Source organism: Streptomyces sp. NPDC014907, assembly GCF_055562975.1.
Genome location: NZ_JBVHEG010000001.1, coordinates 995,344 through 1,050,520, shown reverse-complemented (window position 1 = coordinate 1,050,520; position 55,177 = coordinate 995,344). Strand labels below are relative to the sequence as shown.

Genomic DNA, 55,177 nt, shown 5'->3' with positions numbered 1-55,177 from the left:
CGGCGCCCTCTTCGCCAACATCGCCCACGGCCTCGTCACCGGACTGCTCTTCTTCCTGGCCGGCGCGATCAAGGACCGGTACGGCACCGCCGACCTCGACACCCTCGCCGGCGCCACCGGAGCCGCCCTCTACGGCCGCGCCCCGCGCCTCGGCGCCCTCCTCGCCTTCGCGGCCGTCGCCTCCCTCGGCCTGCCCGGCCTCGCCGGCTTCTGGGGCGAGATGCTGGCCCTCTTCGGCGCCTTCGACCCGGCCCCCGGCCTCAGCCGTCCCGCCTTCCTCACCTTCACGGCGATCGGCGCCTTCGGCACCCTGCTCACCGCCGCGTACCTCCTGGCCGTCGTCCGCCGGGTCTGCATGGGCGGCCCCCGGCCCGCCGGGGAGGCCCCGGTCCCCGACGTCCAGGGGTACGAGTTCGCCGCCTGGACCCCGCTCGTCGCCCTCACCGTCCTCGCCGGACTCTGGCCCGCCGTCCTCCTCGGCCTCACCGACCCGGCCGTCCAGAAGCTCCTCGCCGGAGGCACCCAGTGACGTCGCCGCTCGTCCAGTCCGTCGACTGGCTCACGATCGCTCCCCCCGTCCTCACGGCCGCGGTCGCCCTCGCCGTCCTCGTCGCCGACCTCTTCGTCCCGGAGGAGCACAAGCGGTTCCTGGGCGGGGCCGCGATCACCGGCCTCGCCGCGGCCCTCGCCCTCCTCCTCCCGCTGCGGAGCGGCGACCGCTCCACCTTCTGCCTCACCCCCGACACGCGGGTCGAGGCGTGCAGCTACACGGCCGACCACTTCACCCTCGTCGTCCAGCTGCTCGTCCTCGGCGGCGCGCTCCTCACCGCGCTGCTCTCCCTGGACGCGACCCGCGAGAGGCTCCCGGCGGGCGAGTTCTGGTTCCTGCTGCTCTCCTCGGCCGCCGGCGCGGCCCTGCTGCCCGCCTCCCGGGACCTCGCCACCCTCGTCGTCGCCCTGGAGGTGGCCTCCCTGCCCGCCTTCGCGCTCGTCGGCCTCAAGCGCGGCGACCGCATGTCCGGCGAGGCCGCCCTCAAGTTCTTCCTCTCCTCCGTCACCGCGACCGCCGTCACCCTGCTCGGCGCGAGCTTCGTGTACGCGGCGACGGGCACCCTCCACCTCACGGAGATCGCCCAGCGCCTCGGCGACGTCCCCGGGCAGCTCCAGACCCTCGCCGAGGCGGGCGTCGCCCTCACCCTCGTCGGCTTCGCCTTCAAGACGGCCGCCGTCCCCTTCCACTTCTGGGTCCCCGACACCTACGTCGGCGCCCCGCTGCCCGTCGCCGCCTACCTCTCCGTCGTCGGCAAGGCCGTCGGCTTCACCGGGCTGATCCTGGTGACGGTCGTCGCCTTCCCCTCGTACGCGGACGTGTGGGGCCCGGCGCTCGCCGTCCTCGCCGCGCTCACCATGACCGCCGGGAACGTCGCGGCCCTCCGCCAGGCCACCACGCGCGCGTGGAGCGCGGTCCGGCTGCTCGCCTGGTCCTCCGTCGCCCAGGCCGGCTACCTCCTGGTGCCGATCGCCGCCGCCGCGTACTCCGGCGACGACCAGATCGGCGCCACCGTCGCGTACGCCCTGATGTACGCCGTCGTGAACCTCGGCGCCTTCGCGGTCGTCGCGCTCGTCGCGCGCGTGCGCCCCCGGAACCGGATCGAGGACTACCGGGGCCTGTACGCCACGAGCCCCGCGGCGGCCCTCGCGCTCGCCTTCTTCCTCCTGAATCTGGCCGGTCTGCCCCCGGGTGTCATCGGCCTCTTCGCCAAGGTGACCGTCTTCTCGTCGGCCGTCGACGCGGGCCTGGGCTGGCTGGCCGTGGTCATGGCGCTCAACGTCGTGATCGCGCTGTCCTACTACCTCCGCTGGACGGCCCTGCTCTTCCGCACCCCGGAAGAAGCGCCGGAAGAGGCGCCGGCGGGAGCGCCGGCGGGATCGGCGGCGGTGCCGGCGACGGCCGCCGCCCCCCTGCGGACCCCCGCGCCGATCACCGCGGCCATCGCGCTGACCGCCGTCGCCGGAGCCGTCCTGTCGGGCTACCCGCAGTTCGCGCTCCGCTTCGCGGCGAACAGCCTTTTTTAGACCCACGACACGGCACCCAGAGTCACCGAGGAGCAGAACCCCGTGCTGAACGGATTCAAGGACTTCATACTTCGCGGGAACGTCATCTCGATGGCCATCGGCCTGGCCGTCGGAACGGCGTTCACCTCCGTCGTCACGGGGTTCAGCAAGGCCTTCATCACCCCGCTCATCGGCCTCGCCACCGGCACCGTCGGCAACTTCAACGACGCGACGTTCAGCATCGGCAGGACCGTCTTCCCCTACGGCCTGGCCATCTCCGCGACCATCGCCTTCGTCATCACCGCGGCGGTGCTCTACTTCCTGATCGTCGTCCCGATGACGAAGATCCAGCACCGGTTCGCCAAGGAGAAGGCCGCCGACCCCAAGTCGGAGAAGCGGGACTGCCCCCACTGCTACAGCGAGATCCCGGCCATCGCCTCCCGCTGCGCCCACTGCACCGGCGAGGTCGAGCCCGTCGCCGGCATCCTGGAGAAGATCGAGGTCCCGGCGCCCCGCTGATCACCCGGACGGCCCACGGCCGGCCCCGGCGCGGCCGGGGAACCCGGACCCCCCGCCTGGCGTTGACCAGTACGGGAGGGTCCACTGGACGTGAGGACCCCACCCGGACGAAGCCCGGGGAAGGGCCACCACGAAGAAAAAGGGTTCCCCGCCGCACCACCTGGAGGGCGTACCGTGCACCGCCGGCACAACGGGCTGAGGACCGCCGTACTCCTCGGAGGGCTCTCGGCCCTCATCATCGTCATCGGCAGCTTCTTCGGGCGTACGGGGCTGCTCGTCGCGCTCGTCGTGGCGCTCGGCACCAACGCGTACGCCTACTGGAACAGCGACAAACTGGCGCTGCGGGCCATGCGCGCCCGCCCGGTCAGCGAGTTCGAGGCCCCCGCGCTCTACCGGATGGTGCGCGAGCTCTCCACGCAGGCGCGCCGGCCCATGCCCCGGCTCTACATCTCGCCGACCCGGGCGCCCAACGCCTTCGCCACCGGACGCAACCCGCGCAACGCCGCCGTCTGCTGCACCGAGGGAATCCTCGGCCTCCTCGACGAGCGCGAGCTGCGCGGGGTGATCGGGCACGAGCTGAGCCACGTCTACAACCGGGACATCCTCATCTCCTCGGTCGCGGGAGCGCTCGCCTCCGTGATCATGTTCCTGGTCAACTTCGCCTGGCTGATCCCCGTCGGCCGCTCCAACGACGACGAGGGGCCCGGACTGCTCGGCATGCTGCTGGTCATGATCCTCGGCCCGATCGCCGCCTCGGTCATCCAGCTCGCGATCTCCCGCTCCCGGGAGTACGAGGCCGACGCCTCCGGAGCCCAGCTCACCGGCGACCCGCTCGCCCTGGCGGGCGCCCTGCGGAAGCTGGAGGCGGGCACCAAGCAGCTCCCGCTGCCGCCCGAGCCCCGGATCGAGACCGCGAGCCACATGATGATCGCGAACCCGTTCCGTCCCGGCCAGGGCCTGTCCCGGATGTTCTCCACCCACCCGCCGATGGCCGAACGCATCGCCCGGCTCGAAGAGATGGCAGGCCGACGCCCGTGAAGACGATCCTGAACGTCATATGGCTGGTCCTGTGCGGCTTCTGGATGTTCCTCGGCTACCTGCTCGCGGGCGTCCTGCTCTGCGTCACGGTCATCGGCATCCCCTTCGGGCTCGCCGCCTTCCGCATCGGCGCGTACGCCCTGTGGCCCTTCGGCAAGACGGTCGTCGACCGCCGCGACGCGGGCGCGCCCTCCTGCGTGGGGAACGTCCTGTGGCTGGTCCTCGCCGGCTGGTGGCTGGCCCTCGGCCACGTCACCACCGGCATCGTCCTCTGCCTGACCGTCATCGGCATCCCGCTCGGCGTCGCGAACTTCAAGCTGATCCCGGTCTCGCTGCTGCCCCTGGGCAAGGAGATCGTCCCCACGGACCGCGCCACGGGCGTCCACGTCCCGCAGGGCCGCTGACCGGGCTACCGGAGCCCGGTCTCCCGCAGGGTGATGTTGAGCCGCCCCCGCAGCCCGAGGGCGGGCTCGGCCGTCCCCGGGAACACCCGGGGCACCCCGTGGTGCGCCCACCGCGACGGACCGCCGAACACGAACAGGTCCCCGGAGGCCAGCTCGACGTCCCGGTACGGCCGCCCCCGGTTCTCCTCGTTCCCGAAGCGGAACACGCACCGGTCCCCGAGGCTCAGCGACACCACCGGCGCGCCGGAGCGCTCCTCCCGGTCCTGGTGCATCCCCATGTGCGCCCCGGGCGCGTAGAAGTTCACCAGGGCGGTGTCGGGCGCGAAGCCGCCGTGCTCCCCGCAGGCCTCGGCGACGGCCTCCCGTCCGAGCGAGACCAGCCAGTCCGGCAGCGGTTCCCCGACGGCGTCGAGATACCGGTACGGCACCCACTGCCGCCCCAGGCACAGCGACCGCACCGACATGACGCCCCCGCCCGGCAGCACGGTGTGCCGGTAGGGCACCGGCCCGCGCCCCCACGCCCGGCAGGCGTCCACCAGCTCCCGCTGCCGCGGGAACGGCAGCCACCCGGGCACGTGCACGGCCCCGGGCGCGACGACGGCCCGTTCCCGGGGAAAGAGCTCCCCGGTCACACCAGGGCCCCCTCCAGGCCCAGCAGCCGCTCCTTGCGCTCGATCCCGGCGGCGTACCCGCGCAGGGCCCCGTCGGCCCCGATCACCCGGTGGCAGGGCCGCACCACGAGCAGCGGATTGCGCCCGATCGCGGTGCCCACGGCCCGCACCCCGGCACCGGAGGAGCCCACCCGCCGGGCGATCTCCCCGTAGGAGACGGTCGTCCCGTACGGGATCTCCTCCAGGGCCTCCCAGACGCGCCGCTGGAACGCCGTGCCGCTCTCGGCGTACGGCAGGTCGAACCGGTCCCGGTCGCCCGCGAAGTACTCGCGCAGCTGCCCGGCGGCCTCCTCGAAGGCGCCGGGCGCGTGCGTCCAGCCGGCCCCGACCCCGGCGGCGCCCTTCTGCCCCGGCAGGGACAGCGAGCACAGCACGGTACGGCCCCCGGCGGCGGGCCGCCCGACGAGCAGCATCTCGCCCAGGGGGCCGTCGACGTACGCATACACGGTCATGACTGGTTCCTCTCCCGCACGGGTCTTCCACGACCCAGTGTGCGGGGCCGCGGGCGGCGGAGCTGGCGGGATTCGGACACGGCTCTCGCCCCGGCCCGCGCAAGCGGCCCGCCCCCGCGCCGCCGAACGCCGCCGGCTCCGCCCCTACGGGCGTGACCGGCCGCCGCAGGCGGCGATCCGGGCCGCCAGCTCCTCGTGGCCGACGGGTTCGCCGCAGATCCGGCGCACGGCGGCCAGCCCCAGACTGGCCTGCCCGGTGGCCTCCACGAGGGCGCGGGAAGCGACGTGGAAGTGCCACTGGCCGACGTCGAGCGGGTCGTAGTCGGCGTGGGTGCGCGCGGTGTGGAGGGCGAAGACGTAGACGTCGGCGTTGTAGGACCGCGCCCCGGAGACGCCGTCCCCGGCGGTCCAGGTGCGTCCGCGCAGGCGGGAGAAGCGGATGTCCGACAGCCGGGCCTGCCCCCAGGCCTGGAGGTAGGCGCTCGTCTTCACCTCGATCCTCAGCCCGTCCGGCGAGAGGACGTCGAAACTGTCCCACTCCGCGTTGCGCCGCACCGCGCCCACCGCGCGGTGGACCAGGAACTCCGCGAGCAGGCCCCGCGTGGTATTGGTCCGGAGGTCGGGCATCGCGTAGCGCCAGAAGTCCAGCACCGTCCCGGCGTCCGCGCCGCGGAAGGCCTCGTCGCCCCCGAGCGGCACCAACTCGGCCGGGGCGTACCGGGTGTCGGGAATCGTGCGGTCGGACGACATCCCCCCAGCCTCCCACGCGGCCGGCCCCGGAAACGCACGGAGGCACGGCGTCCGTCGTCCCCGGCGCCGTGCCTCCGACGCGTCCTCCGGCCGCGGAGGGACCCGCTAGCGGTAGTTCACGAACTGGATCGCGAAGTCGAAGTCCTTGCCTTTGAGGAGCGCCTGCACGGCCTGGAGGTCGTCCCGGCTCTTCGAGCTGACCCGCAGCTCGTCGCCCTGCACCTGGGCCTTGACGCCCTTGGGGCCCTCGTCCCGGATGGTCTTCGCGACCTTCTTCGCGTTCTCCTGCGAGATGCCCTCGGTGACCGACGCGAAGAGCTTGTACTCCTTGCCGGACAGCTGCGGCTCGCCCTCGACGTCCAGCGACTTGAGCGAGATCCCGCGCTTGATCAGCTTGGACTGGAAGATGTCGAGGATCGCCAGGACGCGCTCCTCGCCGTTCGCCTGCATCAGGATCTTCTCGCCCGACCAGGAGATCGAGGCGTTGGTTCCCTTGAAGTCGTAGCGCTGCGAGATCTCCTTCACGGCCTGGTTGAGGGCGTTGTCGACCTCCTGCCGCTCGACCTTGGAGACGATGTCGAAACTGGAGTCGGCCATGACTCGTGGCTCCTTGCTCGGATGCTGTGGGGTACAGCGCAAAGCCTAGGGGGTGAGCCGGGGCCCGAACCGCTGATCAACCCGGTGGCGGACCACCCCCGGGGATCGGGTATTGTTTACGTCGTTGCCAGGGAGAACCGCCGGAAGGCGGGTCCGACGGGCGACGATCCCATGGCGGTGTGCCCGAGTGGCCAATGGGAGCGGACTGTAAATCCGTCGGCTTAGCCTACCCAGGTTCGAATCCTGGCGCCGCCACGCGACGAGAAGGTCCCCGGTGTTCGCGCCGGGGACCTTCTTCGTTTTCTCCGGTTCCGAGGCTCCCGCCGGGGTCAGTTCCCGGCCACCGCGCGTACCGCGACCGAGAGCGGGACCGACCCCGAGACCAGTTCCAGGGTGAGGCCGGACGTCGCCGGGGTGTCGAGGAGTTCGGCGAGGACCGCCGCCACGTCGTCCCGGGGGACCCCGCCCCGGCCGGTGCGGGCCTCCAGGCGGACCAGGCCCGTGCCCGGGTCGTCCGTGAGGGCGCCGGGGCGCAGGATCGTCCAGTCCAGGGCCGCGCGGGAGCGGATCTCGTCGTCCGCCGCGCCCTTGGCCCGCAGGTACGCGTCGAAGATCCCGTCCCCCGGGTGGGACGCGTCCGCGCCCATCGAGGAGACGACGACGTACCGCCGCACCCCCGCCAGCTCCGCCGCGTCCGCGAAGAGCACCGCGGCGCCCCGGTCCACCGTCTCCTTGCGGTCCGCGCCGCTCCCCGCGCCCGCGCCCGCGGCGAAGACGGCCGCGTCGGCGCCCCGCAGGACGTCCGCGACCTCCTCGGCCGACGCCGACTCCAGGTCCAGGACGACGGGCTCGGCGCCCGCCTCCCGCAGGTCGGCGGCCTGTTCCGCCCGGCGGACGATCCCCACCGGTTCGTGCCCGGCCGCCGAGAGCAGCCTCTCCAGGCGCAGGGCGATCTGTCCGTGTCCTCCAGCGATGACGATGCGCATACTCACGACCGTACGACGGGACCGGCCGGAGGGCTCCCCGGCCCGGGCGGCCGTTCCGGGCGCGCCTGCCGCGGCAGGCCGAGCGCCGCCGCCGGGTCGCGGTACTCCCGCACCGCGCTCGTCCGCGCCACGACCCGCCCCCGGTGCACCACGATCCGGCTGTACGCGAGGGACAGCACGCCCGCGAGCCGTTCGCCCCGCACCGCCAGCAGCTCCGCCGGGAAGCCCGCCTCCACCCGCACCTCCGGCAGCCCGAGCACCGCCCGCGCCTCCGTGCCCACCGCCCCGTACGCCTCCTCCGGCGAGAACCCGCCCAGCGAGGCGAGGAGGTACGCCGCCTCCAGCGGGTCCCCGCGCCCCACCGGGCAGGACGCGTCCCGCAGCGCCCCGCTCCCGGCCGCCGTCCGCACCCCGGCCGACCGCAGCAGGCGCGCCGGCGCCCCGCCCCGCGTCCCCGTCCCCCCGCAGCCGCCCTGCGGCAGGCACACCGCCGTCACCCCGGCCGCCGCCAGCCGGTCCGCCGCCCGGCCCGCCACGTCGGGAGGGAGCCGCCCGAGCCCCGCGCACGGGCCGACCGCCACCCCGGCCCGCAGCCCGCCGGCCATCGCCGCGAACCGCGCGAGCCAGGCCGGATCGTCCCCGTCGGTGTGCAGGTCCACCGGTACGCCGTGTTCCGCCGCCACCTCCAGGACCGCCTCCGCGTACCCCGCCGGGTCCGGGTCGAGGTCCGGCCGGCCGCCGACCGCGTCCGCGCCCGTCCGCACCGCGTCCCGCAGCAGCGCGCGCCCGTCCGCGCCCGCCGCCCCGGTGAGCCGCCCGGGGACGGCGACGGTGGTCAGCGCGCAGAGCCCGTGCAGCGAACGCCGGGCCCGGAGCACCGCCTCCAGGGGGCCGAGCCCGCGGGCGTCCCCGATCCCCACGTGCGCGCGGAGCGCGGTCGCGCCGTGTCCGAGCTGGAGCAGCGCGGCCTCCGTGGCCCGGCGCCGCACCTCCCCGGAGGCGTACGAGAGGGGGCCGGGGGAGTCGGCGGTGAGCGCGGTGTCGGCGTGGGCGTGGGGCTCGGCCGGGGCGGGCAGCAGCAGGTAGCCGGTGAGGTCGATCCGGGCGCCCGGGCCGGCGGGGGCGAGGCTGCCGGCGGTGCCGACGGCCTCGATCCGTCCGCCGGCGAGCCGTACGTCCACGGTCCGCCCGTCCGTGAGGCGCGCGTGCGAGAGCAGGAGCGGGGCCGGGCCGCCGGTCTCCTCCCCGGGCGGCGGGGACTGCGTGCTGTCGGCCGGCATCGGGCTCCTCGGCACTTCTCGGGATCAGGACCACGCGGCGTGGGCCGAGCCTAGAGGGGCCGGGAGCGGCCTTCGCGGAGAAGCGCGACGGCCGGTCCGACGAGGGCACGTGTGGCGTACGGGACGCCTGGTGGGGGCACCCGGGCGGGCCCGGGGAAACGGATTTGGGTGATGGGCGGGAGAGCGTGTAATGTCTTCCTCGCTCGCCCCAATAGCTCAGTCGGTAGAGCGTCTCCATGGTAAGGAGAAGGTCTACGGTTCGATTCCGTATTGGGGCTCTGGTGAGAAGGACCCGCCTTCGGGCGGGCTCCGGATCATCAAAGCGGTGTAGCTCAGTCGGTAGAGCAAGCGGCTCATAATCGCTGTGTCACCGGTTCAAGTCCGGTCACCGCTACACACGGTAGCCGATTGTGGGGTCGGTCCTTCGATCGGCTACCCTTTTATGCGTTCATCCGTCCAACCGTCCGTCCAAGGAGCACTCACGTGGCTGCCACCGACGTCCGCCCGAAGATCACGCTGGCCTGCGTGGAGTGCAAGGAGCGGAACTACATCACCAAGAAGAACCGGCGTAACAACCCGGACCGTCTTGAGATGAAGAAGCACTGCCCCCGCTGCAACTCGCACACCGCGCACCGCGAGACGCGCTGATTCAGGCTCGTACACGAGGCCGTCCCCGTCAGGGGGCGGCCTCGTGTCGTTTGTCCACCGTGGTTTCATCGGCAACAGATCCAGAGATCCAGCAGGAGGTAGCGAGTCCATGGCGCTCGACCAGTCCTTCGTGGGCCGGACCTATCCGCCCACCCCGCCCTACGAGGTCGGCCGCGAGAAGATCCGCGAGTTCGCCGAGGCGATCGGGGACGCCCACCCCGCCTACACCGACCCGGAGGCGGCGAAGGCGCTCGGCCATCCCGACGTGATCGCCCCGCCCACCTTCGTGTTCTCCATCACGTTCAAGGCGGCCAGGCAGGTCGTCGAGGACCCGCAGCTCGGCCTCGACTACAGCCGGGTCGTCCACGGCGACCAGAAGTTCGCCTACACCCGCCCCGTACGGGCCGGGGACCGGCTCTCGGTCACCTCCACCATCGAGGCGATCAAGTCCCTCGCCGGCAACGACGTCCTGGACATCCGCGGCGAGGTCCACGACGAGACCGGCGAGCACGTCGTCACCGCCTGGACCAAGCTCGTCTCCCGCGCGCCCGAGGGGGTCTGACCATGACCGCGAAGATCGCCTACGACGAGGTCGAGGTCGGCACCGAGCTGCCCGCGCGGACCTTCCCGGTGACCCGTGCCACCCTCGTCCGGTACGCCGGCGCCTCCGGGGACTTCAACCCCATCCACTGGAACGAGAGGTTCGCGGTCGCGGTCGGCCTCCCCGACGTCATCGCCCACGGCATGTTCACCATGGCCGAGGCGGTCCGCGTCGTCACCGACTGGGCCGGCGACCCCGCCGCCGTCGTCGAGTACGGCGTCCGCTTCACCAAGCCCGTCGTCGTCCCGGACGACGACACCGGCGCCCTGATCGAGGTCGCGGCCAAGGTCGCCGCCAAGCTGGACGACGGCCTGGTGCGCGTGGACCTCACGGCGACCAGCGCCGGCCAGAAGGTGCTCGGGATGAGCCGGGCCGTGGTGCGGCTCGCCTGAGAGACGTGTACGAGAGCCCGGCGTCCGACGGCGCCGGGCTGTCACTTTTCTACTGTGGCAGTCGAGAAAAGTACTCTTGAGCCCGTGCACGTACTCAACGACGCCCCCCTCGCCCCCCTCACCACCTTCCGCCTCGGCGGCCCCGCCGCCCGCCTCGTCACCGCCACCACCGACGACGAGGTGGTCGCGGCCGTCCGCGAGGCCGACGACGCCGGGACGCCGCTGCTGGTCATCGGCGGCGGCTCCAACCTGGTCATCGGGGACAAGGGGTTCGACGGCACCGCGCTCCGGATCGCCACCACCGGCTTCTCCCTCCGCGGGACCCGTCTGGAGCTGGCCGCCGGGGAGGTCTGGACGGACGCCGTGGCGCGGACCGTCGAGGCCGGGCTCGCCGGGATCGAGTGCCTGGCCGGCATCCCCGGCTCGGCCGGCGCCACCCCGATCCAGAACGTCGGCGCGTACGGGCAGGACGTCTCCGCCACCGTCACCGAGGTCGTCGCGTACGACCGGACCGCGCGCGAGACGGTCACCCTGACCAACGCCGAGTGCGCCTTCTCGTACCGGCACAGCCTCTTCAAGGAACACCCCGAGCGGTACGTCGTGCTGCGCGTCCGCTTCGGCCTGGAGGACGCCGGCGGGCTCTCCGCGCCGGTCAAGTACGCCGAGACCGCCCGCGCCCTCGGCGTCGGGGCGGGCGACCGCGTCCCGCTCGACCGGGCCCGCGAGACCGTCCTGAAGCTGCGCGCGGGCAAGGGCATGGTCCTGGACCCGGAGGACCACGACACCTGGTCGGCGGGCTCCTTCTTCACCAACCCGATCCTCACGGCCGACGCGTACGAGGCGTTCCTCGCGCGCGTGGCCGAACGGCTCGGCGCGGACGTCGTCCCGCCGGCCTTCCCCGCGGGCGACGGCTTCAAGACCTCCGCCGCCTGGCTGATCGACCGCGCCGGGTTCACCAAGGGGTACGGCACCGGGCCCGCCCGCATCTCCACCAAGCACACCCTCGCCCTCACCAACCGGGGCGGGGCGACCACCGAGGACCTGCTGGCGCTCGCCCGCGAGGTCGTCGCGGGCGTGCGCGAGGCGTTCGGGATCACCCTGGTCAACGAGCCCGTGATGGTGGGCGTGGAGCTCGGGCGGGTCTGAGCGGCCCCGGCGGGCCCCGCCGGACCGTACCGTCCCCGCGCCGCCTCACTCCGCGGGCGCTGCCAGCCAGTCGTCGATGCCCGCCAGCAGCTTCGCCCGGACGCCCTCCGGCGCCGCCGAGGCCCGCACCGACTGCCGGGCCAGCTCCGCCAGCTCCGCGTCCGTGAACCCGTGGTGCCGCCGGGCGATCTCGTACTGCGCCGCGAGCCGCGACCCGAAGAGCAGCGGGTCGTCCGCGCCCAGCGCCATCGGCACGCCCGCCTCGAAGAGGGTCCGCAGCGGTACGTCCTCGTGCTTCTCGTACACCCCGAGGGCCACGTTCGAGGCGGGGCAGACCTCGCAGGTCACCCCGCGTTCGGCGAGCCTCCGCAGCAGGCGCGGGTCCTCCGCCGCCCGCACCCCGTGGCCGACCCGCGACGCCCGCAGGTCGTCCAGGCAGTCCCGCACCGAGGCCGGTCCCGCCAGCTCGCCGCCGTGCGGGGCCGCCAGCAGCCCGCCGTCCCGGGCGATCGCGAACGCCCGGTCGAAGTCGCGCGCCATGCCGCGCCGTTCGTCGTTGGACAGCCCGAAGCCCACCACGCCCCGGTCCGCGAACCGCACCGCGAGCCGGGCCAGCGTGCGGGCGTCCAGGGGGTGCTTCATCCGGTTCGCGGCCACCAGGACCCGCATCCCCAGACCGGTGTCCCGGGACGCCGACTCCACCGCGTCCAGGATGACTTCGAGCGCCGGGATGAGCCCGCCGAGGTGCGGGGCGTACGAGGTGGGGTCGACCTGGATCTCCAGCCACCCCGACCCGTCCCTGACGTCCTCCTCGGCCGCCTCGCGGACCAGCCGCCGGATGTCCTCCGGGGTGCGCAGGCAGGAGCGGGCGATGTCGTAGAGCCGCTGGAAGCGGAACCAGCCGCGTTCGTCGGTCGCCCGCAGCTTGGGAGGCGTACCGCCGCTCAGCGCCTCGGGGAGGTGCACGCCGTACTTGTCGGCCAGTTCGATCAGCGTCGCGGGCCGCATCGAACCGGTGAAGTGCAGGTGCAGATGGGCCTTGGGCAACAGGGTGAGGTCGCGGGAATCGTTCGGGCGGTTCGGGGGGTGCCCCTCTGAAAAGGCCAGCATCGATCGATCCTGCCGTACTCGAATGGCTGTGGACACCCGCTTTCCCCGATCGGGGCCCGTCCGAACGCAGAAACGGGCCCCGGTTCCGAAGAACCGGGGCCCGGACCTCCCGGGGCCGGGAGCGGGAGCAGGTACCGAATTCGGTATCTGCTCCCGGCCTCCCGGGGACCGCCGCTACTCCGCCGCCTCCGCGAGGAGCTTCTGGACGCGGGACACGCCCTCCACCAGGTCCTCGTCACCGAGCGCGTACGAGAGGCGCAGGTAGCCCGGGGTGCCGAAGGCCTCGCCCGGGACGACCGCGACCTCGGCCTCGTCCAGGATCAGGGCGGCCAGCTCGACCGAGGTCCGCGGGCGCTTGCCGCGGATCTCCTTGCCGAGGAGCCCCTTCACCGACGGGTACGCGTAGAACGCGCCCTCGGGCGTCGGGCAGTACACGCCCTCGATCTCGTTCAGCATCCGCACGATCGTCCTGCGGCGCCGGTCGAAGGCCGTGCGCATCTCCGCGACCGCGTCCAGGTTCCCGGAGACGGCGGCGAGCGCGGCGACCTGCGCGACGTTGCTCACGTTGGACGTGGCGTGCGACTGGAGGTTCGTGGCGGCCTTCACGACGTCCTTCGGGCCCACGATCCACCCGACGCGCCAGCCCGTCATCGCGTACGTCTTCGCCACGCCGTTGACCACGACGCACTTGTCGCGCAGCTCGGGCACGATCGCCGGCAGCGAGGTGAACTTCGCGTCGCCGTAGACCAGGTGCTCGTAGATCTCGTCCGTCAGGACCCACAGGCCGTGCTCGACGGCCCAGCGGCCGATCGCCTCGGCGTCCGCCTCGCTGTAGACCGCGCCGGTCGGGTTGGAGGGGGAGACGAAGAGGACGACCTTGGTCTTCTCCGTGCGGGCCGCCTCCAGCTGCTCCACCGAGACCCGGTAGCCGGTCGTCTCGTCGGCCACGACCTCCACCGGGACGCCGCCCGCGAGCCGGATCGACTCGGGGTACGTGGTCCAGTACGGCGCCGGGACGATGACCTCGTCGCCCGGGTCGAGGATCGCGGCGAAGGCCTCGTAGATCGCCTGCTTGCCGCCGTTGGTCACCAGGACCTGGGAGGCGTCGACCTCGTAGCCGGAGTCGCGCAGCGTCTTGGCGGCGATGGCGGCCTTCAGCTCGGGCAGGCCGCCGGCCGGCGTGTAGCGGTGGTACTTCGGGTTCTTGCAGGCCTCGACGGCGGCCTCGACGATGTAGTCCGGGGTCGGGAAGTCGGGCTCGCCGGCGCCGAAACCGATCACCGGACGTCCGGCGGCCTTGAGGGCCTTGGCCTTGGCGTCGACGGCGAGGGTGGCGGACTCGGAGATCGCACCGATCCGGGCGGAGACCCGACGCTCGGTGGGAGGGGTAGCAGCGCTCATGCGGCCCATCGTCCCAGACCGCTTCGGGCCCGGACACACAGGTTTCACGGACCGGACAGGAACGGTCATTCCCGGTCGTACGCGCGTTCCCCGGTGGTCCGACGCGCCTTCCGGGCGCTTTCTGTTCGACGTAGGGGCCCATCACCACGTATGCTCACTGCTCGTTGGCCCGCGCCGAACCACATCTCACGATGCGGTAGGTTGGGGGGTACCGACAAAGGGTCGTAGCTCAATTGGTAGAGCACCGGTCTCCAAAACCGGCGGTTGGGGGTTCAAGTCCCTCCGGCCCTGCTACACACACCGCCAGGTGTTGTGCGCATGTACGTACTTCATTGCACCGCCGTGCGGCTCCACCCGGGCGCGGCACGGCCGACCCGGAATCAGGTGAGAGATCGTGACGGACGCCGTAGGCTCCATCGACATGCCTGATGCCGACGACGAGACCGCAGAGTCGAAGAAGAAGTCCCGTAAGGGCGGAAAGCGCGGCAAGAAGGGCCCCCTGGGCCGTCTCGCGCTTTTCTACCGCCAGATCATCGCGGAACTCCGCAAGGTCGTCTGGCCCACGCGCAGCCAGCTGTCGACGTACACCACTGTGGTGATCGTCTTCGTCGTCATCATGATCGGCCTTGTCACCGTGATTGACTATGGCTTCCAGGAAGCAGTCAAGTACGTCTTCGGCTGACTTTTTGTTCCACCCCATCTGTATCGCAGGAAGAAGCAGCCACCGTGTCTGACGCGAACCTGAACGACGCCTTCGAGTCCGAGTCCGTCGAGGACGAGCTGGACATCGTCGAGGCCGCCGACGAGGACCAGGCCGACGCTGCTGACGACACCGCGGGCGAGGCCGCCGAGGAAGCCGCCCCCGACGCCGGGGACGACCAGTCCGGCGACGACGAGGCGGAGGCCGCCGAGACCGTCGAGACCGCCGAGGCCGGCGACGACACCGAGGCCGGCGAGGACGAGTCCTCCGAGGCCCCGGAGGCCGCCGAGGGCGACGAGGACGAGGCCGCCGCGGAGGAGACCGAGCCGGTCGACCCCGTCGCCGCCCTCCGCGAGGAACTGCGCACCCTGCCCGGCGAGTGGTACGTCATCCACACCTACGCGGGTTACGAGAAGCGCGTGAAGGCCAACCTGGAGCAGCGCGCCGTCTCGCTCAACGTCGAGGACTTCATCTACCAGGCCGAGGTCCCCGAGGAAGAGATCGTCCAGATCAAGGGCGGCGAGCGGAAGAACGTCAAGCAGAACAAGCTCCCCGGCTACGTGCTCGTCCGCATGGACCTGACGAACGAGTCCTGGGGCGTCGTCCGCAACACCCCCGGCGTCACCGGCTTCGTGGGCAACGCCTACGACCCGTACCCGCTGACCCTGGACGAGATCGTCAAGATGCTCGCCCCGGAGGCCGAGGAGAAGGCCGCCCGCGAGGCCGCCGAGGCCGAGGGGAAGCCGGCTCCGGCCCGCAAGCTGGAGGTCCAGGTCCTGGACTTCGAGGTCGGCGACTCGGTCACCGTCACCGACGGCCCCTTCGCGACCCTCCAGGCCACGATCAACGAGATCAACGCCGACTCGAAGAAGGTCAAGGGCCTCGTCGAGATCTTCGGTCGCGAGACCCCGGTCGAGCTCAGCTTCGACCAGATCCAGAAGAACTGACCCCACGGTTTTCCGACCAGGTCAGAGCGGCTCTCGCGGGGGGTTTCCCCGCTCGCGGGAGAGGCTCTGACCTGCTCGGTTTTTAGCCGCGCTTCCATACCCGTTATCGTGGTGCGGTATGCCTGCGTCCGGACGACCGGACGGCGGGCTGAACACTCTCACTAGGACCCGGAGAGAGCAATGCCTCCCAAGAAGAAGAAGGTCACGGGGCTTATCAAGCTCCAGATCAACGCCGGCGCGGCCAACCCGGCCCCGCCGGTCGGCCCCGCGCTGGGTCAGCACGGCGTCAACATCATGGAGTTCTGCAAGGCCTACAACGCCGCGACCGAGTCGCAGCGTGGCATGGTCGTGCCGGTGGAGATCACGGTCTACGAGGACCGTTCCTTCACCTTCATCACCAAGACTCCGCCGGCCGCGAAGCTGATCCTCAAGGCCGCTGGTGTGGACAAGGGCTCCGGCGAGCCGCACAAGACCAAGGTCGCCAAGCTCACGGCCGCCCAGGTCCGCGAGATCGCCTCGGTCAAGCTGCCCGACCTGAACGCCAACGACCTGGACGCCGCGTCGAAGATCATCGCCGGCACGGCCCGTTCCATGGGCATCACGGTCGAGGGCTGATCACCCCCCTCGTGACCAGTGGGAGGGTCAGGCGCTGGCCCCCACCACGACTCCACACCTGCCACGCGGCCGAGCCGTGTGGCGCAACTCCACAGGAGAAGAAGTGAAGCGCAGCAAGGCTCTCCGCGGCGCGGACGCCAAGGTCGACCGCGAGCGGAACTACGCTCCCCTCGAGGCCGTCCGTCTCGCCAAGGACACCGCCACCACGAAGTTCGACGGCACCGTCGAGGTCGCCTTCCGCCTGGGTGTCGACCCGCGCAAGGCCGACCAGATGGTCCGTGGCACCGTGAACCTTCCGCACGGCACCGGCAAGACCGCCCGGGTCCTGGTCTTCGCGACCGGTGACCGTGCCGAGGCCGCGATCGCCGCGGGCGCCGACATCGTCGGCTCCGACGAGCTCATCGACGAGATCTCCAAGGGCAACCGCCTGAACGAGTTCGACGCCGTGGTGGCCACCCCGGACCTCATGGGCAAGGTCGGCCGCCTCGGCCGCGTCCTCGGCCCGCGTGGTCTCATGCCGAACCCCAAGGTCGGCACCGTCACCCCCGATGTCGCGAAGGCCGTCAACGACATCAAGGGCGGCAAGATCGAGTTCCGCGTCGACAAGCACTCGAACCTGCACTTCATCATCGGCAAGGTCTCCTTCGACGAGACGAAGCTGGTCGAGAACTACGCCGCGGCCCTGGAGGAGATCCTCCGTCTGAAGCCGTCCGCCGCCAAGGGCCGCTACATCAAGAAGGCGACCCTGACGACGACGATGGGCCCCGGCATCCCGCTGGACTCCAACCGCACCCGCAACCTCCTCGTCGAGGAGGACCCGGCCGCGGTCTGAACCCCCCGGGTTCACTGAGTGGTCACCGGCCCCCGCACCTCCTCGGAGGAGCGGGGGCCGGTTCTTTGTTACGTTCGGGGCCGCAGAGTTCCGATCATGAGGGGGAACGAGAGGTGGGGGAACGCATGAACGGGTCCGTACGGAAGCGCGCGGCCGCCGTCCTGGCGGCCGTGGCCGTCGCGGCGGGCGTCGTGGGGTGCGAGGACGGCGGAGGCGCGAAGGCGTCCGGCTCCGCGTCGGCGTCCGCGTCCGCGACGCCGGACACGCAGAGCCGCGAGGAGGCCGCGAAGGCCGTACGGGCCGCGTCCGGGAAGACCGCCGAGGCCGGGGGCGCCGAGGTGCAGACGCGCGTCGTGGTGAGCGGGGGCCAGGCGCCCGGCAGCAGCACGTTCACCGGCGTCCGGAGCTGGAAGCCCCCGGTCGCGGACCTCAAGGTCACCGACTCGACGTACCTGGCCGCCGTTCCCGGCGCCCCGGTCGAGACGCGCGTGATCACGGTCGGCGGGATCACCTACATGGACGTGGGCGCCGCGCAGACCGCGCAGACGGGCGGCAAGCGCTGGATGAAGGTCGACCCCGCGGAAGCGGGCGCGGAGGACGGCCTCGCGACCCAGCTGACCGCCGGCCTCAGCGGCGTGAACCAGAACCCGGCCGAGGAACTCGGCCTCCTCGCCGGTTCGCCGACGCTGAAGCACCTCGGCCCCGCCAGGGGAACCGACGCCGGGGCGCAGGGCTACGAGGGGGAGCTCCCGGGAGGCAGGAAGCTGGAGGCCTGGATCGGCGCGGACGGGCGCCCGGTGCGCACGGTCCTCACGACCGAGGCCGGCGGGGCGCTGACGAAGCTCACCACGACCTACACCCGCTACGGCGCCCGGACCGACGCCAAGGCCCCGGCCGCCGGCGACACCTTCGGCGTCGCGGAACTCCTGAAGAAGCTCGCCGGAAGCCGTGGCCGGGGCTGATTTGCCCCCGGCCGACCCGGTCGCGTACTCTTCCACAGAAGCCAAAGACCGCTGGTCGTCGCTGTGCCGTCAAGGCGCGGTGGCCGAAGGATTCGCTGAGACGCGAACGACCCGCGCAGGTGATTGTGGAAGAGTTCCCGGGTCCTCGTGACGCGGTCGAGCTGAGCCCCGAGCGCCTGCGCCGGGGCGTTTTGTCTTGTCAGCCCCTTCTGAGCGGTCCTCATCACCCGGAAGGAGGCCGACGCTCTATGGCAAGGCCCGACAAGGCTGCCGCGGTGGCCGAGCTTGAGGACCAGTTCCGCAGCTCGAACGCCGCCGTGCTGACCGAGTACCGGGGTCTCACCGTGTCGCAGCTCAAGACGCTGCGTCGTTCGCTCGGTGAGAACGCCCAGTACGCCGTGGTGAAGAACACGCTGACCAAGATTGCGGCCAACCAGGCCGGGATCACCGCGCTGGACGAGCACTTCGCTGGTCCGACCGCGGTCGCCTTCATCACCGGTGACCCGGTGGAGTCGGCGAAGAGCCTGCGTGACTTCGCCAAGGAGAACCCGAATCTCATCATCAAGGGCGGTGTCCTTGATGGCAAGGCGCTCTCCGCCGATGAGATCAAGAAGCTCGCGGACCTCGAGTCCCGCGAGGTTCTGCTCAGCAAGCTGGCCGGCGCGTTCAAGGGCAAGCAGTCCCAGGCTGCCTCGCTCTTCCAGGCGCTGCCGTCGAAGTTCGTCCGCACCGCGGAGGCGCTTCGCGTCAAGCTCGCCGAGCAGGGCGGTGCCGAGTAATTCGGCTCGCGCATTGATCCGCGCCGCCTAGCGCGCGGGTCGCAGCGGGCCGTTACGCCCGCCTCTACACACATCCGGCACCTGCCGAATTAGTTGGAAGGATCGCCCATCATGGCGAAGCTCTCTCAGGACGACCTCCTCGCCCAGTTCGAGGAGATGACCCTCATCGAGCTCTCCGAGTTCGTGAAGGCCTTCGAGGAGAAGTTCGACGTCACCGCCGCCGCGGCCGTCGCCGTTGCCGGTCCGGCCCAGGGTGGTGGCGACGCCGCCGCCGCCGCCGAGGAGCAGGACGAGTTCGACGTCATCCTCGAGGGTGCCGGCGACAAGAAGATCCAGGTCATCAAGGTCGTGCGCGAGCTCACCTCCCTGGGCCTCAAGGAGGCCAAGGACCTCGTCGACGGCACCCCGAAGCCGGTCCTCGAGAAGGTCGCGAAGGAGGCCGCTGACAAGGCCGCCGAGGCCCTCAAGGCCGCCGGTGCCTCCGTCACGGTCAAGTAAGACCGTTTCGAGTCACTGAGACTCCCGCTCCCGTGTAACGCGGGAGCACCGAAGGGCGATCATCCACATGGGTGGTCGCCTTTCGGCGTTCCCGGTGACGGGCGCGGCGGGGGTCCTGGGGGCCGCCCGGAGCGGAGTATGGTGATCTTCGCCGTGCGCCTCGCGGAGCGGGAGCCCTTGACGAACCGCACGCAGCGCGCAATTCTCAGGACGCGTCGTCACAACGATCCGTTTCCGAGGCATGGATCGACGGCGGAACGGGCAGTATCGAGGTGCGCCACACGGCGCGAGGTGCAGCGGAGTTGAGTGCAACGAGGGTCGCGAAGATCTCGCCCTGGACATCAGTGAGCCAAGTGGCTACACTGACCCTTTGCGCTGCCTGTTAGCTGCCCCCTGCCCGTCACCAGGGGCATACCTTCGCATCCGCTTCACCGTCCGACCCCGTCTGACCTGGCCTTTCGGTCATATCAGGAAACGTCTGCCGTGAAGCACTGCTGGGGACCGGTACGCGCGTAGTGAGTCCGAGCCCTCGGAAGGACCCCCTCTTGGCCGCCTCGCGCAACGCCTCGACCAATACGAACAACGGCGCAAGCACCGCCCCGCTGCGCATCTCCTTTGCAAAGATCAAGGAGCCCCTCGAGGTTCCGAACCTCCTCGCGCTGCAGACCGAGAGCTTTGACTGGCTGCTCGGCAACGCCGCCTGGAAGGCTCGCGTCGAGGCTGCCCTTGAGTCGGGACAGGACGTCCCCACGAAGTCCGGCCTGGAGGAGATCTTCGAGGAGATCTCCCCGATCGAGGACTTCTCCGGGTCGATGTCGCTGACCTTCCGCGACCACCGCTTCGAGCCGCCGAAGAACTCGATCGACGAGTGCAAGGACCGTGACTTCACGTACGGCGCCCCGCTCTTCGTCACCGCCGAGTTCACCAACAACGAGACCGGCGAGATCAAGTCCCAGACGGTCTTCATGGGCGACTTCCCGCTCATGACCAACAAGGGCACCTTCGTCATCAACGGCACCGAGCGTGTCGTGGTGTCGCAGCTGGTCCGCTCGCCGGGCGTCTACTTCGATTCCTCGATCGACAAGACGTCCGACAAGGACATCTTCTCCGCCAAGATCATCCCGTCCCGGGGTGCCTGGCTGGAGATGGAGATCGACAAGCGCGACCTGGTCGGTGTCCGCATCGACCGCAAGCGCAAGCAGTCCGTCACCGTCCTCCTGAAGGCCCTCGGCTGGACCACCGAGCAGATCCTCCAGGAGTTCGGCGAGTACGAGTCCATGCGCGCCACCCTGGAGAAGGACCACACCCAGGGCCAGGACGACGCGCTGCTCGACATCTACCGCAAGCTGCGCCCGGGCGAGCCGCCGACCCGCGAGGCCGCTCAGACGCTGCTCGAGAACCTCTACTTCAACCCGAAGCGCTACGACCTCGCGAAGGTCGGCCGCTACAAGGTGAACAAGAAGCTCGGCGCGGACGAGCCGCTGGACGCCGGCGTCCTCACCACCGACGACATCATCGCCACGATCAAGTACCTCGTGAAGCTCCACGCGGGCGAGACCGAGACGATCGGCGAGAACGGCAACGAGATCGTCGTCGAGACCGACGACATCGACCACTTCGGCAACCGCCGCCTGCGCAACGTCGGCGAGCTCATCCAGAACCAGGTCCGCACGGGTCTGGCCCGGATGGAGCGCGTCGTCCGCGAGCGCATGACCACGCAGGACGTCGAGGCGATCACGCCGCAGACCCTGATCAACATCCGGCCGGTCGTCGCCTCCATCAAGGAGTTCTTCGGCACCAGCCAGCTGTCGCAGTTCATGGACCAGAACAACCCGCTGTCGGGCCTGACGCACAAGCGTCGTCTCTCGGCGCTGGGTCCCGGTGGTCTGTCCCGCGAGCGGGCCGGCTTCGAGGTCCGCGACGTGCACCCGTCCCACTACGGACGCATGTGCCCGATCGAGACCCCCGAAGGCCCGAACATCGGTCTGATCGGTTCGCTCGCCTCGTACGGCCGCGTCAACGCGTTCGGCTTCATCGAGACGCCGTACCGCAAGGTCGTCGACGGCCAGGTCACCGACGAGGTCGACTACGTCACCGCCGACGAGGAGGACCGCTTCGTCATCGCGCAGGCCAACGCCGCGCTCGACGACGAGCTGCGCTTCTCCGAGAACCGCGTCCTGGTCCGCAAGCGCGGCGGCGAGGTCGACTACGTCGAGCCGTCGGACGTGGACTACATGGACGTCTCGCCGCGCCAGATGGTGTCGGTCGCGACCGCCATGATCCCCTTCCTGGAGCACGACGACGCCAACCGCGCCCTCATGGGCGCGAACATGATGCGCCAGGCCGTTCCGCTCATCAAGTCGGAGGCCCCGCTCGTCGGCACCGGCATGGAGTACCGCTGCGCCACCGACGCCGGCGACGTGCTCAAGGCCGAGAAGGACGGTGTCGTCCAGGAGCTGTCGGCCGACTACATCACGGTCGCCAACGACGACGGCACGTACATCACGTACCGCCTGCACAAGTTCTCCCGCTCCAACCAGGGCACCTCGGTGAACCAGAAGGTCGTCGTGGACGAGGGCGACCGCGTCGTCGAGGGCCAGGTCCTCGCCGACGGTCCCGCCACCGAAGACGGCGAGATGGCGCTCGGCAAGAACCTGCTCGTGGCGTTCATGCCGTGGGAGGGCCACAACTACGAGGACGCGATCATCCTGTCGCAGCGCCTCGTGCAGGACGACGTCCTCTCCTCGATCCACATCGAGGAGCACGAGGTCGACGCCCGTGACACCAAGCTGGGCCCCGAGGAGATCACCCGGGACATCCCGAACGTCTCCGAGGAGGTCCTCGCCGACCTCGACGAGCGCGGCATCATCCGCATCGGTGCCGAGGTCGTCGCCGGCGACATCCTGGTCGGCAAGGTCACGCCCAAGGGCGAGACCGAGCTGACCCCGGAGGAGCGCCTGCTCCGCGCGATCTTCGGCGAGAAGGCCCGTGAGGTCCGCGACACCTCCCTGAAGGTGCCGCACGGCGAGATCGGCAAGATCATCGGCGTGCGCGTCTTCGACCGCGAGGAGGGCGACGAGCTTCCCCCGGGCGTGAACCAGCTGGTCCGCGTCTACGTCGCCCAGAAGCGCAAGATCACCGACGGTGACAAGCTCGCCGGCCGTCACGGCAACAAGGGCGTCATCTCGAAGATCCTGCCGATCGAGGACATGCCGTTCCTGGAGGACGGCACCCCTGTCGACATCATCCTCAACCCGCTGGGCGTCCCGTCCCGAATGAACCCGGGACAGGTCCTGGAGATCCACCTCGGCTGGCTCGCCAGCCGCGGCTGGGACGTCTCCGGACTCGCGGACGAGTGGGCGCAGCGCCTCCAGGCGATCGGCGCCGACAAGGTCGCCCCCGGCACCAACGTCGCCACCCCGGTCTTCGACGGTGCGCGCGAGGACGAGCTCGCGGGTCTGCTCAACCACACCATCCCGAACCGCGACGGCGAGCGCATGGTGCTCCCGACCGGCAAGGCGAGGCTGTTCGACGGCCGCTCCGGCGAGCCGTTCCCGGACCCGATCTCCGTCGGGTACATGTACATCCTCAAGCTCCACCACCTGGTCGACGACAAGCTCCACGCGCGTTCGACCGGCCCGTACTCGATGATCACCCAGCAGCCGCTGGGTGGTAAGGCCCAGTTCGGTGGCCAGCGCTTCGGTGAGATGGAGGTGTGGGCGCTGGAGGCTTATGGCGCCGCGTACGCCCTCCAGGAGCTGCTGACGATCAAGTCCGACGACGTGACCGGCCGCGTGAAGGTCTACGAGGCCATCGTCAAGGGCGAGAACATCCCTGAGCCCGGCATCCCCGAGTCCTTCAAGGTGCTCATCAAGGAGATGCAGTCCCTGTGCCTCAACGTGGAGGTGCTGTCCTCGGACGGCATGTCCATCGAGATGCGCGACACCGACGAGGACGTCTTCCGCGCAGCGGAGGAGCTCGGCATCGACCTGTCCCGGCGCGAGCCGAGCAGCGTCGAAGAGGTCTGACGGGAGTTTCGGCGGGCCTTGAGCGATCAAGGCCCGCCGGCCCCAGGACCCCCGTATCAGACCCCAAGCCTTACAACCCTGAGAGGGATTGACGCATAGTGCTCGACGTCAACTTCTTCGACGAGCTCCGGATCGGTCTGGCCACCGCTGACGACATCCGTCAGTGGAGCCACGGCGAGGTCAAGAAGCCGGAGACCATCAACTACCGCACGCTCAAGCCCGAGAAGGACGGACTCTTCTGCGAGAAGATCTTCGGTCCGACCCGGGACTGGGAGTGCTACTGCGGCAAGTACAAGCGCGTCCGCTTCAAGGGCATCATCTGTGAGCGGTGTGGCGTCGAGGTCACCCGCGCCAAGGTGCGCCGCGAGCGGATGGGCCACATCGAGCTGGCCGCTCCCGTCACCCACATCTGGTACTTCAAGGGCGTCCCGTCGCGCCTCGGGTACCTGCTCGACCTCGCCCCGAAGGACCTCGAGAAGGTCATCTACTTCGCGGCGTACATGATCACGTACGTCGACGACGAGCGCCGTACGCGGGACCTGCCCTCGCTGGAGGCGCACGTCTCCGTCGAGCGCCAGCAGATCGAGAACCGTCGCGACTCCGACCTGGAGGCCCGCGCCAAGAAGCTCGAGAACGACCTCGCCGAGCTGGAGGCCGAGGGCGCCAAGGCCGACGTGCGCCGCAAGGTGCGCGAGGGTGCCGAGCGCGAGATGAAGCAGCTGCGCGACCGCGCGCAGCGCGAGATCGACCGTCTGGACGAGGTCTGGTCCCGCTTCAAGAACCTCAAGGTCCAGGACCTGGAGGGCGACGAGCTCCTCTACCGCGAGCTGCGTGACCGCTTCGGCACGTACTTCGACGGCTCGATGGGCGCCGCGGCGCTGCAGAAGCGCCTGGAGTCCTTCGACCTGGAGGAGGAGGCCGAGCGCCTCCGCGAGATCATCCGCACCGGCAAGGGCCAGAAGAAGACCCGCGCGCTCAAGCGCCTCAAGGTCGTCTCCGCGTTCCTGCAGACCGCGAACAGCCCCAAGGGCATGGTTCTCGACTGCGTGCCGGTCATCCCGCCGGACCTGCGTCCGATGGTGCAGCTGGACGGTGGCCGCTTCGCGACCTCCGACCTGAACGACCTGTACCGCCGCGTGATCAACCGCAACAACCGCCTGAAGCGCCTGCTCGACCTCGGTGCCCCCGAGATCATCGTGAACAACGAGAAGCGGATGCTCCAGGAGGCGGTCGACGCCCTCTTCGACAACGGCCGTCGCGGTCGCCCGGTGACGGGCCCCGGCAACCGTCCGCTGAAGTCCCTCAGCGACATGCTGAAGGGCAAGCAGGGCCGTTTCCGCCAGAACCTGCTCGGCAAGCGAGTCGACTACTCGGCGCGTTCCGTCATCGTCGTCGGCCCGCAGCTCAAGCTGCACCAGTGCGGTCTGCCGAAGGCCATGGCCCTGGAGCTCTTCAAGCCGTTCGTGATGAAGCGCCTGGTGGACCTGAACCACGCGCAGAACATCAAGTCGGCCAAGCGGATGGTCGAGCGCGGCCGCACGGTCGTGTACGACGTCCTCGAAGAGGTCATCGCGGAGCACCCGGTCCTGCTGAACCGTGCGCCCACGCTGCACCGCCTCGGCATCCAGGCCTTCGAGCCGCAGCTGGTCGAGGGCAAGGCCATCCAGATCCACCCGCTCGTCTGCACCGCGTTCAACGCGGACTTCGACGGTGACCAGATGGCCGTCCACCTGCCGCTCTCCGCGGAGGCGCAGGCCGAGGCCCGCATCCTGATGCTGTCCTCGAACAACATCCTCAAGCCGGCCGACGGCCGCCCGGTCACGATGCCGACCCAGGACATGGTCCTCGGTCTGTTCTTCCTGACCACCGACGGCGAGCTGCGTGACACCAAGGGCGAGGGCCGCGCGTTCGGCTCCACGGCCGAGGCGATCATGGCGTTCGACGCCGGCGAGCTCGCGCTGCAGTCGCCGGTCGACATCCGCTTCCCGGTGGGCACCATCCCGCCGCGCGGCTGGACCCCGCCGGCGCGCGAGGAGGGCGAGCCCGAGTGGCAGCAGGGGGACTCGTTCCGCCTGCGCACCACCCTGGGCCGCGCGCTCTTCAACGAGCTGCTGCCCGAGGACTACCCGTTCGTCGACTACTCGGTGGGCAAGAAGCAGCTCTCCGAGATCGTCAACGACCTCGCGGAGCGCTACCCCAAGGTCATCGTGGCGGCGACGCTCGACAACCTGAAGGCGGCGGGCTTCTACTGGGCGACCCGTTCCGGTGTCACCGTGGCCATCTCCGACGTCGTCGTCCCCGAGGCGAAGAAGGAGATCGTCCGCGACTACGAGGCGCGCGACGAGAAGGTCCAGCGGCAGTACGAGCGCGGTCTGATCACCAAGGACGAGCGCACGCAGGAGCTCATCGCGATCTGGACGGAGGCCACCAACAAGGTCGCCGACGCGATGAACGCGAACTTCCCCAAGACGAACCCCATCTTCATGATGGTTGACTCGGGTGCCCGAGGAAACATGATGCAGATGCGGCAGATCGCCGGTATGCGCGGTCTGGTGTCGAACGCGAAGAACGAGACCATCCCGCGTCCGATCAAGGCGTCCTTCCGCGAGGGCCTGTCCGTCCTCGAGTACTTCATCTCGACGCACGGTGCCCGTAAGGGTCTCGCCGACACCGCCCTGCGCACCGCCGACTCGGGTTACCTGACCCGTCGTCTGGTGGACGTCTCGCAGGACGTGATCATCCGCGAGGAGGACTGCGGCACCGAGCGCGGTCTGAAGCTGCGGATCGCGGCGAAGGACGAGACGGGTGTCCTGCGCAAGACCGAGGACGTCGAGACCTCCGTGTACGCGCGGATGCTCGCCGAGGACGTCGTCGTGGACGGCAAGGTCATCGCGCCGGCCAACGTCGACCTGGGCGACGTGCTCATCGACGCCCTGGTCAACGCGGGCGTCGAGGAGGTCAAGACCCGTTCGGTCCTGACCTGTGAGTCCGCGGTCGGCACGTGTGCGTTCTGCTACGGCCGTTCGCTCGCCACCGGCAAGCTGGTCGACATCGGCGAGGCGGTCGGCATCATCGCCGCCCAGTCCATCGGTGAGCCCGGCACCCAGCTGACGATGCGTACCTTCCACACCGGTGGTGTGGCCGGTGACGACATCACCCAGGGTCTGCCCCGTGTCGTCGAGCTCTTCGAGGCCCGGCAGCCGAAGGGTGTCGCCCCGATCTCGGAGGCGGCCGGCCGCGTCCGCATCGAGGAGACCGAGAAGACCAAGAAGATCGTCGTCACTCCGGACGACGGCACCGACGAGACGGCGTTCCCGATCTCGAAGCGTGCCCGTCTGCTCGTGAGCGAGGGCGACCACGTCGAGGTGGGCCAGAAGCTCACCGTGGGTGCCACCAACCCGCACGACGTGCTGCGCATCCTCGGTCAGCGCGCGGTCCAGGTCCACCTGGTCGGCGAAGTCCAGAAGGTCTACAACTCGCAGGGCGTGTCGATCCACGACAAGCACATCGAGATCATCATCCGGCAGATGCTGCGCCGCGTGACGATCATCGAGTCCGGCGACGCGGAGCTGCTTCCGGGCGAGCTGGTCGAGCGGTCGAAGTTCGAGACCGAGAACCGTCGTGTGGTCACCGAGGGCGGTCACCCCGCCTCCGGCCGTCCGCAGCTGATGGGCATCACCAAGGCCTCGCTCGCGACGGAGTCCTGGCTGTCGGCCGCCTCCTTCCAGGAGACGACCCGAGTCCTGACGGACGCGGCGATCAACGCCAAGTCCGACAGCCTCATCGGCCTCAAGGAGAACGTCATCATCGGCAAGCTCATCCCGGCCGGTACGGGTCTGTCCCGCTACCGCAACATCCGGGTGGAGCCCACCGAGGAGGCCAAGGCCGCGATGTACTCGGCCGTCGGCTACGACGACATCGACTACTCGCCGTTCGGCTCGGGCTCCGGCCAGGCCGTTCCGCTGGAGGACTACGACTACGGTCCGTACAACCAGTAAGCGAGTCGCCTGAACCGGAGGGCGGTCACCCCGATCGAGGGGTGGCCGCCCTCCGGCGTGTTCAGCGGCCGAGCGTCTGCCAGGTGGTGAGCATCAGGCCGGCGCTCGCCACCAGGACGGTGACGCTGGCCACCGGCCAGCGCGAGCGCTCCAGGGAGTCCAGCCGGACCTCGTGGTCGGCGAGCTGCTTGTCCGTCTGGTCGTGGCGCTGGACCAGCAGCGCCAGCGAGCCGTCGACGCGGGCGAAACCGGCCTCCAGCGTGCCGCGCAGCCTCTCCAGCTCCACGGCGACCGCCACCGGGTCGCCCGGGTGGGACGCGTCAGAGTCGGTCATCGGCGCCCCCCGGGAGAACGGCGCCGGGCGGTTCCTCGCTCCGGAGCCAGGACGGCAGCAGCCGCTGCACCGCCGGCAGGGCCATCACGCGGGTCAGCGCGCCCGCGACGGCGAGCGCCCCGGCGGCCCAGGGGAGGGTGGCCGGGATGCCGGAGGCGTCGACGACGGCCGGCAGGACGACGGCGAGGGCCACGGCGGTCTGGACGATCGTGCGCGCCGTGCGCTTGGCGGCATCGGACATCTGCGGACTCCTCAACGGGTGTACGGGACCTTCAGGGCGTTCCAGGAGGCACGGCCGGGCACGCCGTCGGCGTCGGCGCCGCGGAACCCGAGCTTGCGCTGCCACTTCGCGTAGCTGCGCCGGTCGGCCTCCGTCCAGCGGGGACCGGGACCCACGCCGTACGCGGAGCAGCCCTCGGCGACGAGCCGGCGGCCCATCGCGGTGATCACCGGGGAACTGGTGGAGCCGGTGAAGAAGTCGCGGCCGGGGAACGGCTGGAGGCGGGGCGCGCCCGAGGGGGCGCCGCCGGACGGCCCGGACGGGCTCGTGGCGGGTGCCTTCGCGGGGGCGGCGGCCAGCCGGGCGGCGATCCGGCCGCGCAGGTCCGGCATGGTGAAGCCGCGCGGATCGCTCTTGTGGTCCGACCACTCCAGGTGCCCGATGACGGACTTGGCGCCCCAGGCGTGGGCGCGGCAGATCGCGGCGGAGGCCCGCTCGATGGCGTCGAGCTGGGCGGCCGGCCAGGGGTCGGCGCCGTCCCCGAGGTTGACGCACTCGAAGCCGTAGAAACGGGCGTTGCCGTCGACGGCGCCCGCGCTGCCCTGGTGCTCGTCGGTGGCGGGCGGCCGGTCCCCGTAGTTCTCGGCGATGACCGCCTTCAGCACGTCGGGGTCGCCGCCGCCCGCGTGGTTGGCGCGGCCGTTGCCGACCAGGTGGACGACGCCCTCCTTGTCGATGACGCCGTGGCACAGGGGGCCGGGCAGTTCGGCGTAGCCGTCGTAGCAGAGCTCGACGGAGACCGCGCTGCCGCTGGAGACGGTGTGGTGGATCATCACGCCGTTGACCGGGCCCCAGGCGCCGACGTGGTTGCGGTTGTGGGTGCGCCATTCGCGGTGCTCGACGACGGTGACGCCTTCGGCGCGCAGCGCGGCGAGCAGCTGGTCGGCGGTGAGGGGAGTGGCCATGCGAGGCTCCTTTCGGAGAGGAGAACGCCCCGTGCCGTTCGGACGGCACGGGGCGGGTGGTGCGGAGGGGGCCGGTCAGGCCAGGGCGGCCCAGATCGCGTTGGAGTCGGCGAGCACGGTGGAGGCGGTGAACGACGCGGGCAGGGAGGTCTGACCGGTGGTGGGCAGCCGGCCGTGGCGGATGAACGCCCCCGGCATGCGGGCGCTGCCGCCCGGGGTCTCGCCCATGGAGGCGCCGCGCATGAAGGCCGGGCCGCTGTTGGACGGGCTCGGGCCGTTGATCAGCAGCGCCACCCAGTAGTTGCCGGGGGCGGCGCTGTACTGGGTGGTCAGCGGCAGGACGAACGTCTTGCCCTCGGTGGCCGTGAGCGCCGTGTTCAGCGCGCCGGTCTGGCCGACCTTCGCGCCGGCGGCGGTGTAGAGGCCGGCGAAGGAGGCGGCGCCGAGCGTGCCGCCCACGTACCCGGGCACGTAGAAGACGACGTTCTTCACGGTGGTGGCCGCGTGCAGCGGGATGCCGATCAGGTACACCCAGCCGTTGATGCAGTACTGCACGGAGTTGGCCGACGAGGCCGCCGGGTCGAACGCCCAGCCGGAGAAGCCCATCGACGCGGGCGACCAGGTGCCGGCCGCCGAGACCGCGTCGACGTAGCCGCGCCGGACCAGGTGGTTGGCGGTCGTGGGGTTGACCGCGGTCGACGGGGGAGTGGCGTAGGTCTTGGCGCCGCTCACCGTCTGGTCGCCGGTCAGGAGCATCGCGTCCCCGGCCGCGACCGCCGAGACGTCGGAGGCCTTCAGCTGGACCGCGCCCGCCTGGCCGTTGACCGATTTCACCGGGGCGGCGTCGAGGCCCAGGTAGCGGATGTCCCCCGCCGCCTGGGTCAGCGCGCCGAGATCGGCGGCGGTGAGGGTGACCGCGCCGGTCCGCCCGTTCACCGAGGAGACCGCGCCCCCGGTGGCGGGCAGCTGGGCGGAGGGGACCTTGCCGTCGGGGCCGAGCGCCGCCACGCCGCCGGCCGCGCCCACCGCGGAGGCGGCGACGGCCGACAGGTCGGCGGCGGTGAGGGTGATGTCGGGGGTGGTGCGGCCGTTGACGGAGCGGACCGGGCCCGCCGGGCCGACCGGACCCATCTGTCCGGCGGGTCCGGGCGGTCCGGGCACGGCCACGTAGTGCGGGGTGTTCGGGTCGGCGGGGGCCGTGTCGGCGAGGTCGACCGCGGGACGGGAGGCCGGGAGGGCGATCTGGTACGCCCGGAGCCGGCCGAGGCCGCCGAGCTTCTCGGTCACCTGGTAGGTCCAGTCGACCGGGTTCCAGCCGGGGGCGTCGGTGGCGGGCAGGACGACGCTGATCCGCCCCTCGCCGTCCAGCCGGGCGACGGTCGGGCCGCCGACGAACACGTCGGCGTCGGTGTGGGTCAGCAGGGACGGCGGACGGAACTCGACCGAGCCGCTCATGGGGCTGCCGTCCGGCGTCAGGTAGCGGGCGGTGACGCGGACGGTCGGGATGGACGCGGGGAGCACGGGGCGTTCTCCTTCGGTTGGGCGGATACGGGGCCGGTGGCGGGCCGGCGGAGGGGAGCGCGGGCGCCGGGCGGGACGGCGTGGTGCCGGCCGGCCGCCGCCCGTCCGCGGAGGGGCGGCGGCCGGCCGGTGAGGGTGCCGTGCGTCAGGACTGCACGCCGTACAGCGCGAGCGGGCTGCAGCGGACCGTGTCGCCGGCCGCGGCGACCTTCGCCTGGATCTCGAAGGTGACCGTCGCGCTGAACGCGACCGGCAGCGGCTCGGTGAACTCCAGGTCCCCGTCCGGCGTGCCGGCGGGGCCCACCGGGACGCCGTTCACGAGGAGGCGGACCTCCGCGCCGGCCGTGCCCCGGACCGCGATCCGCGCGTGCAGCCGCGGGTGCTGCACGATGCCCGGACCGCTGTAGAGCGTGGTCCAGGTGGTGCTGCCGGTGGACTCCCAGCGGGCCGCGTCGACCGGCCGGGGCAGCGCGTACGGGATGTACGGGCGGGCGAGCCCGCGCTGCGCGGCGTCGTCGGCGACGACGACGTTGCCCCACCGGTCGAAGATCTGCACCGGCTGGGTGCTCAGCTGCTCCGGCGCCGGGGTCCGCACGGTCAGCGCCAGGGAACCGTCGTCGCGGCGGACCATCAGGCCCTGCTGCGGCTTGTCCGGGCCGCGGTCCGGCTGGACCCGGCCCATGTGGATCAGGTCCTCGCCCTCGGCGGAACGGACCCGCAGCCGGCCGCCGTCGCCGATGACGACCTCGCCGTTGTTGATCTGGTTCAGCGCCGGGGTGGTGTTGGCGCTGCCCATCAGCTCCCTGATCTGCCGTTCCAGGGCGCGGATGCGGTCCAGCAGGTCGGTGGGAATGATCGCCAAGGGTTACACCCCTTCCAGGTAGAGCGTGGCCGTCTCCGGCTTGGTGCGCTGGGGCGGGTTCACGGCCAGGCCGACGATCCGGTAGTGCGCGTCGAGCCCGTCCGGGTGCCACAGGTCGCGGACGCGCAGCCGGATCCGGGACCCCAGCAGGGCGGGGGTGATCCGGCCGTCCAGGACGACCGTCAGCTCGGGGATCTGCTCGGGCCGGCGCTGGCGGGTGAGCTCGGCCCGGGCCAGCGACCGCAGCACCTCCGGGTCCTTCACCCCGCTGTGGTCGGAGGTGCGTTCCAGCCGGGGCCAGCCGGCCGCGAGGTCCTCGGGCGCGGACTCCTTCACCGTCAGCGGCTCGGAGTCCTGGGCCTGGTCGGTGTTGTCCGACTCGCCGCGGGCGACCCAGACGTTCGCCTGCACGGTCGAGTCCGTGGGCAGGCTGTACGACAGGACGGGTCCCGGATGGTCCAGGACGAGGTCCGAACGGCCGCCGCCGATGACCGGGTGCCCCAGCTGGAGCCGCTTGACGCGGCGGCCCTGGCCGTCGCGGTAGCAGTGGATCCGCCATTCGAAGCCGTCGGCGAGCTGGGCCAGCTTGTCGAGCAGCTCGCGGACGCGGGCCAGGGCCGGGTAGCCGTACGCGAAGTCCCGGTGGACACCGGACATCTCCGCGCCGAGGCTGATCCCGATGTCGCCGCCGTCCTGCGCCTGGGCGTGTTCGACCAGGGCCCGCGCGATGTCGAACTGGTCGGTCGCGGTGCCCACCATGTCGGCGGAGAGGATGCGGTGGTCCAGGTAGGAGTCGAAGGTGCCCGCCTGGAACTGCACCGTCATCCGGCCCTGCTCGTCGGAGGCGGGGGTGCAGGTCCACAGCACCCCGCCCCACCAGATGTCCCCGTCCCGCTCCAGCCAGACCGCGGTGCGGCCGGGCCGGAGGGCTTCCCTGGCCCGTGCCGCCAGGCCCGGCTCGGGCAGGGGGACGGTCGCGGACAGCGACCCCGACTTGCCGATGAAGTCGTCGAACTTGGCCTCGGTGAGCGGCAGGATGTCCAGGACCTGGTCCGTGCGCAGGTCGCAGAAGAGCGCCCGGTAGGCGGGCGTGATCACGGTTCTGCTCATCGGCCGGCTCACAGCACCGGGTCGACGCGGATGAACCGGTTGTCGATCCAGGCGTTGTTGCTGGTCGCCGACGAGACGTACGCGGCGACCGCGTCGTACACGGTGTGCGGCTTGAGGCCGGTCACCCGGAAGGTGTGCGAGACCGACACGGTCGCCTTGCCCGTCACCATCGCGGCGCGCGCCTCGTCGGCGGGGACGACGACGGCGCCGGCGAGGCGGATGTTCGCCGACATCTGGCACCAGCCGGTGTCGACCGGGTTGTTGCCGCGGTAGCCGACGGTCACCAGCACCGCGCCCGAGACGGGCGTGGTGAACGAGGTGGAGATGCCCGGGACGCCGGTGTCGGTGATGCTCTCGACCCAGGACGTGGACTTGCAGTAGCCGCCGTCGTTGTTGAAGCCCCAGCCGTTCGCCGGCGCGATCGGGCGCCAGACCGTCCCGTCCCAGCGCTGGAGCCTGCCGCCCTCGTCGCGGTACTGGCCCGTGTACTCGCCGGCCGCGAGCACGCCCTGCGGGGCGATGCCGCCGATGTGCTTGGGGTAGGAGACCCAGCGGTTGCCGTCCCAGCGCTGGAGCTGGGCGGCGTTGTCCCGGTACTGGCCGGTGTAGCCGCCCTTCGCCTGCCGGTTCCACGACTCCGCCAGGATGCCGCCGACGGCGACGGTGGTGTGCCGCAGGTCGTAGACGGCCTTGGACCAGTCCAGGCCGCCGGTGCCGACGGACGCGCCGGCCGGGACGACGACCTTGGCCAGCGGCAGCGCGCCCTCCGGCACCGGCTGCGGTTCCGGCTCGCCGGGCGTGCCCTTGAGGATCTCCAGGACGGCCTCGGTGCGGTTGTTGACCGTGTCGAACTGGGCGTCGTACACCCGCAGCAGGACCAGGTCGACCCGGTCGTTGTTGGCGTCGCCGTCCTCGAAGGTGATCTGGGTGTAGTCGGTGAGCACGACCGGGTAGGCGCCGGCGGCGGCGGAGCCCTGGACGACGGCACGGCCCGGGGCGACGTTCGCCGTCATGCCGGCGGTGTCCCCGTAGACGTACAGCGCGTCCATGAGGTACTGGCCGTCCTTCGACCCCGGCAGGATGCCGGTGGCGCTGGTCAGCGCGCCGGTGGGGGCCATGGTGCCGGTGGGGGCGAGCCGGGTGTCGGTGCGGGACTGGCCGGACTCGGTCTCGGTGCGGTTGATCAGCCATGCGCTGCGGACGGGCATGAGGTCCTCCTGGGAGATGCGGGGTGGGAAGTCGGGGGAGGGGGGCAGGCGCCGGGGCCGGTCACCAGTGGGAGTCGCGCCAGCGCACCGTCACCGAGGCCCGCGGGTCGGGGGTGGCGTCGTCGGAGCGGAAGGCGAGCGCGGTGCGGCCGGGCTCCAGCCGGAACAGCTGCTCCGGGGCGGAGGCGGGCGTCGCCGTGTAGAGCCGGGAGGCGGTGCCGTTGAGCAGCACGGTCCCCGCCTCGGTGTCGACGGTGAGGACGTCGCCGGCGCCGAGGGCGATGTCGTACTGGAGCTGGCGTCCGTCGCCGAGCCGGGTCAGCGACGGGCGGCGGACGGGGCCCCGGAACTCGACCACCGGATGGGCGGCGGCACCGCCCTCGTTGACCGCGGTGAAGCTGCCGGACTCGGCGTCGCCGCCCCAGTCCAGCGGCCAGGAGAGCCCGCCGCCGGTCTCGTCCCGCCAGACGAGTCCGGGTTCGCTGACCGGCAGGGTCGCCCGGCCCTCGCGCAGGGCGGGGCTCAGGCGCCGCGGGTCGGTCGCCGTCCACTGCAGGCTCGCCTTGCCCATGCCCTGGCGGACGAAGGCACGGTCCTGGGGGACGACGCGGCGGCTGACCCGGGCCCGTACGGCGAGGGTCTCGCCGTGCAGCCGTACGGCCAGCCAGCGCTCGCCGCCCTCGGGGCCGGTCGCGGCGCGGAAGGCGAGGCCGGTGTCCAGCGCCTGCGCCGCGGTGGGCGGCACCAGCCAGACGGTGGCGGTGACGAGCCGCGGCTGCGCCCAGACGGCGCCGGGCCAGGCGCCGTGCTGGTCGGGGCGGGGCACGTCGCCGGTGTCGAGGGTGGGCAGGTCGTCCCAGCCGGTGATGCCGGTGCGGTCGATCTGGTACGGCGTGCCCGGGCCCATCAGCAGGCCGGCCCACTGGATCTGCCCGTCGCGGGTGATCAGTGAGCCGGGTGCGGTCTCGTCGGTGTACGTGGTGGTGGTCTCGGCCATGACGGGCCGTCACCTCACTTTCGTCAGGCCGCGTCCAGGCCGGGCGCGGGCCGCGGTCCGGCGCGGGGGGGCGGGGGCGGGGTCCGCGGTGGTGGGGCGTGGTGGCGTGGCCCGGTGCGGTGCGGGGCGGGGGTGTGCGGGGGTGCGGAGCGGTCCGGTGCGGGGGCGGGGGTGTGCGGGGGGTGCTCCGGGCCGGTCCGGTGCGGAGGCGGGGGCGTGCGGGGGTGCTCCGGACCGGTCCGGGCTCAGGCCGCGGTCCGGTGCAGGAACAGCAGGTCCTCGGCGACCGCGAGGGGGCTGCGCCCCTCCGGCTCGTGGTAGGCGCGCAGGCGGGCGCGGTCCGAGGGACCCGGGGCGCCGCCGGTCCGCCGCCCCGCTTCGGCCGGCCGGAGCCGGTCGAGGGAGGACAGGGGCCGTACGGCGGAGGCGCCGTCCCGCGAGGGGTCGACGACACCGCCCTCGGCGAGCTGCGGGATCTTGTCGAGCTTGATGCCGAACTTCTTGCCCAGGAACTCGCCGCTGAGGCTGTTGAGTCCGTCGATGACCCAGTTGGCGAAGGCGATCAGGCCCTTGACGGGGCCGGTGATGACACCGGCGAGCATCTGCAGGCCGGTGGAGACGAAGTCCCCCATGCCGCCGAGGGTGCCGGCGGTGGCGTCCTTCACCCGGGTGAACATCCCGGGGATCTTGCCGGTGATCCAGTCCAGGACGGGCTGGATGACGGTCTTGAACGCGTTCCAGGGCCGCCGGACGAGCGCGCTGAGCGCTTCGGTGGCCCGGGAGATCGCGCCCTTGGCCTTGCCGAAGTCCCCGGAGACGGCGGCGCCCACGACCTCGACGACGGTCGTCATGACGACGCCCACGGCCTTGAAGTAGGTGCCGATGATCGTGCCGTAGAAGGTGACGACGGGTCCGAGGAACTTCAGGATCTGCTGGAAGACCTTCAGGACGTGGTCGAAGACCTGCTTCATGATCTTCTGGCCGGTCTCGGTGTTCATGGCGTATTCGACGAGGGCGGCCACGACCGGCACGATGATCCCGGCCAGGAAGCCGAGCGGGTTGGCCCGCATGGCGACGTTGGCGGCGGTCATGGCGGCCGCGGCGGCGCCGAGGCCGATGCCGAGCACGGTCATGACCTGGGACAAGGGGCCGATGAACTGGCCGAGGAGGCCGGCGATGCCGTCGAACCCGGCGGCGCCCGCCACGAGGGTGACGAGCCCTCCCACCACGCCCCTGGCCTTCGAGCCGCCGTTCCTGATGCCGGTCGCGGCGGTGCCGGCCGTGCGGCCGGTCCTGGTGAGGGACGTGCCCGCGCCGTCGGCCCGGCCGCGGATCTGCCGCAGCTGGGCGGTGGCGGAGGAGGCGTCGGAACGGACGCCGTCGAGCGCGCCGGTGATCCGGGCCGGGACGCCGCGCAGGGCGCGTGCCGCCCGGACGGCCGGTGTGACCTGGGCGCGGAACGACGTGAGCGCGCGGGTAAGGTTCCGCAGTTCGACCTGGAGGGTGTTCGCGGGAAGGGCGGGCGCGGTGCTCATCCGCGCGCCTTCGACAGGAACAGCAGGGCGGAGGCGGTCTCCCGCAGGTCGCTGGAGGACGCCTCGTAGTAGTTCTCGATCTGGAAGCCGTGCGTCGCCCCGGCACCCGAGTTGATCGACCGCGCCCTGGCCGCCCGGGCGGTGTGGCGCAGCAGCCGGTCGAGCTTGGACAGCGGCAGGACGGCCTCGGCCTCGCCGGCCTCGGCGACGATGGCGTGGACACCGCCGCGGCGCGGCTGGACGACGCCGCCCTGGGCGAGCTGCGGGATCTTCGGGATGCTGACGCCGAAGGTCTTGCCGCCGACGAAGGGGACCCAGCCCGGGATCGAGACCTTGATGCCGTTGAGCTTGCCGATCGCGCCGTTGATCAGGCCGATGACGGCGTTGATCGGGCCCTTCACGGCGCCCTTGATCTTGTCGAACGCCCGGCCGGCGATGTCCTTCAGGCCGCCCCAGATGCTGGAGAGCTTGTCCTTGACGGCGCTGAACGCCTTCGGGACGACGTCCTTGATCCAGTTGACGACCGGCATGATGATCTTCTTGATGCCGTTCCAGACACTGGAGATCACCGACTTCACGCCGTTCATCACCGAGGTGATGACCTTCTTGATGGCGTTGAACGTGGTCGAGATGACCGTGGAGACGGCGTTCACGACGACCGTGACGGCCTTCTTGATGCCGTCCCAGACCGTCTTGATCAGCTTTCCGGCCGCCTTCATGATCGGCCCGATGGCCTTCATGACCGTGCTGATGACCTTCTTGATGGCGTCGAAGGCGACCTTGAGGACCTTCTGCATGGTCTTCGAGCGGGTGGCCATCTCGACCACCTTCTCGATGAGCGGCATGAACAGTTCCATGAGCCGGGCGATGAAGTTGCCCTTCATGGACTTGTTGAGGCCGCCCATGCCCTTGGACGCGTTGTCGGCGCCCTTCTTGAAGTTGCCGATCTGACCGCCGCTGGTCGTGCCGGTCTTGCCGGCCTTCGCGAGGGACTTGTCGGCCTTGTCGGCGGCGGACTTGAGACTGTTGAGTTCACGGGCGGAACCCTGGGCGGCGGACCGCAGCCCGGTGAGCCCGCTCTGCCCGGTACGGGCCCCCTGGCCGATGCTCTGGGCCGCCCGGGCCGAGGCGTCCGCCTGGGTCTTGAACTGTTTCAGTGAGCCCGAGGCCCGTGTTGCCGCTGAGGCGAGCGACATGGCGACTCCTTGGGGTGTGCGCGGTTAGGCGAAGGCGGCGGAGAGTTCGTTGACGGCGGCACGCAGCACGCGGACCTCGGAGGAGACGCCTCTCGTGGTGGGCTGCGAGTCGTCGATTCCGCGGGGAGCGGGACCGGGGCGCCTGGCCTCCGCCTCCCTTTGCTGTCTTGTCACCTGCGAGACGGACCTGAGCGCATCTTTGATCTTGGTGACGTCCGTCTTGAGGGCCCCGGTGTCGCTTTTGAGGGTCCTGGTGTCCGTCTTGAGGACCCCGGTGTCCGTCTTGAGCGTCTCGACAGCCTCCTTGAGATTGACCAATTCGGTTGCGGCGGCTGCCTTGGCCAGCCGTTCCGCTTTCTGGTCGCTGTTCTCTATCTTCTGTTGGAGTCGGTCAATCCTTTCTTTCGTGAATTTCCACTCGCGGGTGGCGCCGAGGATGGTCATGCCCTTTTCATCGAACTTGAGCAGACCGATGTTCGCGCCCACGGTGACCGTCAGGGCCGCGACAGTGGCGCTGAGTAGGGCGAGCGTGCCGGAAGCGCCGGAAGCCGTGCCGCTGAGCCCGGACAGGGTGACGCTCATGTCACTGACCGTCTTGCTCGTGTCGTTGACGGTTATGCTCATTTTGTTGACGGTCTTGCTCACGTCATTGTGCGTGATGCTGATCTTGTTGACCGTCGTGCTTATGTCGTTCTGGGTGCTGCTGATGGTGTTGACGCTTCGGGAGTAGAAGCTGAGTGACTCCCGAAAATCTTTATAGGTTTTCTTTGCTTCTCCCTGCTGTTTCTCGAAGGCGTCTTCGACCTTTTTGAGGGCCTGGTCGACTTCCGGCAGGCTTCTGTTCGGCATCCGGAACCTCCTGTGAGATCACTCGGGTATGCTCCGCGCGTGACTTCTGACGATGCGCGGGTTTTTCTTGTACTCCCGACTTCGAGGCCCAGTTACTCCGAGACCGGAAAGTGCTCGATCGGGTGGTATGCCCGACATGCTCTACGGGTCGCGGACGACCTGTCCCCCGCGTCCGGCGTGGACGTCTTCCTGTACGGGAACCCGGCGTCCGGCCGGTACGAGGAGGGAGGCGCCGCCGTACGGACCCGAGTGGACCCGGCCTCGTTCGACACGTGGGCCGGGGACTGGGCCGTGGCTCCGAACGCCGGGCCCGGCCTGTTCGAGGACCGGCGTCCGGTCAGTCGTCTGGAGCAGGCGCTGGAGGTCGGTGTCTCCTCGTTCAGCCGCCCCCGTACGGCACTGCGCCACGTGGTCTCCGCGCTTCGGGAAAGCTCCGTGCCGGCCCTCGTGATCTTCAGGCTGGACAGCGTCAGCGACCAGGAGGAGATTCTGCTCGCGATCCGGGACACCGGCGTGGAGCGACTGGCGTTCTGGCAGCTCTTCGGCTGGTCGCACGCGATCGACGTCTCCTTCTGGACCAGAGACGGTCTCGACCGCGGACGTGTCCTTCCGAACCTGTTGGTGAACACGGGCGGGGACTGGAGCCACAGATCTCTGCTCCGGCGTTTTTCGCGGTGGTCGGCGTCCCTCGTGTGAGGGCAGCCCGTCCGCTCACGAGAAGAAGCGCCCCAGCTCCGCCGGGTCCGGGACGCCCGCCGCCTCCGGCGCCGACCGATCCGCCTCCTCCTCGCGTTCGCGGTCACCCGGCCTGGGGACCGGAACCGGCTGCTCCGGCGGGTCGGAGTCCTCGTCCGAGTGGACGGAGGCGAACATCCAGTTCGCCGCCGCCATGTGGTCGACCAGGGCGGCCAGGAGGTAGTCGGTGACCGACCACTCCGCCGCCTCGCCGTCCCGCTCCCGGCAGACGGCGCTGTCCTGGGGCAGGTGCTTCACGAGGACCGCGAGCCGGCGGGAGGAGAGCCGGCCGCGGTGCCAGTCCAGCAGGTCCACCCCGTAGTGCCGGAGCAGGTCGGCTTCGAGGGCCTCGGCGTGTTCGGTGACGAACTCGTCGAGGCTCAGTCTTCCCCCAGGCCGAGCCCGGTCTCCTTGCCGTACGCCTCCAGGACGGCGGCGATGTCCTGCATGGTGACCTCGTGCTTCTCGAAGCGCGCGAACTGCTCCTCGCCCATCAGCAGCAGGAGCAGCCCGTCGACGTCGTTGTCGTCGAGGTCCTTCAGCCCGCCGGCCGCGCCGCGGGTGAGCTCGGTCGGAAGCTCGAAGGTGTCGCCGTCCAGCTCGAACGACCAGGTCCGGCCGAGGGCCTCCAGGCGCTGGGCGCGGGCGGCGTTGACGTTGAACGATGCCATGGGTGTCTCCGTATCTCTGGGACGCAGATGGGAAGGGTGGGGCGGGGAGGGTGGTGCGCCGGGGCGGGGGGCGGTGAGGCCCCCCGCCCCGGCACGGGGGGTGGTCAGGAGCCGGCGACGGCGGCCGCCCCGTACGCCGGGTCCTTCATGACGAAGGTGGCCAGCGGCTCGCCGTCCCCGGAGGACAGCGCGGTGAAGGTGACGCCGAGCGACGCGGCCGCCTTGCGGGCGAGCTTGATGTCGTCGGTGGCCGTGACCTGGCCGCGCGGGATGACGAAGCGGTACGTCACCTCCTTGCCGTCGGTGAACTCCAGGCCGAGCGCGCGCTCGTCGAAGGTCGGGCCGTCCGGGACGTCGAAGGTGAAGACGCCCGGGTTGCCGGTGCCGCCGGGGGTGATGTCGGTCTTGCTGCCGCCCATGAAGAACGGCAGCGTGTCCTCGTTGAACTGCAGCATCGAGAACTTCAGCGTCAGGTCGCGGTCCGAGTAGACGAACCGGGCCGGGCTGATCGACTGCCACGTCTCGACCGGGTCGAGCTTGTCCTTCTTGGAGAAGGTCACGCCGTCGGTCGACGTGTACCCGAGGTCCACCCAGCCGGTGCCCCAGTCGGTGGAGGGGTTGGCGGAGAAGGTGGTCGGGAGGGGGGCGCCGAGGGGGGCGACCAGGACGCGTCCGGTGCCTGCGACGCGGATCTCGGAAGCGGAGTTGCCTGCCATGGGGTGCTCCTTCAGGGGAATGGGTGGTGCATCGGTGGGCTGCCGCGGGTACGGCAAAGGCCCCGCCGGGATCGGCGGAGCCTGGTCTGTGGGGTACGGGGGGCGGAGGCCCGGTCCCGTACGGGGCGGTGCGTGCCGGCGCGGGCCCGCACGCGTCCGCCGGGTGGACGCGGAAGGCCCCGGGCGCCGGATCAGGTCCGGACGGAGAGCTGGATCACGCAGAGGTAGCGGTTCGCGGCGGTGTAGACGTAGTCGGGCAGCCAGCGCGGGCCGTCCGCCTCCGCGACGTCGGTGATGACCGACGTGCCGAAGGCCGTTCCGGCGCTCTGGAGCAGCACCGCGCGGGCCGCGTTGGCGAGGACGTGCGCGGCCGTCTTGTCGGGGCCGTACACCTCCAGCTCGATCATCGGCCGGTCGATGTGCAGGTCGTCGATCCAGGCGCCGCCGCGGCGGGAGACGATCACGGCCCGCTGGGTGCCGTCGAAACCGGCCGGCGGCGTCTCGTCGACGACCGCGCCCGCCAGCTCCGGACGGTCGGAGAGGAGGTCCACGACGATGGCCTCCACGTCGGGGAAGGTGCTCGGGGCTGAGCTCATGACGGGGAATCACTCCTGTTCGTACGGGGCTGACGGCGTCCGGACGGTGCCCGCGGCGCGCTCGGCGCGCGGGAGCGGGCCGGGGGGAGCCCGCGGTCCCGGCGCGCGGGGCCTTGCGGGGCACCGCCCGGACGCGGAGGCGGGGAGCCGGTCCCTGGAGGGATGCGGGCACAGCTCCGCCGCTGCACCTATTGTGAACGAGATCGCGCGAGCGCGCAACTAGTTCGTGCGAGCCCGATCGGGGCAGGAGTGTTTGGGCTGGTGACGCACCGCCACGGCGCGTTACCCTCGATACTTCGAACACAGATTCGATTGGTGCGTGAGTCGATGTCAGCGCGTTGTGCGGACAGGGAACGGCAGGTGCGTGTGGTCGGGGGTGCCGGCAGTGCTCATGAACGGCTGACCGAGGTGGTCGCGGCCGCGGTCGAGGTCGCGGCGGAGGCGGGAGAGGCCGGTACGTACACCGGGGACATGGCCCGGACCCTCTCCGCCGTGGTCGGCAAGGTCGGCGCGCGGATCGCGGTCGAGGCGGAGATCCGCGGGTTCTCCAGCGGCTGGCAGGAGGCGGTCGCCCACGTCGGAGCGCCCCGCCCCGACCCCGACGGCGCGCGCGTGGTGCCCATGCGACCGGAAGGGGACGGAGGACCGTGACGTCAGGACCGCACGGCAGACGGAAGAGGCGGCCGCCCCTCGGGGCGACCGCCTCTTTCCGTGCCTTCCGTGCCTTCCGTGCCTTCCGTGCCTTCCGTGCCTTCCGTGCCTTCCGTGCCGTTCGTGTCCTCTGCGTCCTCCGGGTTCTCCGGGCCCTCTGTGTCTTCCGTGTACTCCGGGCCCTCCGTGTCCTCCGGGTCCGGCCGTCCCGCGTGCCGTGGTCCTCAGGCCGCCGGACCCGCCGGGGACCCGCGCCGGGTGGCGCGCTCCGCGGCGAACACGTCCTCCAGCCGGTAGAGCAGCGCCCGGCCCTGCCGGCCGGCGGGCACCAGATGGCCCAGCTGGACCCACTTGCGGATCGTGGCGGGCACCACGCCGGCCTCCGTGGCCGCGAGGGCGCCGTTGATCAGGGTGTCGGCGGCGGGGGTCATCGGCGTGCTCCTTCGGTCGAACGGGCGGGTGCGGTGCGGTCGTCGGCGGACTCGTCCATCGCCACGCCGATCTCGTCGCGGTCCGCCCCTGCGGCACCCGCCAGGACCTCCCAGTCGCCCTCGTGCCACACGTGCCGGTAGGCGGGGTCCGTACGGCAGTCGCATTCCTCGCCGGCGCAGCGGCAGGCCGGGTTCACGCACAGCACCGCCCGGCGGGCCGGGAAGGCGCGCAGGGAGACCGAATCGCACCACGGGCAGCGGCCGTCGACCCGCACCATCGTCTCGGAGTCGCCGAGGACGCGGGCGCTGCGCCGGGCCATCCGCCGGGACTCGTCCCGCACGTGGGCGGCGAGTTCCGGGTGGGCGGCGACCCGGGGGAGGAGCCCCGCGATCCGCGCCAGCCGCTGGGGCACGCGCGCGTGGCGCGGACGGCCGAGACCCAGCTTGTCGTGGACGGCCTCGTCCAGCTCGACGACGCCGTCGGTGATGTCGCGGAGGGCGTCCGAGACGTGGAGCCGCAGCGGAGCGGCCGAGTAACCGGGGACGGGCGTGCCGTGCCGCTGCTGCGCGAGCAGCGAGTCCCGGCGCTCTTCGCGGATGCGCCGGTCGGTCTCGGGGGAAGGCGCGCGCCGCTCGTTCGTGAGGGACGCGGACGGGCGGCCCGGCGCCAGCTCGGTCAGCAGCTCCGGGAACTGCCGGAGGAGGGCCTCGATCCAGAGGGCCGCGTCACGGACGGTCTTCTCGGGGGAGACGGCCGGTCCGGACGGGGCGGGAACGGACGGGGCGGAGGTGGAAGGGGCGGGGGTGGAAGGGGTGGGGGCGGATGGAGCGGGAGGCGTGGATGCGGTCGGAGAAGAGGACGCGGCCGGCGTGGACAAGGGGACCTCCAGGTGAGGCGGGTGCGGCGGAGGGGCGGAGACGAAGACGCGGAAGGGGGGCGGGGGCGAGGACGCGGAGGGGGTGGAGGAAGGGGGGTGGGGACGAGGGGCGGGGTGGAGTGCCGCTCGGGGGAGGGGACTTCACGTGGCCGGATCGGGACCGCGTACGAGGGCCCCCTACGCCACATGCGGGGCGGGACTGGCCTTCGGCGTGATCCCGGGTACGCCGGGAAACGCTCGGCGCGCACCCGGTGGGCGACCGCCCGGAGGGATGTGCGCGGGGGCGCAACAAAGGGGGCGGGGCGGCTTCAGGCCGCGGTGTGCGGCACCCGGGCGTCCGGGCGGTTCCCTCCGCGTGCGACCGGCCGTCCGTTGCGCCAGAGCCGGCCGGCGCTCACTCCGTCGAAGAAGCTCTCCGCCGGGGCCACGGCCTCCTCGCAACGCCGTACGACCGGGCACCGCTCGCATGCCATCAGTGCAGGCAGGGCCACTTTTTCCCGCTTGCTGAACACCACGTGCGGGGGCAGCCCGGAACACGCGGCGGCGGCGCGCCAGCCGAAGAACTCCACGATCTCGGGCAGCGGCGGGGCGGTGGCGGACGGCATGGGGCACTCCTGTCTCGGGCGGCGGCCGGACCGTTCGCACGATCCGGACCATGTTGCGAACACGCACGATGACATATTGCGTGCTCGCGCGCAACGTCTTGACTCCGCCACCTTTGCGAAATCAACACCGTGCGTGCGCAGGAGCACGTAATTCCGTGCGCGCAATCGCGATAAGCTGGACATCGCTTTGGAGGGAGGCGACCAGTGATGACCGCCAGTGACCTGGAACCGTTCGCCGCCTGGATCGAGGAATTGATTCGCCGCCGCGGCTTCGACATCGACAGCCCCCGGGGCGGGGGCAAGTCCCGTCTCGCGGACGAGGCCGGTGTGCACCGCGCCGCCATCACGCGGCTGCTGCAGCGGCAGAGCATGCCGGACCTGGAGACGACCCGCCGTCTCGCGCACGTCCTGGGCGTGCCGGTGCGGGACATGCTCATCAGATCCGGCCGGCTCACCGAGGACGACCTGCCGCTGCCGCAGGCCTCCGAGACGCCTCAGCCCGGTGTCGGGGGACGCCGGCTGACCCTGGAGGAGGCCGCCGCCGGGCTCGGGGTGCCCGCGGCCCAGCGGGAGATGTTCATCAAGGTCGCGGGCCAGTTCCTGGACGCGATGCCGGCCCGCCGGGAGTCGCTCGCCAAGGACTGACCGCGTGCCGGCCCGAGCGGCCTTTCGTGCGGGGAAGGCGCCCGGAGCGGGCGCTTTTCCCGTGTCCCAGTAAACTGTCACGGCCTGCCCCCCCGCACACCTGTACCAGTTGTACGCCCCAGGAGTCGCACAGTCGGCGTCACAAGGGCGAGCGGGCTGCCGCAGTCTGCCTTCGACGCCACGGGCGGGATCGGCAGCGATGGGACGCGAGAGAGACAAGCGCATGACCGAGGGCAAGGAGAGGTCCCTGCCCTCCGGCGGCGGGAACGGCGCCGCCGACGGCGACGCGCCGGGCCCCGCGTTCGGTGAGGAGTGCCCGCCGGGCGACGGCGGCTCCCCGGGACCCTCCGGGCCCGCGGGCCCCCCGGAGCCCTCGGCACCCGCCCCCTCCCCGGACTCCCCGAGGACGTCCGGCTCTTCGGGGTCTTCGGGGTCCTCGGCTTCCCAGGCCTCCCCGGACGACGTCCCCGGCCTCCTCGCCTTACTCGGCAGACTGCTGGAGGAACACGCCCCCGACGAGATCGCCGTCCTGCTCCGCGAGGAGGTCGAACGCCGCGAGTTCCGCGCCTACGCGAACGGGTGGCGCGATGCCGCCGCCCACACCGGGCCCGAGCGGGAGGAGGCGCGGTCGGCGCGTGCCCGCACGCTGCGTCTCGTGACGGACGCGTCGGGGGAGGCGTCCGTCATCCCCTTCCCGCAGAAGCGGCCGACGGCGGCGGACCAGGCGGCGAACGCGCCCGAGGAGGTGCTGACGGTCCCCGACGAACCGCCCGAGACGACCGGCCGGCCGGCGGACGCCGGTGCCGGTCCGGACGCCGTCGCGGGGGCTGCGTCCGACGCCGGTACGGACGCGACCGCCGGTGCGCGGCGCCCGGACGTCCGGGCCGGCGAGGGCGATCCGGAAGTCCCGGAAGTCCCGGACGCGGCAGAGGCGGCAGAGGTGGCCCCGGGGGACCCGACGGGCCCGGTGGTCCCGGAACCCCGGGGCCCCTCGGACGCCGGCGGGCCTTCGGGCGCCGGCGGGGCTTCCGGAAACCCCCCGGCCTCCGCCCGTCCTCCGCGCACCCCGCCCCCGCCCGGCTTCGTTCCCAAGAGCCGGAGGTCCAAGGTGCCCACGATCCCGAGCATCCCGAAGCTCGCCGGGCCCCGCAGGCCCCGGCGCGGCCCGGCGGCCGGGCGGCCTTCGGCGTCGTCCACGTCCGACGACGACACCGGCTGAGCAGGGCGCTCACCCCGGCCGGGCCCGGTGGGGCGGAGCCGGGTCGGGCCCGGCGGGGTGGACGCCCGGGTTCAGCGGGAGGGGCCGCCGCCTCCCTGGGGCGGGAGCTGGGGCCGGGGGGCCGCCTGCTGGCCGGGGATCCGGGGTGCCGTGACCGGTTGGGCGGGGGTCGCGGGCCCGGCGGTGCCCCGCAGGCGGGCGGCGGCGGCGATGGAGGGGGTGGTGGCCGTGGCGGTCGTCGCCGTGGGGGCGGTGGTGGTCCGGTCCGCCGCGAACTGCGCCCGGTCGAGGTAGGGGCCGGGGGTGACCTTCCAGGAGACGACGTTCGGGTCGACCTCCTGGCGGACCACCCGTTCCATGAGGGTGGCCATCTCGACGGGGCCGATGCCGCCGGGCACCGGGGTGATGTTCTGGGGGATGCCGTACGCCTCGGCCCGTATGTCGCCGCGCACGCTGCCGTCCGCCTGCGGGACGAAGCCGGAGTCGATCACGACCCGGTGGTGCGGCCGGATGTGGTCGGGGGTGAGGATGCCGGGGTTGCCGGTGACGGATATGACGATGTCGGCGTCGCGGACCCGTTCCAGCCGGTCGCCGTAGTCGAGGGTCATCGGGTCGTGCCCGCCGGCCCGGAGCATGCTCACGACCCCCTGCCCGACGAACCCCTTGCTGCCGACCACGGCGATGGTGGGGTGGTCGGTCGCGAAGGGCTCCGCGACCCGGTAGATGCCTTCGGCCGTGGCGCAGGCGGGGTAGGGGGAGCGGCCTTTGAGGAGGGCGTCGATGTCCTTGGCCGGGTCCATGCCGTCGACGATGGGGGCCAGGTCGCGCGGCGGGGGGAACTGCACGATGATCGCGCGCGTGTCCGGGTCCGCGTTGTAGCCCTCCAGGACCTTCCGGAAGTCACCACGGCCGACGCCGGGCGGCAGGACGACGTGGTCGGCCCGGAAGCCGAGGTGTTCGAAGCTCTTGATCTTCTGCTCGGCCGAGATCCGGGACGCCTCCAGGCGGACGCGCCAGTCCGGCGGGTCGTTGTCCGCGGGGGTGAAGCGGATGACCGCCACCCTCATCCCGGTCGGCTCCACGGCGGGCCGGTAGGGCGCGTACAGCTCGCGGGCCTGCCGCAGCACGTCCCGCCCGGACACCAGCTCCGTCACGTCAAGGGCTCCAGGCCGGCCAGCACCTCGGGCACCGGAGCCAGGGGGACGCCGTGGAACAGGCGGGTGACCTCTTCCGCGCTCAGCCTCCGGTCGCCCTGGTCGTCGTCCTGGTACCCGTTCCCCGTGATCTTGAGGGTGATCGCGGTGAAGACCTCGGGACCACCGGGGTCGTAGGAGGAGAAGTCCCCGAAGTGCGCGATCCACAGCAGGGAGGTGAGGTGGGGACTCAGGTTCGCGCGGAGCAGGGGGAGGGCGGCGTCGGCGACGTCGGCGAAGTTGTAGGTGATCCCGTGGACCGGGCTGTCGGCCAGCTCGGAGACGACGGCGACGGCCTGGCCGGTGCTCGGGTCGTACACGGCGCGCAGCAGGGAGAACGCCTCGCCGTTGAGCCGGTGCCGCCAGCGGAACAGCTGGGCGATCTGGGGAAGGGACACGTGCTTCTCCAAGAAGGTTTTCGGAACCGTCACTTGTGCTTGAGGACGGAGACGAGCAGGCCGTTCGGCGACTGGGGCGTCAGGAACACCCCGGTGTCCCGCAGCGCCCACTCGGGCACGCGGGTGCCGGCGGGGAGGGCGCGGGGCGCGCCGTCGCCCGAGGACAGGTCGACCTCGGCCGCGCCGGGTTCCTGCCCGACGCGCGCGGCGACCTCCCCGTACGCGATCCCGTCGTCGGTGATCGACCGGACGGACACGTCGGCCTTGCGGCTCTCGCCGGCGTCCAGGCAGGCGCCGTGGCGGCGCTGGAGGTCGAAGGCGACGGTGCCGGCGGCGACGAAGCGGCCGTTCGGGGAGGAGACGGCGTCGCCCGCGCGGGGGTTCTCGCAGACGATGCTCGTCTCCAGCTTGCCCGTGGCGGCGTCGTGCACGGCGACGAGGGGGGTGGAGAAGGTGCCCCCGGCCTCGGTGCGCCACCGGGTGAGGAGGTGCCCGCCGACGGCCGCCACGTACTGGCCGTCCATGGAGAGCTTGTCCATCGTGGACCGGACGCCCGGCGGGGCGTCGTCCTGGATGTGCCAGGCGCCCGGCATCTCCACGAGGCCGAGGCCGTGTCCGGACACGACCCAGCCCTTGGCGGTTTTGATCCGCCCGACGCCTTCGGCGCAGGCGTCCGCGCACGCGTCGATCGTGCCGCTCGTCACGTCCACGGCGACGGCGCTCTTCCCCGTACCGTTCCAGTGGACCTGGAGTCCGCCGCCGACGTCCTCGACGCGCAGGTCGTCCGCGCCCTTCCCGCCCTCGGAGTTCGGCCCGTACACCTCCACGGGGACGTCGATCTGCCGGGCCGGCGCCACGGCGGGGCCGGAGGCGGTCGCCGGGTAGACCAGGAGGCGGACGATCTCCTTGCCCTTGGTGAGGGCGTCCCCGCCCAGGACGCCGTGGGCCCACAGCACGACGTACTCGCGGCCGTCCTGGAAGGTGGTCGACACGGAGGGCAGTTCCGCCTTGCCGCCCTCGTAGGAGCTCTTGCCGGCCTCCCCCATGAGGGTGGGCGGTTCCCACGGCCTGCTCGTGAAGCGGACCTCGCCGGTCGACGCCTCCCGGGCCTGGACGACGTAACCGTCCTCCGTGGTGTTCACGTAGGCGACCGTGTCGCTCCGGGGGGCCACGGCCACCGGCGGCTTCGAGGAGTACGTCGCCGGCATCCAGGAGAGCTTCTGCTCCCAGCCCTGGCCGGCGCTGTAGGCGGACGGGACGGTGAGGAGGACCGACGGGCCCGCCGGGGCCGGGGAGGCCGTCGGCGCCGCGGTCGTCCTCTTCCCGTCGCCCCCCTCCTTCCCCGGGGGCGACGGGTCGTCGCCCCCTCCGCAGCCGGCCAGGAGCATCCCGGCCAGGACGGTCCCCGCCACGGCCTTCCTCGTGCGCTTCACTGTCACTGCCTCTCTCGGTTCAGAACGCTTCGACCACCGGTACGGCCTTGGGCCGGTGGGCGCCCGGCTTGCACCCCGCGAACGGCCCGGAGGGGCCGCGGAGTTCGTGCATGACCGCCCCCAGGTGGTCGCGGTGCCACAGTGCGGGCCCGCTCGGGCCGGCCGCCGGGTCGGTGAGCTCCTGCCAGGCCAGCCACAGGCCGTGCAGCCGGGCCACCGCCTCCAGGTGTTCCCACCAGCGGGGGCACCAGGGCTCGCCGGAGGTGACCTCCCGGCCGTAGACGGGCAGCAGGAGCGCGTGCACCCAGGTCACCAGAAGCCGCAGTTCCTCCTCGTACTCCTCGCCGTCGAGGTAGAGGATGAACCGGGGCGCCTCCGGGCCGGGCCCGGCCGGGGCGCTCACCGGGACACCTCCTTCGCGGCGCGGGCGGTGATGGCCCGCAGCTCCGCCGCGGCGGCGGCCTGGACGCGTTCGGCGCCCGGCTCCGCGTACCAGGGGCGCAGCCGGATCAGCGCGGGACGGACACCGGTGGCCAGCAGGAGCGCCGTGCCCTTGGGCAGGGCCCGGATGCGGTCGGCGGGCAGGATGCGTTCCAGCCGGTACGAGGTGGAACGGGTCCGGCCGTCCTTGCTCCGGGAGTGGCTCACGGTGCGCACGTCGTGCTCGCCGACCAGCCGGGAGATCTTCTCCACGAAGTCCGCGTCGTCGAGGCCCGCGCCGAGGAGCTTGATGGTCGCCGCGCCCCACAGGGCGTCCATGCCGGCCTCGCCCCACACGCGGGAGCCCTGCCGGTAACTCTGGAGCAGGGTCACGATGTTGATGCCGCGCGAGCCGAGGTGCGAGTACAGGTCGGGCAGGTCGGAGATGCGGCAGACGTTGGCGGCCTCGTCGAGGATCGCGGTCATCGGCGGTTCCAGCCGGCCGCCCATCCGCTCGGCGGCGCGGACCCCGGCGCGCAGGACGGAGTCGGCGACGGCGGCGATGACGCCCGCCGCCGAGCCGCCGCCGTCCTTGGACAGCAGGTACAGGGTTCCGGTGCCCAGCACGTGGTCGTCCGGGCGGAACTCGGGCAGGACCGGGTCGGGCGACACCCAGGCCGCGATCCGGGGGTCGAGCAGGCAGCTCACGCACTGGCGGGCCGTCTCGTAGATGCCGTCCCGGGTCTCGACCGCTCCCTGGACGGTGCCCCGGAGCTGTTCGGCGAGGGCGTGCATGCCGGCGTCGCGCAGCAGGTCGATCGGGGTGCGGTCGGCCGGGTCGGCGAGCCAGCCGAGGACCTCGTCGACCCGCCGCCCGCCCTTGGCGGCGGCGTGGAAGAGGGCCGTCAGGGTGTTCTGGGCGGCGGAGATCCAGAAGTCCCGCTTGGAGGCGTCGTCGTTGACCGCGCCGACGAAGTGCCCGGCCAGCCGCCGGGCGCCCTCGATGTCGCGGGCGTCGGCGAGCATGTCCCACCACAGGGCCCGGGGGGTGTGCGCGATGCCCTGCGGGTCGAACGTCCACACCTGGCCGACCCGTTCGCGTTCGGCCCGGGTCACGGCGAAGACGTCGGACTTGTTGGAGGTCAGCAGGACGCTGCCGCGGGCGCGCAGGACGCGGGGAACGGCGATGCCGGTGGACTTCCCGGCGCGCGGCGCCATCAGGTCCAGTTCCACGTCCTCGTAACTGGAGCGCAGCTCGGGCCCGTTCGGCTCCAGGTTGCCGAGGAGGTTGCCGGTGTCGTCGGGGCTGAGCCTGCCGCCGGTCAGCTTCCTCAGGCCGGGGCGGAGCTGGAGGGCGCGGGCCGCGGCCCCCTTGGGGAGCATCGGGGCGAGCTCCTTGCGGCCGGCGAGGCCCGGGGTGCGTCCGCCGCCGCGCCTGCGGACCAGCAGGACGAGGACGACGACCAGGCCGGTCAGCAGTCCGGCCGTCACGGCGATGCCCGCGAGCACGGCGGCACCCGGGGCGTCCGGCCAGAGCGCGGCCGGACCGTCCTCGACCAGGGAGGAGAGCGTGGAGAGGCCGAACGGGGGCGGGTTCCAGCCCGCCCCGGACGCGGCGGCGCCGAGCGATCCGCCCAGCCACACGCCGAGGAAGCCGAGGAGGACGAGGGCGGCGACGCCCACGATCAGCCAGGGCAGGTAGTCCTCGGCGGAGGTGGCGCCGCCCTGGGACCGGCGGTTCGTCATCGGTGCTCCCCGGAGCGCGGCAGGGGCAGGTCCCGCCCCGCCCACCGCGTGTTGGTGTTGTGCAGGTTGCGCTCCGTCTCGGTGATGGCGACCTTGATGGGGATGCCGGGACGGCCGCCCACCTTGATCAGGAAACGGCCCCGGCCGGGCGGCTCGGAACTCATCTCCGGGTTCGCCCAGCCGGGCGGCGACGACCAGGACGAGACCAGTTCGATCTCCCGCTGGGACATGCCGACCACCTTGCCCAGCTCCTCCATCTCGGTACGGGGCAGGCCGGCGCAGACCACCATGCCGGCGCGCTCGACGAAGCCCCGGGCCTTGGCCCGGTCGGCCTCGCTGCCCAGGGCCTCGGCGTCCTTCAGCGTGTGGGTGATCTTGGCGTCGCCGAGTCCGAGGGAACGGTTCAGGCGGGTGAGCGCGTCGATGCGCTCCACGATGCCGGAGGCGGCGCGCAGCGGCCGCCACAGCTCGTCGAGGACGGTGAAGAACCAGCGCTGCGGGGCCAGTCCGGCGTCCGCGAGCGCGTGGGCGGCGGCGACCGTGCCGAGCCCGTCGGACCAGGCGGCGAGCATCGCCGCCGCCGTCAGCTGGGTGTCCGCCTCGCCGATGCGGGAGATGTCCACGCACACGGCGGGGGCGCTGGGGTTGATGCGGGTGGAGGTCTCCGAGGCGAAGGTGTCGCCCAGCGGGCCGTCCAGCACGCCGATGAGCGAGCGGTGCAGGGGGTCCACGGCCTTCTGGTACCGCTGCTGGTCGCCCCGGTCGAGGGTGACCGCGCGGACCCGGTCGGGGCCCTCGTCCAGCACCCTCAGCAGATCGGGCAGGAGCGGCGGGCGGCCCGGCTTCGACCGCTCCCTGAGGTGGTGCAGACAGGCCGAGAGGACCGACTGCTCGTGGTCGTCCATGGGGCGACCGCGCATGATGGTGATGAGCGCGGCCACCATGTTCAGGACGCGGCCGTGGGCCTCGGCCAGCAGGACGCGGCCGGCCTCCCCGCCGATCCGCTCCGCGGCCTCGCCCATGGCCCCGGGGTCGAGGACGTTGATGCCGCCGACGCCCCGGCCGATGGAGATCACCTGGCCGCCCAGGGCCCGCACGGTGTCCGCGTAGTCGGGCTTGAGGTCGCCCAGGACCAGGGGGACCACGCCGGTGGCCGTCATGCCGATCAGCATGCGGTTGACCAGCGTGGACTTGCCGAGTCCGGGCATGCCGAGCATGAACAGGGACGGGTTCGAGATGTACCGGGCCCGGGTGAACCAGGAGATCGGGTCGCCGCAGACCGTCGCACCGGTGTGCAGGTGCTGGCCGAGCGGGACGCCGGTCATCGGCGCCCCGGAACCGGCCGCGAACGGCCACAGGCCACACGCCTGGACCGTGGTGGCGCGCCACATCGAGGGCGGGTCCACGTGGGCGACCTGCCCGCCGCCGGGGCCGGGCCAGCCCCGCGCGGGCGCGACCGGGACCCTGCGGCGGGCGGCCTGCTTGGCCTCCTTGGCCCAGCGGAGCTCCTCGGCCTCCCTGGTCCCCTTGGGGTGCTTCCTGCTCACAGCGTCTCCCTGAGCTGGTACGGGATGAGGGTGTACTCCCAGGGGAGGAGGCCGACGGGCAGCGTGCAGGTGAAGGCGGACGCCTGCATGCGGTCGGCGGGGCGCATCAGGATGCGGGAGGACGCCTGCAGGTTGCGGACGGTGATCGAGGCGTCCTGGAGTTCCTCCTCGTTGTCCACCGTGACGGTGACCATGAGGGAGAACTCCACCAGGCCGGCGCCGGCCGCCTCCTCGGCGGCGGTCTGCTCGGCCGCCTGCATCTCGGAGGCGGCACGGGCCTGGACCAGGCCCCGGCGGGAGCCCGCCATGAAGTGGGCGGCGCGCCGGTCGGCCTCCACGATGCGGGCGGAGGTCGCCGGGTCGATGGGCCGGTAGACGAGGGAGACGCGCTTGCGGCGGGTGCCCTGGGCGGGCTCCAGCAGACCGCGCAGCACGCTGGAGCGGACGGTGCCGCGCGGCGCCAGGGTGAGCATCCAGGTGCGGGAGATGCCGGAGTCGTGCTTGTAGCCGTCGACGGTCTCCACGGCCACGGCCGGGCCGCAGTCCTGCCAGCTCACCCCGGTGGTCGCCTGGTTGGCGCGGACGGACAGCACGTCGGGCGCGATGGCCGGGTCGTAGGCGACCCGGACGATCTCCGCGATCCGCTCCTCGGACAGCGGCGAGGCGGAACCGCCGCCGGCCGCGACCAGGCCCGCCAGCAGGCCGGGCAGGCGCATCGCGAGGTCGGTCACCACGTCCTCGGGCTTGCGGCGGGGGCCGGGCAGCGCGCCGTAGGTGAGGGCGACGTAGGTGTGCATCTCGGAGGAGGCGGACGGGTAGCGCGCCACGACCTCCTCCATCACCGCGCGGGCCGCCTCCGGGGCGTCCGGGACGATCCGGGGCAGGACCTCGGCGGCCAGGCGGGTGCCGGTGTCGGGGGCGGTCTCCACCACGACCTGGGCGCCGCGCAGCCCGGGTTCGTGGGAGAGGCGGGACAGCCAGTCGCCCCAGGAGGCGACCCAGATGTCGACCTGCTCGGGGTCGACGAGGGAACCGCCGTCGGGCTCGCAGGCGAGCACGATGGTGTAGAGGTTCCGGCCGGGGTGGTGCAGGACGCCGAAGGGGCGGTCGTACGCGTCGCGGCCGTGCAGCATCTTCACGCGGGCGAGCAGCCCGGGCGGGGAGAAGTTGCCGCCGGGGCGGCGCGAGAGCGGCCCGGAGACGTAGGTGTGCGAGCCGTTGGCCTTGCGCTTCAGCCAACCGATCCGGACGGCGACCATCTGGTAGACGTTCCTTCCGTCGGCGGTCCGCAGGGCGAGCGGACCGAGGAACAGGGCGAGCGGGACGAGGACGGTGAGGGCGACGGAGATCGACACGAGCGAGGCGAGCAGGACGACCACGAGACCGCCGAACGCGACGACGGTCCCGAGCAGGCCGAGGGGCCCGAGCCCGGGCCGGCGGGGGCGCCGCCAGTTCCCGTAGGTGGGCCGCGTCATGGATTCGGTGGCCACGGGATTCCTTTCGGGGAGGGGGTACGAGTGCGGGCGGGCGCCCCGCCGCGTCAGCGGGTGCGGCCGCCGGAGGGGGGCGGTGCGGGGCGCGGGGTGGTGGTGCGGGCGCCCTGCGTCTGGTTCTGCGTGGTCTGCGTGGTCTGCGTGGTCTGCGTGCCCGGCGTGTTCTGCGGGGTGGTGTTCCGGGAGGAGCGCAGCTTGCCGGCGGCGGCGATGCCGACGGAGAACTCGCCCCTGGCGAAGGTGGGAGCCGTCTGCTGCGCGGGGACCGTCGTGCCGGTGCCGGTGGGCGTGAACACGCCGCGCTCGGTGGTGATCAGTCCGGTCGCCAGGCCCTGCCCGACGAGCTTCTCGGCGTTCTGGCGGCTGATGGAGTGGCCGAGGCCGGTGGTGTTCTTGGCGTAGAGGGCGCGGATCATCTCCTGCGGGGCCATGCGGCCGCCGTAGGGGTCGTTGCCCTGCTCGTACGCGATGCGGCCCGCCTGCCAGCGGGTGGCGTTCTGCGCGAGGGAGGTCTCCAGGGGGACCTCGACGGAGAGGATGACGCGCTGGGCGTATCCGTTCCGGGCGAGGCCGTCGAGGAGCTGGACACCGGCCGCCTCGTTGGCGAGGGTGGCGTCGAAGAGGAGGTTGTAGCCCTCGCGGCGGGCCCAGGTCTCCAGCTGGTCGCGTATGTGGGACGACTCGCGGTGCATCAGCCCGGACAGCTCCGCCGGGGTGATCTCCCGCCCGAAGGAGAGGGTCATCGCCTCGGGGGAGAGCTGCGGCAGGCCGCCCGCCTCGAAGAGGGCGCGCTTGAACTCGTCGGGGTCGAGGACGACGTAGTCCTCCAGCCTCAGGCCGTGCGTGGAGGTGAGCAGACGGCCCAGCTCGGAGTCCTCGCTCTGCCAGGAGCCGATCCGGTGCTGCACGGTGCTCTTCCCGGCGCCGGGCGCACCGGCCGTCAGGAGGACGGCGTTGCCCCCTCGCGGCCGGTCGGCGTACTCGGCCTTGAAGCGTTCGATGATGGAGGCGTGCAGGGCGAGGCGTTCGCGGTGGTAGAGGCCCTGGGTGCTGAACCGCGCGGCGGTGTCCCCCGCGCCGGGCGAGAGGTCTCCGCCCCGTCCCATGCGCTGTTGCAGCTCGGCGTAGAGCTGCGCGTATTCCCCCGTCAGCATGGATTCTCCCTTTCCCCCGTCCCGGGCCCGCCCGGGTCAGCCGCGCGCGTTCTTGCGGCGCAGGATCTCTTCCGCGTCCTCATAGGTGATGTCTCCGAGCACGACGGCGCCGTTGAGCAGGGAGAAGACGTTGTCCTGGCCCGTGGGCTCGATGAGCAGCGGGTCGTGGAGCTCTTCCTCGAAGTCCCAGGCCGCGATGGTCTCGATCATCTCCTCGCGGGGGATGCCGCCCTCGGCGTAGCGCCTGAGGTAGTCGCGGAGGGAGGGCTTCTCGGTCATGGGTCGGTCCTTCCGTGCTGTGCCGCCACCGGCGGGGGGGGCGCGCCCCCCCCGGCCCCCCCCCCCCCGGGGGGGGGGGGGGTGGGCCCTAATAAACGGGGGTTTGTGCCCGGGGCCCCCCCCCCCCGTTGGCGCCGGGAACCCCCCCCCGGGGCCCCCCC

General features: G+C 71.9%; 57 protein-coding genes and 4 tRNA genes (1 of these 61 cut by a window edge). 26 read left to right on the top strand and 35 right to left on the bottom strand.

Annotated elements, in window-relative coordinates:
* The 5 genes from ACZ3IL_RS04790 to ACZ3IL_RS04770 form a co-directional block, all read left to right on the top strand.
* Nucleotides 1–529, top strand: the 3' end of a protein-coding gene (locus tag ACZ3IL_RS04790; RefSeq protein WP_467386822.1) for a complex I subunit 4 family protein. 1,025 nt of this gene lie to the left of the window's left edge; the window shows 529 of its 1,554 coding nt (coding positions 1,026–1,554); the start codon falls outside the window, past its left edge; the stop codon is at nt 527–529.
* Nucleotides 526–2,076 (top strand): NADH-quinone oxidoreductase subunit N, encoded by a 1,551-nt coding sequence (locus tag ACZ3IL_RS04785; RefSeq protein WP_467386514.1) that lies wholly within the window; start codon nt 526–528, stop codon nt 2,074–2,076. Before ACZ3IL_RS04790 ends, ACZ3IL_RS04785 begins: the two co-directional genes overlap by 4 nt.
* A 42-nt stretch (nt 2,077–2,118) precedes the next feature.
* Complete coding sequence (gene mscL, locus ACZ3IL_RS04780; protein ID WP_467386512.1) at nt 2,119–2,574, top strand: large conductance mechanosensitive channel protein MscL; 456 nt, start codon at nt 2,119–2,121, stop codon at nt 2,572–2,574.
* Nucleotides 2,575–2,748: 174 nt separating this feature from the next.
* The gene (htpX, locus tag ACZ3IL_RS04775) at nt 2,749–3,612 is read left to right on the top strand and encodes a zinc metalloprotease HtpX (protein WP_467386510.1); all 864 of its coding nucleotides are present in this window, start codon (nt 2,749–2,751) and stop codon (nt 3,610–3,612) included.
* Complete coding sequence (locus ACZ3IL_RS04770; protein WP_467386508.1) at nt 3,609–4,016, top strand: YccF domain-containing protein; 408 nt, start codon at nt 3,609–3,611, stop codon at nt 4,014–4,016. Before htpX ends, ACZ3IL_RS04770 begins: the two co-directional genes overlap by 4 nt.
* 5 nt (nt 4,017–4,021) lie before the next feature.
* Here ACZ3IL_RS04770 and ACZ3IL_RS04765 read toward each other — a convergent pair whose 3' ends face one another.
* The 4 genes from ACZ3IL_RS04765 to ACZ3IL_RS04750 form a co-directional block, all read right to left on the bottom strand.
* A complete protein-coding gene (locus ACZ3IL_RS04765) occupies nt 4,022–4,648 on the bottom strand; it encodes an alpha-ketoglutarate-dependent dioxygenase AlkB family protein (protein ID WP_467386506.1) in 627 nt (208 codons plus the stop codon).
* Nucleotides 4,645–5,139, bottom strand: a complete 495-nt coding sequence (locus ACZ3IL_RS04760; protein WP_467386504.1) for a methylated-DNA--[protein]-cysteine S-methyltransferase — start codon at nt 5,137–5,139, stop codon at nt 4,645–4,647. Before ACZ3IL_RS04760 ends, ACZ3IL_RS04765 begins: the two co-directional genes overlap by 4 nt.
* Before the next feature lie 144 nt (nt 5,140–5,283).
* The gene (locus ACZ3IL_RS04755) at nt 5,284–5,889 is read right to left on the bottom strand and encodes a hypothetical protein (RefSeq protein WP_467386502.1); all 606 of its coding nucleotides are present in this window, start codon (nt 5,887–5,889) and stop codon (nt 5,284–5,286) included.
* A gap of 105 nt (nt 5,890–5,994) precedes the next feature.
* Nucleotides 5,995–6,486 (bottom strand): YajQ family cyclic di-GMP-binding protein, encoded by a 492-nt coding sequence (locus tag ACZ3IL_RS04750; RefSeq protein ID WP_388688099.1) that lies wholly within the window; start codon nt 6,484–6,486, stop codon nt 5,995–5,997.
* Between the two features lie 173 nt (nt 6,487–6,659).
* On the opposite strand from ACZ3IL_RS04750, the gene ACZ3IL_RS04745 reads away from it, so the two are divergent.
* Nucleotides 6,660–6,741 (top strand) — tRNA-Tyr (locus ACZ3IL_RS04745).
* 74 nt (nt 6,742–6,815) lie between these two features.
* On the opposite strand, the gene ACZ3IL_RS04740 is transcribed toward ACZ3IL_RS04745, so the two are convergent.
* Together ACZ3IL_RS04740 and ACZ3IL_RS04735 are read right to left on the bottom strand one after the other, a co-directional pair.
* Complete coding sequence (locus ACZ3IL_RS04740; protein ID WP_467386499.1) at nt 6,816–7,472, bottom strand: SDR family oxidoreductase; 657 nt, start codon at nt 7,470–7,472, stop codon at nt 6,816–6,818.
* Nucleotides 7,473–7,474: 2 nt separating this feature from the next.
* Nucleotides 7,475–8,752 (bottom strand): amidohydrolase family protein, encoded by a 1,278-nt coding sequence (locus tag ACZ3IL_RS04735; protein ID WP_467386497.1) that lies wholly within the window; start codon nt 8,750–8,752, stop codon nt 7,475–7,477.
* A 205-nt stretch (nt 8,753–8,957) separates the two neighbouring features.
* Here ACZ3IL_RS04735 and ACZ3IL_RS04730 point away from each other — a divergent pair.
* From ACZ3IL_RS04730 to ACZ3IL_RS04705, 6 genes are all read left to right on the top strand, one after another.
* A tRNA-Thr gene (locus ACZ3IL_RS04730) sits at nt 8,958–9,030 on the top strand.
* A 43-nt stretch (nt 9,031–9,073) separates the two neighbouring features.
* Nucleotides 9,074–9,146: transfer RNA gene (locus tag ACZ3IL_RS04725), tRNA-Met, on the top strand.
* An 89-nt stretch (nt 9,147–9,235) separates the two neighbouring features.
* The gene (gene rpmG, locus ACZ3IL_RS04720) at nt 9,236–9,400 is read left to right on the top strand and encodes a 50S ribosomal protein L33 (protein ID WP_003956487.1); all 165 of its coding nucleotides are present in this window, start codon (nt 9,236–9,238) and stop codon (nt 9,398–9,400) included.
* Between the two features lie 109 nt (nt 9,401–9,509).
* A complete protein-coding gene (locus ACZ3IL_RS04715; protein ID WP_467386495.1) occupies nt 9,510–9,962 on the top strand; it encodes an FAS1-like dehydratase domain-containing protein in 453 nt (150 codons plus the stop codon).
* A gap of 2 nt (nt 9,963–9,964) precedes the next feature.
* Entirely contained in the window at nt 9,965–10,393 is a 429-nt protein-coding gene (locus ACZ3IL_RS04710; protein WP_467386493.1) for a MaoC family dehydratase, read from the top strand.
* Nucleotides 10,394–10,447: 54 nt separating this feature from the next.
* A complete protein-coding gene (locus ACZ3IL_RS04705; RefSeq protein WP_467386491.1) occupies nt 10,448–11,539 on the top strand; it encodes a UDP-N-acetylmuramate dehydrogenase in 1,092 nt (363 codons plus the stop codon).
* Between the two features lie 45 nt (nt 11,540–11,584).
* Here the strand turns inward: ACZ3IL_RS04705 and ACZ3IL_RS04700 are convergent, their stop codons facing one another.
* Together ACZ3IL_RS04700 and ACZ3IL_RS04695 are read right to left on the bottom strand one after the other, a co-directional pair.
* Complete coding sequence (locus ACZ3IL_RS04700; protein ID WP_467386489.1) at nt 11,585–12,649, bottom strand: adenosine deaminase; 1,065 nt, start codon at nt 12,647–12,649, stop codon at nt 11,585–11,587.
* 174 nt (nt 12,650–12,823) lie between these two features.
* Entirely contained in the window at nt 12,824–14,050 is a 1,227-nt protein-coding gene (locus ACZ3IL_RS04695) for a pyridoxal phosphate-dependent aminotransferase (protein WP_467386487.1), read from the bottom strand.
* 218 nt (nt 14,051–14,268) lie between these two features.
* Between ACZ3IL_RS04695 and ACZ3IL_RS04690 the strand changes: the two genes are divergently transcribed.
* From ACZ3IL_RS04690 to ACZ3IL_RS04645, 10 genes are all read left to right on the top strand, one after another.
* Nucleotides 14,269–14,341: transfer RNA gene (locus ACZ3IL_RS04690), tRNA-Trp, on the top strand.
* 103 nt (nt 14,342–14,444) lie between these two features.
* Nucleotides 14,445–14,732 (top strand): preprotein translocase subunit SecE, encoded by a 288-nt coding sequence (secE, locus tag ACZ3IL_RS04685; protein WP_329854469.1) that lies wholly within the window; start codon nt 14,445–14,447, stop codon nt 14,730–14,732.
* 44 nt (nt 14,733–14,776) lie between these two features.
* Entirely contained in the window at nt 14,777–15,697 is a 921-nt protein-coding gene (nusG, locus tag ACZ3IL_RS04680) for a transcription termination/antitermination protein NusG (RefSeq protein ID WP_467386484.1), read from the top strand.
* A gap of 180 nt (nt 15,698–15,877) precedes the next feature.
* Nucleotides 15,878–16,312, top strand: coding sequence for a 50S ribosomal protein L11 (gene rplK, locus ACZ3IL_RS04675; protein WP_030208950.1), 435 nt, complete (start codon nt 15,878–15,880; stop codon nt 16,310–16,312).
* Between the two features lie 103 nt (nt 16,313–16,415).
* Complete coding sequence (gene rplA, locus ACZ3IL_RS04670; protein ID WP_015035537.1) at nt 16,416–17,144, top strand: 50S ribosomal protein L1; 729 nt, start codon at nt 16,416–16,418, stop codon at nt 17,142–17,144.
* A gap of 125 nt (nt 17,145–17,269) precedes the next feature.
* On the top strand, nt 17,270–18,106 hold the full coding sequence (locus ACZ3IL_RS04665) for an SCO4651 family lipoprotein (protein WP_467386481.1): 837 nt from the start codon (nt 17,270–17,272) through the stop codon (nt 18,104–18,106).
* 248 nt (nt 18,107–18,354) lie between these two features.
* Nucleotides 18,355–18,885: a 50S ribosomal protein L10 gene (gene rplJ / locus ACZ3IL_RS04660; protein WP_388688057.1), complete on the top strand. Its 531-nt coding sequence runs from the start codon at nt 18,355–18,357 to the stop codon at nt 18,883–18,885.
* A 111-nt stretch (nt 18,886–18,996) separates the two neighbouring features.
* Nucleotides 18,997–19,383 (top strand): 50S ribosomal protein L7/L12, encoded by a 387-nt coding sequence (gene rplL / locus ACZ3IL_RS04655; protein ID WP_467386479.1) that lies wholly within the window; start codon nt 18,997–18,999, stop codon nt 19,381–19,383.
* Between the two features lie 545 nt (nt 19,384–19,928).
* A complete protein-coding gene (rpoB, locus tag ACZ3IL_RS04650; protein ID WP_467386477.1) occupies nt 19,929–23,411 on the top strand; it encodes a DNA-directed RNA polymerase subunit beta in 3,483 nt (1,160 codons plus the stop codon).
* A 98-nt stretch (nt 23,412–23,509) separates the two neighbouring features.
* Complete coding sequence (locus tag ACZ3IL_RS04645; protein ID WP_467386475.1) at nt 23,510–27,409, top strand: DNA-directed RNA polymerase subunit beta'; 3,900 nt, start codon at nt 23,510–23,512, stop codon at nt 27,407–27,409.
* A gap of 61 nt (nt 27,410–27,470) precedes the next feature.
* On the opposite strand, the gene ACZ3IL_RS04640 is transcribed toward ACZ3IL_RS04645, so the two are convergent.
* From ACZ3IL_RS04640 to ACZ3IL_RS04590, 11 genes are all read right to left on the bottom strand, one after another.
* On the bottom strand, nt 27,471–27,743 hold the full coding sequence (locus ACZ3IL_RS04640) for a hypothetical protein (protein WP_467386473.1): 273 nt from the start codon (nt 27,741–27,743) through the stop codon (nt 27,471–27,473).
* Nucleotides 27,730–27,984, bottom strand: coding sequence for a hypothetical protein (locus ACZ3IL_RS04635; protein ID WP_467386471.1), 255 nt, complete (start codon nt 27,982–27,984; stop codon nt 27,730–27,732). The genes ACZ3IL_RS04640 and ACZ3IL_RS04635 overlap by 14 nt, the downstream gene beginning before the upstream one ends.
* Before the next feature lie 11 nt (nt 27,985–27,995).
* Entirely contained in the window at nt 27,996–28,928 is a 933-nt protein-coding gene (locus tag ACZ3IL_RS04630; RefSeq protein ID WP_467386469.1) for a peptidoglycan-binding protein, read from the bottom strand.
* A 75-nt stretch (nt 28,929–29,003) separates the two neighbouring features.
* Entirely contained in the window at nt 29,004–30,449 is a 1,446-nt protein-coding gene (locus ACZ3IL_RS04625; RefSeq protein WP_467386467.1) for a phage tail protein, read from the bottom strand.
* 145 nt (nt 30,450–30,594) lie between these two features.
* A complete protein-coding gene (locus ACZ3IL_RS04620) occupies nt 30,595–31,311 on the bottom strand; it encodes a hypothetical protein (RefSeq protein WP_467386466.1) in 717 nt (238 codons plus the stop codon).
* 3 nt (nt 31,312–31,314) lie between these two features.
* Nucleotides 31,315–32,421 (bottom strand): hypothetical protein, encoded by a 1,107-nt coding sequence (locus tag ACZ3IL_RS04615; protein WP_467386464.1) that lies wholly within the window; start codon nt 32,419–32,421, stop codon nt 31,315–31,317.
* 8 nt (nt 32,422–32,429) lie between these two features.
* Complete coding sequence (locus tag ACZ3IL_RS04610; RefSeq protein WP_467386462.1) at nt 32,430–33,629, bottom strand: hypothetical protein; 1,200 nt, start codon at nt 33,627–33,629, stop codon at nt 32,430–32,432.
* A gap of 61 nt (nt 33,630–33,690) precedes the next feature.
* Nucleotides 33,691–34,626: a phage distal tail protein gene (locus tag ACZ3IL_RS04605; RefSeq protein WP_467386460.1), complete on the bottom strand. Its 936-nt coding sequence runs from the start codon at nt 34,624–34,626 to the stop codon at nt 33,691–33,693.
* 245 nt (nt 34,627–34,871) lie between these two features.
* Nucleotides 34,872–36,161, bottom strand: a complete 1,290-nt coding sequence (locus ACZ3IL_RS04600) for a tape-measure protein (protein ID WP_467386458.1) — start codon at nt 36,159–36,161, stop codon at nt 34,872–34,874.
* Nucleotides 36,158–37,357 carry a phage tail protein gene (locus ACZ3IL_RS04595; RefSeq protein WP_467386456.1) on the bottom strand — a complete coding sequence of 400 codons (1,200 nt, stop codon included), beginning with the start codon at nt 37,355–37,357 and terminating at the stop codon, nt 36,158–36,160. Before ACZ3IL_RS04595 ends, ACZ3IL_RS04600 begins: the two co-directional genes overlap by 4 nt.
* Nucleotides 37,358–37,381: 24 nt before the next feature.
* Nucleotides 37,382–38,206, bottom strand: coding sequence for a hypothetical protein (locus ACZ3IL_RS04590; protein ID WP_467386454.1), 825 nt, complete (start codon nt 38,204–38,206; stop codon nt 37,382–37,384).
* A gap of 177 nt (nt 38,207–38,383) precedes the next feature.
* On the opposite strand from ACZ3IL_RS04590, the gene ACZ3IL_RS04585 reads away from it, so the two are divergent.
* The gene (locus ACZ3IL_RS04585) at nt 38,384–38,902 is read left to right on the top strand and encodes a hypothetical protein (protein WP_467386452.1); all 519 of its coding nucleotides are present in this window, start codon (nt 38,384–38,386) and stop codon (nt 38,900–38,902) included.
* Nucleotides 38,903–38,917: 15 nt separating this feature from the next.
* Here ACZ3IL_RS04585 and ACZ3IL_RS04580 read toward each other — a convergent pair whose 3' ends face one another.
* The 4 genes from ACZ3IL_RS04580 to ACZ3IL_RS04565 form a co-directional block, all read right to left on the bottom strand.
* Nucleotides 38,918–39,256 carry a hypothetical protein gene (locus ACZ3IL_RS04580; RefSeq protein WP_467386450.1) on the bottom strand — a complete coding sequence of 113 codons (339 nt, stop codon included), beginning with the start codon at nt 39,254–39,256 and terminating at the stop codon, nt 38,918–38,920.
* Between the two features lie 65 nt (nt 39,257–39,321).
* A complete protein-coding gene (locus tag ACZ3IL_RS04575; protein ID WP_467386448.1) occupies nt 39,322–39,612 on the bottom strand; it encodes a hypothetical protein in 291 nt (96 codons plus the stop codon).
* A gap of 104 nt (nt 39,613–39,716) precedes the next feature.
* Complete coding sequence (locus ACZ3IL_RS04570) at nt 39,717–40,328, bottom strand: phage tail tube protein (RefSeq protein ID WP_467386447.1); 612 nt, start codon at nt 40,326–40,328, stop codon at nt 39,717–39,719.
* 191 nt (nt 40,329–40,519) lie between these two features.
* A complete protein-coding gene (locus ACZ3IL_RS04565; protein ID WP_467386445.1) occupies nt 40,520–40,924 on the bottom strand; it encodes a hypothetical protein in 405 nt (134 codons plus the stop codon).
* A 360-nt stretch (nt 40,925–41,284) separates the two neighbouring features.
* Here ACZ3IL_RS04565 and ACZ3IL_RS04560 point away from each other — a divergent pair, with 360 nt between their 5' ends.
* Nucleotides 41,285–41,575, top strand: a complete 291-nt coding sequence (locus ACZ3IL_RS04560) for a hypothetical protein (RefSeq protein ID WP_467386443.1) — start codon at nt 41,285–41,287, stop codon at nt 41,573–41,575.
* A gap of 224 nt (nt 41,576–41,799) precedes the next feature.
* On the opposite strand, the gene ACZ3IL_RS04555 is transcribed toward ACZ3IL_RS04560, so the two are convergent.
* The 3 genes from ACZ3IL_RS04555 to ACZ3IL_RS04545 all read right to left on the bottom strand — a co-directional run bounded on the left by ACZ3IL_RS04555 (nt 41,800) and on the right by ACZ3IL_RS04545 (nt 43,489).
* Nucleotides 41,800–42,006 carry a hypothetical protein gene (locus ACZ3IL_RS04555; RefSeq protein WP_467386441.1) on the bottom strand — a complete coding sequence of 69 codons (207 nt, stop codon included), beginning with the start codon at nt 42,004–42,006 and terminating at the stop codon, nt 41,800–41,802.
* A complete protein-coding gene (locus ACZ3IL_RS04550) occupies nt 42,003–42,884 on the bottom strand; it encodes a hypothetical protein (RefSeq protein WP_467386439.1) in 882 nt (293 codons plus the stop codon). Before ACZ3IL_RS04550 ends, ACZ3IL_RS04555 begins: the two co-directional genes overlap by 4 nt.
* Before the next feature lie 308 nt (nt 42,885–43,192).
* Nucleotides 43,193–43,489, bottom strand: a complete 297-nt coding sequence (locus ACZ3IL_RS04545) for a WhiB family transcriptional regulator (RefSeq protein ID WP_467386437.1) — start codon at nt 43,487–43,489, stop codon at nt 43,193–43,195.
* A gap of 207 nt (nt 43,490–43,696) precedes the next feature.
* Between ACZ3IL_RS04545 and ACZ3IL_RS04540 the strand changes: the two genes are divergently transcribed.
* Entirely contained in the window at nt 43,697–44,134 is a 438-nt protein-coding gene (locus ACZ3IL_RS04540; RefSeq protein ID WP_467386435.1) for a helix-turn-helix domain-containing protein, read from the top strand.
* Nucleotides 44,135–44,333: 199 nt separating this feature from the next.
* Nucleotides 44,334–45,353: a hypothetical protein gene (locus ACZ3IL_RS04535; RefSeq protein ID WP_467386434.1), complete on the top strand. Its 1,020-nt coding sequence runs from the start codon at nt 44,334–44,336 to the stop codon at nt 45,351–45,353.
* 71 nt (nt 45,354–45,424) lie between these two features.
* Here the strand turns inward: ACZ3IL_RS04535 and ACZ3IL_RS04530 are convergent, their stop codons facing one another.
* The 9 genes from ACZ3IL_RS04530 to ACZ3IL_RS04490 all read right to left on the bottom strand — a co-directional run bounded on the left by ACZ3IL_RS04530 (nt 45,425) and on the right by ACZ3IL_RS04490 (nt 55,016).
* Nucleotides 45,425–46,507, bottom strand: coding sequence for a tetrahydrofolate dehydrogenase/cyclohydrolase catalytic domain-containing protein (locus tag ACZ3IL_RS04530; protein WP_467386432.1), 1,083 nt, complete (start codon nt 46,505–46,507; stop codon nt 45,425–45,427).
* Nucleotides 46,504–46,944, bottom strand: a complete 441-nt coding sequence (locus ACZ3IL_RS04525) for a hypothetical protein (RefSeq protein ID WP_467386430.1) — start codon at nt 46,942–46,944, stop codon at nt 46,504–46,506. The genes ACZ3IL_RS04530 and ACZ3IL_RS04525 overlap by 4 nt, the downstream gene beginning before the upstream one ends.
* Before the next feature lie 29 nt (nt 46,945–46,973).
* Entirely contained in the window at nt 46,974–48,377 is a 1,404-nt protein-coding gene (locus ACZ3IL_RS04520) for a hypothetical protein (protein ID WP_467386428.1), read from the bottom strand.
* 19 nt (nt 48,378–48,396) lie between these two features.
* Complete coding sequence (locus ACZ3IL_RS04515; protein ID WP_467386426.1) at nt 48,397–48,780, bottom strand: DUF4913 domain-containing protein; 384 nt, start codon at nt 48,778–48,780, stop codon at nt 48,397–48,399.
* The gene (locus ACZ3IL_RS04510) at nt 48,777–50,543 is read right to left on the bottom strand and encodes a type IV secretory system conjugative DNA transfer family protein (protein WP_467386424.1); all 1,767 of its coding nucleotides are present in this window, start codon (nt 50,541–50,543) and stop codon (nt 48,777–48,779) included. The genes ACZ3IL_RS04515 and ACZ3IL_RS04510 overlap by 4 nt, the downstream gene beginning before the upstream one ends.
* A complete protein-coding gene (locus ACZ3IL_RS04505; protein ID WP_467386820.1) occupies nt 50,540–51,949 on the bottom strand; it encodes an ATP/GTP-binding protein in 1,410 nt (469 codons plus the stop codon). The genes ACZ3IL_RS04510 and ACZ3IL_RS04505 overlap by 4 nt, the downstream gene beginning before the upstream one ends.
* Before the next feature lie 137 nt (nt 51,950–52,086).
* Nucleotides 52,087–53,580 (bottom strand): SCO6880 family protein, encoded by a 1,494-nt coding sequence (locus ACZ3IL_RS04500; RefSeq protein WP_467386422.1) that lies wholly within the window; start codon nt 53,578–53,580, stop codon nt 52,087–52,089.
* 50 nt (nt 53,581–53,630) lie between these two features.
* The gene (locus ACZ3IL_RS04495) at nt 53,631–54,737 is read right to left on the bottom strand and encodes a zeta toxin family protein (RefSeq protein WP_467386421.1); all 1,107 of its coding nucleotides are present in this window, start codon (nt 54,735–54,737) and stop codon (nt 53,631–53,633) included.
* Between the two features lie 36 nt (nt 54,738–54,773).
* A complete protein-coding gene (locus ACZ3IL_RS04490; protein ID WP_467386419.1) occupies nt 54,774–55,016 on the bottom strand; it encodes a hypothetical protein in 243 nt (80 codons plus the stop codon).
* Nucleotides 55,017–55,177: the final 161 nt, after the last annotated feature.

What these genes read in the sequence shown, in the direction of transcription:
- ACZ3IL_RS04760 (WP_467386504.1), bottom strand. Translation starts at nt 5,139, where the DNA reads ATGACCGTGTATGCGTACGTCGACGGCCCCCTGGGCGAGATGCTGCTC.
- ACZ3IL_RS04755 (WP_467386502.1), bottom strand. Translation starts at nt 5,889, where the DNA reads ATGTCGTCCGACCGCACGATTCCCGACACCCGGTACGCCCCGGCCGAG.
- ACZ3IL_RS04750 (WP_388688099.1), bottom strand. Translation starts at nt 6,486, where the DNA reads ATGGCCGACTCCAGTTTCGACATCGTCTCCAAGGTCGAGCGGCAGGAG.
- ACZ3IL_RS04740 (WP_467386499.1), bottom strand. Translation starts at nt 7,472, where the DNA reads ATGCGCATCGTCATCGCTGGAGGACACGGACAGATCGCCCTGCGCCTG.
- ACZ3IL_RS04735 (WP_467386497.1), bottom strand. Translation starts at nt 8,752, where the DNA reads ATGCCGGCCGACAGCACGCAGTCCCCGCCGCCCGGGGAGGAGACCGGC.
- ACZ3IL_RS04715 (WP_467386495.1), top strand. Translation starts at nt 9,510, where the DNA reads ATGGCGCTCGACCAGTCCTTCGTGGGCCGGACCTATCCGCCCACCCCG.
- ACZ3IL_RS04710 (WP_467386493.1), top strand. Translation starts at nt 9,965, where the DNA reads ATGACCGCGAAGATCGCCTACGACGAGGTCGAGGTCGGCACCGAGCTG.
- ACZ3IL_RS04700 (WP_467386489.1), bottom strand. Translation starts at nt 12,649, where the DNA reads ATGCTGGCCTTTTCAGAGGGGCACCCCCCGAACCGCCCGAACGATTCC.
- ACZ3IL_RS04695 (WP_467386487.1), bottom strand. Translation starts at nt 14,050, where the DNA reads ATGAGCGCTGCTACCCCTCCCACCGAGCGTCGGGTCTCCGCCCGGATC.
- rplK (WP_030208950.1), top strand. Translation starts at nt 15,878, where the DNA reads ATGCCTCCCAAGAAGAAGAAGGTCACGGGGCTTATCAAGCTCCAGATC.
- ACZ3IL_RS04665 (WP_467386481.1), top strand. Translation starts at nt 17,270, where the DNA reads ATGAACGGGTCCGTACGGAAGCGCGCGGCCGCCGTCCTGGCGGCCGTG.
- rplJ (WP_388688057.1), top strand. Translation starts at nt 18,355, where the DNA reads ATGGCAAGGCCCGACAAGGCTGCCGCGGTGGCCGAGCTTGAGGACCAG.
- rplL (WP_467386479.1), top strand. Translation starts at nt 18,997, where the DNA reads ATGGCGAAGCTCTCTCAGGACGACCTCCTCGCCCAGTTCGAGGAGATG.
- ACZ3IL_RS04640 (WP_467386473.1), bottom strand. Translation starts at nt 27,743, where the DNA reads ATGACCGACTCTGACGCGTCCCACCCGGGCGACCCGGTGGCGGTCGCC.
- ACZ3IL_RS04635 (WP_467386471.1), bottom strand. Translation starts at nt 27,984, where the DNA reads ATGTCCGATGCCGCCAAGCGCACGGCGCGCACGATCGTCCAGACCGCC.
- ACZ3IL_RS04630 (WP_467386469.1), bottom strand. Translation starts at nt 28,928, where the DNA reads ATGGCCACTCCCCTCACCGCCGACCAGCTGCTCGCCGCGCTGCGCGCC.
- ACZ3IL_RS04615 (WP_467386464.1), bottom strand. Translation starts at nt 32,421, where the DNA reads ATGAGCAGAACCGTGATCACGCCCGCCTACCGGGCGCTCTTCTGCGAC.
- ACZ3IL_RS04610 (WP_467386462.1), bottom strand. Translation starts at nt 33,629, where the DNA reads ATGCCCGTCCGCAGCGCATGGCTGATCAACCGCACCGAGACCGAGTCC.
- ACZ3IL_RS04605 (WP_467386460.1), bottom strand. Translation starts at nt 34,626, where the DNA reads ATGGCCGAGACCACCACCACGTACACCGACGAGACCGCACCCGGCTCA.
- ACZ3IL_RS04600 (WP_467386458.1), bottom strand. Translation starts at nt 36,161, where the DNA reads ATGAGCACCGCGCCCGCCCTTCCCGCGAACACCCTCCAGGTCGAACTG.
- ACZ3IL_RS04595 (WP_467386456.1), bottom strand. Translation starts at nt 37,357, where the DNA reads ATGTCGCTCGCCTCAGCGGCAACACGGGCCTCGGGCTCACTGAAACAG.
- ACZ3IL_RS04590 (WP_467386454.1), bottom strand. Translation starts at nt 38,206, where the DNA reads ATGCCGAACAGAAGCCTGCCGGAAGTCGACCAGGCCCTCAAAAAGGTC.
- ACZ3IL_RS04575 (WP_467386448.1), bottom strand. Translation starts at nt 39,612, where the DNA reads ATGGCATCGTTCAACGTCAACGCCGCCCGCGCCCAGCGCCTGGAGGCC.
- ACZ3IL_RS04570 (WP_467386447.1), bottom strand. Translation starts at nt 40,328, where the DNA reads ATGGCAGGCAACTCCGCTTCCGAGATCCGCGTCGCAGGCACCGGACGC.
- ACZ3IL_RS04565 (WP_467386445.1), bottom strand. Translation starts at nt 40,924, where the DNA reads ATGAGCTCAGCCCCGAGCACCTTCCCCGACGTGGAGGCCATCGTCGTG.
- ACZ3IL_RS04555 (WP_467386441.1), bottom strand. Translation starts at nt 42,006, where the DNA reads ATGACCCCCGCCGCCGACACCCTGATCAACGGCGCCCTCGCGGCCACG.
- ACZ3IL_RS04545 (WP_467386437.1), bottom strand. Translation starts at nt 43,489, where the DNA reads ATGCCGTCCGCCACCGCCCCGCCGCTGCCCGAGATCGTGGAGTTCTTC.
- ACZ3IL_RS04540 (WP_467386435.1), top strand. Translation starts at nt 43,697, where the DNA reads ATGACCGCCAGTGACCTGGAACCGTTCGCCGCCTGGATCGAGGAATTG.
- ACZ3IL_RS04535 (WP_467386434.1), top strand. Translation starts at nt 44,334, where the DNA reads ATGGGACGCGAGAGAGACAAGCGCATGACCGAGGGCAAGGAGAGGTCC.
- ACZ3IL_RS04510 (WP_467386424.1), bottom strand. Translation starts at nt 50,543, where the DNA reads ATGACGAACCGCCGGTCCCAGGGCGGCGCCACCTCCGCCGAGGACTAC.
- ACZ3IL_RS04495 (WP_467386421.1), bottom strand. Translation starts at nt 54,737, where the DNA reads ATGCTGACGGGGGAATACGCGCAGCTCTACGCCGAGCTGCAACAGCGC.
- ACZ3IL_RS04490 (WP_467386419.1), bottom strand. Translation starts at nt 55,016, where the DNA reads ATGACCGAGAAGCCCTCCCTCCGCGACTACCTCAGGCGCTACGCCGAG.